Source organism: Pseudomonas sp. 18175 (genome assembly GCF_050432925.1).
GTDB lineage: Bacteria > Pseudomonadota > Gammaproteobacteria > Pseudomonadales > Pseudomonadaceae > Aquipseudomonas.
The window spans coordinates 115,343-172,839 of the sequence record NZ_JBKFTO010000002.1 but is presented as its reverse complement, the minus strand read 5'-3'; the positions used below and the strand labels follow the sequence as shown (position 1 = coordinate 172,839).

Here is a 57,497-nt window from a genome sequence, read left to right as displayed (position 1 = left end):
GCAAGCCCGCTACCACAGGGGTCATGCTGTGGCCGACTAATCGCGGTGATCATCAAAAAACGCCTTTTTGCCATCCACCCGCTCTGACGCCCTGGGCATATTCACCGCCTGGCCTTCCGGTTTCTCCACATACCAATAGCAATGGCTCACGGCCCGGGTAATGCCCACATAGGCCAGGCGCAATACCTCGTCCTTTTGCGCATTGTCATACGGCTCACTGTCACCGTCCTTGCCCAGGCCCGCCATGCGGTACACCTGGTTTTTGTAAGGCGAGCGGGTGACATGCTGGCAATCTCCCAGCAGAAACACTGCGTCCGCTTGCAGCCCTTTGGCGCTGTGATAGGTCAGCTGTTTTAATCTGCGGGACTCGGCCGGCAAGCTAGAATCCACATTAACTACAGAATGAATGTGCTCTTGAATCAGTAACTTATCGCTACTTTTTCGATAAAGCATTAACACCGTTTCGCCCTTCTGGTAATGCTCCAGCAACCGCCGCCCCAGCGCCGCATCATCGCGCTCCAGCACCTGCACTGGCACCAGCGCCTTGGGCGCACCACTGGCCTTGGCCTTCTTGCCGGGAATCGCCGGCGCAGCACGTACAATGTGTTCAGCCGCATCGATGATGTGCTGATGACTGCGGTAATTCTCGCCCAGCATGACCCGAGTGGTGGTCGGCGACGGGAATTCCTTGTTGAACTCCATGAAATATTTGGGCGAACTGCCCCGCCAGCCGTAGATTGACTGCCAGTCATCCCCCACACACAGCAAGGATGAGTGCTGCGCGCCACGGCCGACATGCATGGCCGGGCCACGGCTGCGGATCTCGCGCAGGCTGGCACGCAGCCATGAGACGATCTGCGGCGACACGTCCTGGAATTCGTCGATCATCAGGTGCGACAGCGGCCGCAATAATGGATCGCTAAGCAGCTTGAGGTTTTCCGGGGTGTTTTCGCCAAACAGCGAGAACATACGGTTGTAAGTCATGATCGGCGGCGACTGGTCCAGCAGGTGATCCTCCAGGGCCTTCCAGAAAATACTCAGCGCCTCGAAGAAGAAACGGTCGGGATCATCCTTGGCGAAGCTCATCTGCCCCACGGCGCTGGGTACGTCCAGGCCAAGGTTCTCGATAAACCCGGCAGCCATCACAAAACTGTCCAGCAACGGCGCAGAGGCCAGCTCGCCCTTGACCTTGTAATCAAAGCCAGGCCCGGCAGTCGCGTCACCCGCCAAGCTGCTTAACAGACGCTTTGATGACTCATAGCTGTCGAGCCAAATCAATGGCTTACGACAGAAAGCTTGAAACAAGGTGCGCTTAACCGCCCACTCTGCACGCACTGACAACTTGGCGTTGGGCCGGCTCACCTGGGCGTTTTCCCGTGAATCGAACCCTAGCACCACCCACGCATCCAGCTCGGCGATATAGCCATGGCAATGGAACTGCGCACCATTGATCTCCAGGGTCTGGCGATTAGGCTCAATGCCCTTGATCGGCCAGGCGCCCGCACGAAACCACAGGTCTTCGATCACATCGCACAGTTCTTCATCACGTTTGGCAGCCAGTTCGGTGACCGCCACGCGCTTCTGCACATCCGGATGATCGCGCTCCAGCTCCTTGAGCTGCAAACCGTGGCGCGCCAACGGTGCAATCAGTTCGCGAAACCGTGCATGCTGACCCTGCAGGCGGTGATAACACGCGTTCATCTGCTGGCGCTGCGCTTCATTGATACGCAGGTCGAAAGGGTTGCTGTCGGCATCCTCGAAGCCCGAGTTGAGGTTCTCGAAAGCCTGCAGGCGCTCAAACCCCGGCAAGCTGCGCACCATCGGCAGGATGCGCGAGTGAAAGGTGCGCACCAGCGCCTGGGCCTCCTTGAAGCCAAGCGGTTGACCCCACAGGCTGAGGATTTCCATGAGCTTGTTGATGAAGTCCTTACGCGACTCGCGGGTGAAGGTCACCACGGTCATTGAGCTCAATTCAAAGCCCAGGTAATGGGTGAGCAACAGAATGCGCAGTACCAATGACGTGGACTTGCCGGCGCCAGCGCCAGCGATCACCGAGGTCGACGGCGTGTCACTGAAAATCATCTTCCATTGCGCCGCGCTGGGCTGGGCATGGGCTGGCAGCAAACGCGCCACATCGGCCTTGATGCGCTTTTTCAGCTCAGGCGTCAGCGGCAGGCGCCAGTCATCGAACAGGCTGTCATCGACACCCGGTGCGCGGTGCTCCTCGGGGCGAAAGTCACGGATCAACAGGACCTGGCGCCCTTCTTCAATGCCATCGGCCTTGCCCTCGCGGTAGCCGTACTCGACACCAGCCTCGTGGCCGCTACGAAACCCGTCGGCCTGCCCATGCAGCCAGGAAAACCGGTGCTGGGCGCGCAGTCGGGTCAGGCCGTGGCCAAACAGGCGTGCGGCCAGGCGTTTAAAGAGGGGCATTTCTGCCAGGGGACGCAGCTCGGGAGGCAGATCAGGCTGTTGTTGCGGCACGCGGACTCCTGCGATGGGTTTGGCTTTGACGAGTGCGCCATGGTCGCCGGAATCGGCGCTCAGTGCCAGCCAATTGCTTTGTGGTCATACAGTTAGGCGATGAAGTGAAAGTTGAACCCGCGGAGACCAATCAATCCTATCGATAGGAATCAGGCATTTTTTACGCTTTTTATCGATCATCTGCTGCTGGATCATGGGCGCTATCAACAGGAGACGATCATGCTTGAACTTCGACCTTTCAACTCCCTGGGCGGCGCCCATCATGGCTGGCTTGACGCTCACCACCACTTTTCATTTGCCGAATACCATGACCCCAAGCGCATGCATTGGGGCAACCTGCGGGTGTGGAACGACGACATCATCGCACCGGGCACGGGTTTCCCCCAGCACCCGCATCGCGACATGGAGATCATCACCTATGTGCGTGAGGGCGCTATCAGCCATGCCGACAACTTGGGCAATAAAGGCCGCACCGAGGCCGGCGATGTCCAAGTGATGAGCGCCGGCACCGGGATCGCCCACAGCGAGTACAACCTGGAGGCCACGCCGACCAAGATCTTCCAGATATGGATCATCCCGAATGAAGGCGGCTTGCCGCCATCGTGGGGCGCCAAGCCCTTTCCGAAGGATGGCCGTGAAGGCTTTGTGACCCTGGCCAGCGGCAAGGCTGGTGACAGTGAAAGCCTGCGCATCCGCGCCGATGCACGGCTGGTGGCAGCCACGCTTAAAGCGGGGGAACGCGCGGAGTATCGACTGGACAGCGGGCGGCGGGCGTACCTCGTGCCGGCCACTGGCGTCATTGAGATCAATGGCTTACGGGCACACGCTCGGGATGGTGTGGCGGTAGAGGATGAGCAGGTATTGAGCGTGACGGCGATTGAGGATAGCGAGATCGTGCTCGTCGACCTGGCGTGATTCTCGGCCTCACTCAATAAATGTGGGAGCAAGCCCGCTCCCACATTTTGGTGTTGTGGTGCTACTGAGAGATCGCGCCGCCTACCAGCACCTGGGCCTCTTCCACCAACTGCTTGAGGTGATCCTCACCGATAAAGCTCTCGGCGTAGATCTTGTAGATGTCCTCGGTACCCGATGGCCGTGCGGCGAACCAACCGTTTTCGGTCATCACCTTCAAACCGCCAATCGCCTGGTTATTGCCCGGTGCGTGGCTGAGGATCTGCTGGATGCTTTCCCCGGCCAACTGGGTGGACGTCACCTGCTCTGGTGAGAGCTTGCCCAGCAGTGCTTTCTGCGCCGGGGTAGCCTTGGCGTCCACACGAATCGCGAACGGCTCGCCCAGAGCGTCGGTCAGGCCACGGTAGATCTGGCTGGGGTCCTGGCCTTTACGCGAGGTCATTTCTGCGGCCAACAACGCCGGGATCAGGCCGTCCTTGTCGGTACTCCACACGGTGCCGTCCTTGCGCAGGAACGAAGCACCGGCGCTTTCTTCACCACCAAAGCCCAACGAACCTTCAAACAGGCCATCGGCAAACCACTTGAAACCGACCGGCACTTCATACAGGCGACGGCCGATACGCGCAGCCACACGGTCGATCAGGCCGCTGCTGACCACAGTCTTGCCCACGGCCGCATCGCTGCGCCAATCAGGACGGTTCTGGAACAGGTAGTCGATGGACACCGCCAGGTAGTTATTCGGCGCCAGCAGGCCGCCCGATGGGGTGACGATGCCATGGCGGTCGTGGTCCGGGTCGCAAGCAAAGGCCACGTCGAAGCGTTCCTTGAGGCCGATCAAGCCTTGCATGGCATAGCTGGAGGATGGGTCCATGCGGATCTGGCCGTCCCAGTCGACGCTCATAAAGCGGAAGGTCGCGTCGACCTCGGTGTTCACCACATCCAGATTCAGGCGGTAATGCTCGGCAATCGCCGACCAGTAGCGCACCCCTGCTCCGCCCAGCGGGTCCACACCCAGGCGCAGATCCGCACTGCGGATGGCGTACATGTCGATCACATTGATCAGGTCGGCCACATAGCTGTTGAGGTAGTCATGGCGATGGGTGGTGTCGGCCTTGAGCGCCTGGGCGTGAGTGATGCGCTTCACTCCGGCCAGTTTGTTGGCTAACAGTTCATTGGCCTTGGCTTCGATCCACTTGGTGACGTGGGTGTCGGCCGGGCCACCATTGGGTGGGTTGTACTTATAGCCGCCGCTTTGTGGCGGGTTATGGGACGGCGTGATGACAATGCCGTCAGCCAAGCCGGTGGTGCGGCCACGGTTGTAGCAAATGATGGCGTGGGAAATTGCCGGGGTCGGCGTGTATTCATCACCCTCGGCGAGCATGACGTGTACGCCGTTGGCGGCGAGTACTTCCAGGGCGCTGGCGCCGGCAGGCGTCGACAGCGCATGGGTGTCCAAGCCGACAAACAGTGGGCCGTTGATGCCTTGGGCTTCGCGATACAAGCAAATGGCCTGGCTGATCGCCAATACATGCCATTCGTTGAAGCTCAGCTCGAACGAGCTGCCACGGTGCCCGGAGGTCCCAAAAGCCACGCGCTGGGTGGAGATTGCTGCATCAGGCTGGCCGGTGTAGTAGGCCGTGACCAGTCGCGGGATATCCACCAGCAACTGGGCTGGCGCCGGCTTGCCCGCAAAAGGACTGATTGTCATGCATAAACCTCGGAAAGAAGGATTTGGAAAAAAGGGGCAGTTTACTGAGAGTTCGACTACTGCGCGACGTTATAAATCCTACGATATAAACAGAAATTTCACAGGTCAGGAGATCTGTGCCTGATGCAGGGCCTCGCTCAGCGCCACCAGGGCATCGTCCAGGTTCGGTTGCCCATGAAAGGTGTGACTCACCCGCAGGTGTTGATGATGCAAGCCGCCAAGGCTGAACAGCTCTCCCGGCGCCACCACGACCTGGCGGGTCAACAGCCGCTGAAACACCTGGCGCATGTCCACGGCCTGGTTGGCGCCCAACCAGAACGTGGCCCCGGCGGCAGGCATCCGGTAGGTGACCTGGTCCGCAAGGTGCTGTTCCAGACGTTGATCCATTTGCTCCGATTGTTCGCGCAACTGTTGGCGTAGTGCGCGCAGGTGTTGGTCAATGCGCCCGCTTTGGTACAGACGTGCAATGGCGCGCTGGCGGATCGAGGACAAACGAAATGAGCGCAGCAGGAACTGGCGCTGCAACTCGCTGCTCATACACCGGGACAGCAGATAGCCATAGGGCGCCTCCGACCCGAGTATTTTCTCGAAGGAAGAAAACACCACCAGCCGCTCAGGGTTCACCCGTTCGCGCAATGTGGCTTGCCCAAGCTTGGGACCCAGCTCGCCACAGGTGTCGTTTTCCAGTAGCCAGCACCCATAGTGGTCCAACAATTTCGCCACATCCAGACAGTGTTGTGCCGTCAGGGCCACGCCAGATGGCAGACTGACCGAGGACGATAACAACACCAGTTGCACCGGCTCGGTGCGCAAAAGTTGGTCAAGGGTCGTCAAGTCAAAGCGGCCATCGGGCATCCATGGCAACTCGACAACACGCACCCCAGCGTCCTGCAACAAGCGCAAAATCAGCCAATCACAGGGTGACTCAACCACCACCGTTGCCCCCCGCAGGCCCAGCACTTCGATGAGGATGTCCAGCACGCCACGCAAGTCGGCGCCGATATACACGTCGTCGGCGTGCCAGCAGCGCGTGGGCGACGAGGTATAACGCGCCGCCAACGCCGCGCGCAGCTCCCAGACGCCACACGCCTGGGACCAGGGTTGCAGATGATGCGGGTACTGGCGCACCAGTTCCCGCTCCAGTCGCAACAGCGTGCCATCCAGCGAAGCCATCAACGCCGGCTCGTCACCGCTGAGCACGACCATGCCGGGCCGGCGGGCGGCAGCGTAGAGCCGGTCGAGCAAGTCGCCGCCGGCCCCCGTCAGCGGGTTCGTTGACAGGGGCCACGCGTAGTACCCCGACTTTGCCACCGAATAGACCCTGCCCTCCTTCTCCAGCAGCGAATAGGCGTACTGGATCGTCGAGATTGACACATTCAAGCGCCCCGCCAACTGGCGCAGAGACGGCAGCTTCACGCGGGCATCGGTGCTCACTTCGTTGATCAGGCTGATCATGTAACGGTACACCGCCTGATACGCGAAGTCGGCCTGCCGCTCGCCACGCGGCGTCATCGCCCGGACATATGTAAGGCCTGCCCGTCGCGACGTGCCCCATAACCGGCGCTGCGCGGCCGGTTGCCTCCAGGCACCAACGGCCATTTACGGTACAGATGCTGCAACAGGGGCATCGGCAAGCCGCTGGTGTCCACCACCCATTGCTGCAACATGTCGGCACAAGGGTTGCCCTGCAGTGCCTTATGCAACTCCGGCAGTGCCACCAACATGCCTGGGTGGCATTGACGCAAGTACCCTTCCAGCCTCTCGCCATGCTGGATAAACGGCGAGAACAGCATGCAGATCAGCTGCGTCTCATCCAAGCCAAAGAACTGTTGGGCGTACGCGCTCGACAGCATTCGTCCTTCGTGCGTGGCCGCCTGGGTAAGCAATTCTTCGGGCATTTGCCGTCTGCGCAGGTAATGGTCCGCTTGTTGAATGAAGCCTTCCACACCCGCTTCGTAATCCAGGTCCCGCAGGCATTCGGCCTGCAACCCACGCAGGTGCGCCATCAACAGCGGGTGGGCGTAAGCCGGCTGGCTGAACTGAAAGCCCAGCGGGTCCGGGGCATGCGCCATGAATTCCGTCAGCAAGGGTGTGGATGACAGGTCGGTATTCTCCAGCAGGTCGGCGATGCCGATGTAGGCCAGGTGGCGATAGCCAGGCTTGCTCGGTGCGACATCGGGGGCATAGTGCTCGCCGTACACATCGCGGTAGTAGTCTTCGCTCCACTCGCCCATGCGAGCGAACAAGCCGTTGAGCGAAAGCGGGCGACCTTTCGCGACAGGGAAGCTGGCGCCCTGAGCGGCGTTCTTGAGCCAGGCCAGAAGCTGGCGCTGCCTGCGCGGAGAATCGCCGCTGACCAGCGCATGCACCCCGCCGTGCCAGGAGGTTACCCGTTGATAGAAGTCGCCAAGCCCCAGGTAGGTGTCGTTACACAATGTTGCGCGGCAGTCACCGGAGGTCAGGTGGCCCACCATCAACATATTCCGTTGGCTGGCTTCGCGCCCGCCGGCAGAGGCTGGGCGTTGGTGGTTGAAGGGGTGGATTTCCTGATTCTCCACCATCAGCAATTCCACCCGAGGATCATCATGGAAAAACAACCGGCTGTAACCACGATTTAGGGTGTCCAGGGTGCCCTGGGTCATTCCCGCATGACGCAGTGTCGCGACCCGTAATTGAAAGGTCCGCGGCGCCCGACTGGCGATGGTCAATTGCGCCGCACGTAGCAGGGCCAAGGTATAACTGCTGGCTTCGCCGCCCCCATGGGCTACCAGTACCTTGTAATCCCCGACCTGCTCCATGCCGCCTGCCGACACGATGATTCGTTGAACCAGCAACTGCAGCGTCGTGCGCTCTTCGCGTGAGAGATGCCCGATCAAACGTTGCAGAACTTGCTGGTAAACATAATTCATAGCTTGTTCGTGAATTGCGCTCATAGTTCTACTACCCGAGTTGAAATATCAGTTTCAAGCAACTGCGTGACAGTATTTGCTCGACCTATTGCATGTGTAGGAGATGTGCTCGCCGTACCGTACGCCGATAACTAGACACTAGCACTTCGAAACAAAGGCATATCGATGTACGCCAAGGTTTCGCGCGACATGCAAAGCGCAAGATATCCAGCATTTTCGGGGCTTTCAGGCCGTCCGAGAAAGCCTTAGGACCCTTCCGACAATCTCCTACACATCCTTAACCAACCAATTAAAGAAGCGTCCCACGCAATGAATCCAACCAACTTTCCCACTTATTGGATTGAGACTTTCCACGGGGCCTTCCATTTCCTTTTGAGGGCGCGAGTGCCGTGGCGTTAGTTGTTTTAACTGCCGGTTCGGGCATCAGGGGTTCATTCATTGCTCAGTCCTTGAGATGAAAGTGACTGCACAATTATCGGGGCTGGAATATTGATTAACAGATACAGAACTGAGCCGAAAACCAGTCCAGATCAGCCGCGTGGAGCAGGAGAATGGCGCGCACACAACGACGCCGCGCTGGAATTCAGGGCGGCGTCAGGGGAAAAGCTTGAAATCAGGGGCTAGAGCGCCGAATCAGCGCAGCGGAGGTCGGGCGGGATGTGCCCTGTCAAATGGCGCATTTGCCCCATGCGCCAGTATCGTTTGCGAAACTTCCTACGAACTAAACAGCTTCGACCTGCAACGCTACGCGCTCGCGGCACGGACATTCGTCCATGTAACGGTGCGCTTCCACAAACTGATTGAATGGAAACACCGTGGTTTTCAGCGGGACCAGCACGCGGTCGGCGGTCAGTTGGTTGATGTCTCGCAAGGCCCGCTGCAAGGCGACCTGGTCCTGGACAATCCCCAACTCCGGTTTACCCGTGAAGTTGCCGATGCAATGCACAAAGAACTGGATGTTCTTCTGGAACGCGGCGCACGCCGGGAACGGCGTCTGGTTGCCACCCTGCAGCCCGTACAGCACCAGGCTGCCACGAGGCGCCAACACATCACCCAGCAACGACATCTGCGGGCCACCCAGGCCGTCGAACACCACGTCGACACCCCGGTTGTCCGTGAACTTGTTGATTTGCATCAGCAGGTCCTGCTCTTCGGTGACAATCACCTTTTCCGCCCCCAGGGACAGCAGGTACTCACGCTCGTCGCTGTCTTTGGTCGCAGCAATCACTCGCACACCCAACGCCTTGCCCAATTGCACAAAGGAGGGGCCTGCACAGTGGCTGGCGTCAGTCACCAACGCAAATTGCCCGGGTTTGACCCGTGCCAAGTCCACGTACGCGAAGTAGGCGATCAACAGCGGCGTGTAGTGCACGCTGGCTTCAATCGGGCTTAGCACGTCTGGGTAGCGGGTAAGGGCTGAACGAGGCAGCACAATCTGCTCGCCATACACCGGGTAATCATTGGGGCTCTCGGCCGGAAAGCTGGCCACTTTATCGCCCACCGCCAAATCATCCACGCCATCGCCAACGGCGACTACAACCCCGGCCATCTCATGGCCAAGGCCTGAGGGCAAACGGGCGTGGGAGGACGCCAGGTTCTGGCGCCACAAAATGTCATACCAACTGATGCCAATCGCTTCGACACGCACCTGCACTTCGCCCGGTGCGGGCAACGCGGCTGCATGCTCTTCGCACTTGAGCACCTCGGCCGGACCAAACTTGTGAAAACGAATCGTGCGGGACATCGCAAACCTCGTCAAAGTAACCTCTAATGCCATGAACTCTATCTGGGCTTTGCGGGTAAGGCCACCGGTCGCCGTTAATAGTCAACATGCCTACCATTGATTCCGCATCTGAGGAATAGACCTCAAGTATTGTAGGAAAACTCAATTTTCCTGTGCAGAGTAACAGCCTTTCCCCGTAAGATTCATGCCGGTCATTGTTCTTATGTGACTGCTCTCGTCAAGTTTGCTGACTCTTCCAGGACACAAGATGAACCGTAACGACCTGCGTCGTGTCGACCTTAACCTCTTGATCGTATTCGAAACCTTGATGCACGAGCGCAGCGTGACCCGCGCCGCCGAGAAGCTGTTCCTCGGCCAACCGGCCATCAGCGCTGCACTGTCGCGTCTGCGTGGCCTGTTTGACGACCCACTGTTTGTACGCACCGGGCGCAGCATGGAACCCTCGGCCCGCGCCGTGGAAATTTTCGCCCTGCTCTCCCCGGCCCTGGACTCGATTTCCACTGCCGTCAGCCGCGCCGCCGAGTTCGACCCTGCCACCAGCACTGCGGTGTTTCGCATAGGTTTGTCCGACGACGTTGAGTTCGCCCTTTTACCCCAACTGCTCAAACGCCTGCGCGCCGAAGCCCCCGGTATCGTGCTGGTTGTGCGTCGTGTCAATTACATCCTGATGCCCGGCCTGCTCGCCTCCGGTGAAATTTCGATTGGCGTCAGCTACACCGCCGACCTACCGGCCAACGCCAAGCGCAAGGTATTGCGCCGCAGCCTGCCAAAACTACTGCGTGCCGACAGCGTCCCAGGCTCCCTGAGCCTGGACGACTTCTGCGCCCGCCCTCATGCACTGGTGTCGTTTGCCGGTGACTTGAGTGGGTTTATCGATGAAGAACTGGAAAAGCTCGACCGTAAGCGCCATGTGGTGCTGGCGGTGCCACAGTTCAACGGGTTGGGCACCTTGTTGGCGGGCACAGACATCCTGGCCACCGTGCCAGACTATGCCGCCGAAGCACTGACCTCGGCGGGGGGATTGCGGGCAGAGGACCCACCGTTGCCGGTGCGCTCGTTTGAACTGCATATGGCATGGCGTGGGTCCCAGGACAATGATCCTGGGGAGCGGTGGTTGCGGTCGCGGATTCAGATGTTTTTTGGGGACCCCGAGAGTTTGTAACAAGGCTCCACCAAGCTCCATAAAGGCTTTAATAACATGGACTTAGTTAACTATTCGGTCCACTGCCGTTTATCGAAATCCACTTGATTCCAGAGCTCGTGGGGGCAAATTTTGGGAAATCCTCGGTTCCTTAAAAAGGATACCCACAGCGATGTCCTCAGATGATGCGGTTGTTTTCAAACGAAAACTCAGCGATGCCTTCATCCGTACGCTGACCGAGCCCGGCAAACACACCGACGGCGAAGTACCGGGTCTCTACTTGCAGGTGAGGCCTTCGTGCAAGGCCGGAAAAGCGCCTTCTAAGCACTGGCGTTTGAAGTATCGGCTGCACGGCAAGGAAAATTGTTACTCGATCGGGGCTTACCCGCAGATAGGACTGAAAGAGGCGCGCGACATTGCCCGCAATGCACGCCGAGACGCGGCCCACCACATCTCCCCGCTCAAGGCCAAGTCCGCCAAGATCGAGGCACAGTTGCTCAACGAACAGCGCACCTTTGCGTACGTAGCCGAACAATGGTTGGCCTTCAAGTCCCCCGAATTGGTGGCCAAATCCGTCGCTGGGTTTCGCGGGGCACTGAAAAATCACATATTGCCGGTCATCGGCAAGCACCCGGTCAGCCAGATCAAGCTGGAGCACGTCACCACGGTCATCACCGAACTGCGCCGCCAGCGCATTATGGCCATGGCCCGGCGCGTACGCACCATCATCCGTGCCGTCCGGGCGGGGTTGGGTCGAGCGCAACCCAACCCCTCCCCCCCAAAAAAATTAAATTTATCAGCTACTTAAACTTAATAACCAGCACAAGATTTGACGTAAAACCGTCAAAAGTTTTAATAGCGTGGTCATTTGTCGCACCCTAAACTCGTCACCTGAAACATTCTGAATCACTTCGCTCGTCAATACTTGAAGACCGGCAGCAACCACGTGGCCGTGGCATCCGGACCGATGGCCGAAGCGGTCACCAACTCGACCCAGCACCTGCGCGACGAAGACCTGTACGCCATCGCGGCCTACCTCAAAACCCTCCCCGGTTCGGACACCCGCAGCCCGCGCGCACTCAAGGCCAGTGACAAGGTCATGCAACAAGGCGCCAATGTGTATTCGGCGAACTGCTCGGCGTGCCACAACAGCGACGGAAGATGCATCAACCAATTGGCGTCGAGCCTGGCCGGCAACCCCGGCATCCAGGCGCAGAATGCGTAAAGCCTGATCACCACCGTGCTCGAAGGCGGACGTGGTGCCGTCACCGTCGACAACCCTACCAGCGGCGCCATGCCCAGCTTTGCATGGAAACTGTCCGACCAACAGATCGCCGCAACCCTCAGCTATATCCGCAACAGCTGGGATAACGCTGCGCCCGAGGTGACTGCCAAACAGGTCGCCGAGGTCCGTAAGGAGCGCAAACTGCCGGCTCAGTCGAGCGCGGACGGGACCTCTCGATGACGTGAAAGACGAGACGCCTACACGAGTGATCGCGTAGGCTTTCCCCCTCTCTCCCCCCCCTGAGCAACCTCTCCTGACATGGGCAACACCCTAAAGCGTCATGGCCTGTTGAAGGGCGCAGAATTGGCCAGCGTAAGCATGAGCACCGTAGACCGTGTGCTCAATGCGCGCGGTGGCGTGTCCGACCTCAAACGCCGCAAGGTGCTGGCGGTGGCACGCGCCCTGGGAATCCGCCCAGGCCTGCCCGAGACTTTCAGCGGGCCGATGATTGTGGATGTGCTGCTGGCCGATAGCGCCACCGACCACTTCAAGCGTCTTGACACGGCCTTCGAACGCCAGGCACAACGCCTGAGTGCCCACGTCATCCTGCGTCGCCAGCGTTGGCCGGAGAGCGCGCCTCAACAACTACTCGATGCCCTGCGCAAGCCCCGCTCGCGCCGTCACGGCATGATCGTGATCGCCCCCGACAATCCCTGCGTGCACCAGGCGCTGAACGCCATCGTGCAGCGCGGCACGCCTACCGTGCTGCTGACCAGCAACCTCACCAATGTACAAGGCGCCGTGTATGTGGGGATCGATAACCACACCGCCGGGCGCAGCGCCGGACGCCTGATGAGCCAATGGGTCGGCCAGCGGCCGGGCGCAGTGTTGCTGGTGGTCAATTCCCTGGGCTATTTCGCCCACCAGGAACGGGCCAAAGGATTTATCGACGTGATGGCGCAACACGCCCCGGCCACCCCCATCCTCGGCCCCGTGGAATGCTTTGACAACAATGAGCTGACCCAGGCCGCCGTCACCCGCGCCCTGGCCGGCCAGCCTTTGGCTGGCGTGTACGACACCGGCAGCGGCTCACCGGGCATTCACGCGGCGCTTGCACAGGCTCAGGCCACGCCCCTGTGGATCGGTCACGAAGCCAGCGCGCTGCATGCCAATTTGCTACGGGCGGGGGTAATGTCGCTGGTGCTGGACCAGGATCCAGAGGGCCAAGTGCAGGCCGCCATCGATTACCTGCTGCACCAGCAAGGGGTTATCGATGCACCGCCGATGTTGCCGCTGGCCATGAAGATTGTGATCGATGAGAACTTGCCTAAGCAGGCATGAGACTGGCACGCAGAGCCCGCGCCATTGCGTCATACAGGCATTCAACCGCCGCCACTCCACTGGCACGCAGACTCGCGTGGACCAAACCTTCACCCACGTGTAGCTGGGCGGGAACGGCGGACTGTTGCAACAACTGCACGTACGCTCGGCCCTGGTCGAACAGCGGGTCCCACTCGGCCACGGCGACAAAAGCCGGCGCCAGCCCGGTAGCCGTGTGCTGCTCCAGCGGCAAGGCTCGTGGGTCGAATCGGTGGGCGTTATCCGGCACGTAACCCGCCAACGATGCCAACAGGCCCGATGTCGTGAGCATCGGCGCCTCGGCATGTGCGTCCATCGAAGCAAAATCCGCGCGAGCGCTGAGCACCGGGTAGACCAACACTTGCAGCAACGGCTGAAGCAGGCCCTGTTCGCGCAAGGCGACACACAGTCCCGCCGCCAACGTGCCGCCCGCACTGTCACCGGCCACGGCCAGCCGCGTGTGACTGAGGCCCGGCCAACGGCCGTCGCGCAATGCCAGCCATACACTCAATGCATCGTTCAGCGGCGCGGGAAACGGATGCTCCGGGGCCAGTCGATAATCCATCGACACCAGCGCAACGGGCAGCCGTTTCGCCACAGCGTGGGCGAACCAGTCATGGGTGTCGTGGGCGCCCATGTTCCAGCCCCCGCCGTGCAGGTAGAGCACGGTGGGCCAGCCGTTATCGGGTGGCTCTCCAGCAGGTCTGTAGGAGCGGACCCTTATCCCATCCAGTTCATCATCGTCGACCAACAGATGCCGCGGCTTTGGCGGTGTGAAGTATTCGCACGCCTCTGTGAACGCCGCGCGGCGGGCAGCTAACGAGTCGTCACGGGGCGCAAAACGGGCGCTGGCATCCACATAGGCTTGCAGCGCGGGTTCCAGCAAATAGGCAGGCATGGGGTCAGTCCCTGGCAGAAAACCTCCGCAGATTACCGAGCGAAACATCCGGGTAAACGCTGGCAGGCAGGGTCACAGAACACGCAGTCCCGCGATGTGAGACAGCGACCACGTCCAGCCAGGCGCGACGTTTTGCCATACCCTCGGTTGGGCCTAGCATCCGCTCCATCGCTCGCCTTGCCCGAGCAGAACTTACCCCGTTCCACGGGATGCCAGGAGAACACAATGGCTATTCACCAATACGCTGAAGCAAACGACAACACGGCCAGCCGTAACGTCACCGTCAGCGATCAAACCCTGGAAAAGCTAGCGCGTTGCTCCAGCGGCTCACTGACCACCCAACTGTTCAAGCGCGGCTACCGCCAACCGGCATTTGTTGGCCTCAAGGCAATGAGCCGAACGGCCAAACCGTTTGCCGGCCGAGCGTTCACCATGCGCTTTATTCCAGCGCGTGAGGATATCGACACCTACGGCACCATGACCACCAAGCCCAACGGCGACAACCTGCAATGGCAGGGTGTGGAGCAAATCCAACCGGGGGACGTGTTGGTCATCGACAGCCGTAACGACGCTGCTGCCGCATCCGCTGGCAACATCCTGGTCACCCGCCTGCTGGCACGCGGCGCTCGTGGCATCGTGACCGACGGCGCACTGCGCGACGGCAGCGAGATCGCCGAATTGCCGCTGCCCGCCTACGCCCGTGAGATCGTGGCGACAACGCGGATTTCCTACCACCATGTGGCCGACCTGCAAGTGCCGATTGGCTGCGCCGGTATTGCCGTGTATCCCGGCGACGTGATTGTCGGCGATGCCGATGGCCTGACCCTGGTGCCGGCGCACCTGGCCGAAGAACTGGCAGACGTGTGCCTGGAGCAAGACGATATCGAACACTACCTGGCCATGCGTATCGCCGCCGGCGAGCCGCTGTGGGGCGTATACCCACCCAGCCCAGACGCGGTTGCGGCCTATCAGGATTGGGTCGCCTCGGGTCGCCCGACTATCCCGTCGATCATTGGCAAAGGAGTTTGAGCATGGCCGAGCACAAGCACGCACACACCATCCGTCGCTACTTCGCAGCGTGCAACGCGGCGGACTATGACGCGCTGGTCAGTTGCTTCACTCCGGACGCCGTGCACTACTTCCCCGACGGCCTGCCGGAAATCCCGTGGCGCACCGCCGACACCATTGCCCGCAAGTGGCAGTGGTGTGTGGAAAACCTGGGTTCGCAGTGGACCATCGAAAAAATCCTGGTGAGCCACGACAGCGACGAAGCCGTGATCGAATGGACCCACTGGAAAGGCAAGCTGGGCACCGCTCTGCGCGGTGACGAGTGGTACATCTTCGACAAGGACACCGGCCTGATCAGCGAGATTCGCGCCTATTACGCCTCACCGGCCAAACAGGACGTGACCATTAATGAACTGGTGGCCTTCGACTATGAAGGTCGCGGCTACCACCTCGAACCACGGGAGGCTTGAGATGAGCGAACACAACCTGGTCGACACCGCCGTCGCCCAAGCCCGTGCTGCTGCCTCGTTCTGGGCTGAAACCAGCGCCCAGGTGCGTGCCACCCTGCTGCGCGGCCTGGCCGATGCACTTGAAGCGCATAAAGAACCCCTGATTGCGCTGGCCGACGAAGAAACCCATTTGGGTACCAGCCGCCTGACAGGGGAAATCGCCCGTACCGCGTTCCAACTGCGCGGCTTCGCCGAGGGCCTGGCAAGCGGCCCCGCCTATGCGCGCATTGTCGACGCTGCCGTGGCAGGCGCGCCGCCTGTTGGTCGCCCGCAGCTGACCCGCGTAGCACGACCGTTGGGGCCGGTGGCGATGTTCTCTGCGAGCAACTTCCCCTTTGCGTTTTCCGTACTCGGTGGTGACACCGCCTCGGCCCTGGCCGCCGGTTGCCCGGTGGTGGTCAAGGCCCACTCTGGCCACCCGCGCCTGTCCCAAGCGGTGTTTGACCTGGCTCGTGAGGTCGTACGTTCCCAAGGGCTGCCCGACGGCTTGCTGACCCTGGTGGATAACGCCAGCCGTGGCGCCGGAGGCTATTTGGTGCAACATCCAGATATTACTGCCGTCGCCTTTACCGGATCGTTCCAAGGCGGCACCGCGTTGTGGAAACTGGCCAACGAACGTTCGCGCCCGGTGCCATTCTTTGGTGAGTTGGGTTCGATCAATCCTCTGGTAGCGCTGCCGGCTGCCCTGGAAGATAACAGCGCCGAACTGGCCAAGACCCTGGCAGCTTCGATCACGATGGGCTGCGGCCAGTTCTGCACCAGCCCTGGCGTGATCGTGCTGCTCGACCAACCGGCCAGTGAACGTTTTATCGGCCAATTGTGCGAAGCTTTGGCACCGATCCAGACCCATGCCATGCTCACCCCTGGCATGCGCCAGGGGTTTGAACAGGCGAGCGGCCATGTCGCCGCCCACGCCACCACCCTGCTCGCCCCGGCTGAAGGCGCCGAGGGCCCGGCTCCACGCTTGTACATCACCGAGGCGGCCACGTTCATCCAGGACCCGGCCCTGCGTGAGGAGATGTTCGGCCCTGGTGCCCTGGTGGTCAAAGCCCGCGACCTGGAGCAGGTCAATCAAGTGCTGAATGCCATCGGCGGCACCCTTACCACCACCCTCTGGGGGGCAGACCAAGACACCGAGGCCAACCGTGCTCTGGTACGCGCTGCCGAAGCCGTCTCCGGACGTGTGCTGTTCAGCGGCGTACCGACCGGCGTGGCGGTGTGCGCCGCACAACAGCACGGCGGTCCATGGCCGAGTTCCACCGCGCCACAGACCACGTCGGTAGGCTATGCCGCCATCGAACGCTTCCTGCGTCCGGTAGCCCTACAGGACGCACCGGCCTGGAGGGTTTGAGCATGATGCGACACCTTGTAATGTTCCGCCGCCTGCCCGCCGTGGAGGCCAACCCGGAACTGGAGCAGCAGTTGGTGGAGCGTATGCACCGCCTGCCAGAACACATTGACTTCATCCGCGACTGGACCGTCGCGGCCAATGAGCTGGATCGTCCGATTTGCTGGGACTACCTGCTTGATTCAAGCTTCGACGATGCCGACGCGGTGGCGCGCTACTTGCCCCACCCTGCCCACCAGGCACTCGTCACGGACCTGAAGCAGTATTTCGAATGGGTGGCAGTGGATTACACCTGCTGATACCGGTTCGACCACAATAAGAGGCGCGCCCCAACGAGGGCGCGCGGAGACAGCAATGCATAACAATAAACCCTATCGTTGGACGATCCTGACGATGCTGTTCCTGGCGATGGTCATCAACTACGTTGACCGCGCTGCCCTGTCCATTGCCATGCCGTTTATCACCCAGGATTACCACCTGACCCCGTCGGAGAAGGGCCTGATTTTCTCCAGCTTCTTCTTTGGGTATGCACTGTTCTGTTTCGTCGGCGGCTACCTGGCCGACCGTTTCGGGCCCAAGCGCGTACTCACCTGGTCGATGGGGTTCTGGTCGGTGCTGTGCGGCTGCACAGCCCTGGCCTTCAACTTCTGGTCGTTGCTGATCGTGCGCGCCCTGTTTGGCGTGGGCGAAGGCCCGGTCAGCACCACGGCCAACAAAGCTATCAACAGTTGGTTCCCCATCAAAGAACGCGCCCGTGCCATTGGTTTTGCCCAAGCGGGCGGCCCGCTGGGTGGCGCGTTGGCGGGTCCGATCGTGGGGTTCCTGGCCCTGTGGCTGGGCTGGCGGGCGGCCTTCGTGGTGATCGCCAGTATCGGCATCTTGTGGGCCATCGCCTGGTTTCGCGTAGCGGCTTCGACGCCCAAGGAACACCCCAAGGTCGGCCCGCAGGAACTGGCGCTGATCAATGCCGACCGTGACGTGCCCGTGCAAGCAACAGCAGATGCACCGCGCACCCCGGTGATGCAGATCATCATGCAACGAGCAGTGTTGGTCACCGGTGTCTCGCTGTTTTGCTACAACTACATCCTGTACTTCTTCATGACCTGGTTCCCCAGTTACCTGATCGACGCCAAGGGTATCGACCTCAAATCCATGAGCATTGTCACGGCCCTGCCCTGGTTTGTCGGCACCCTGGGGTTCATCGCCGGCGGCGTATTGATTGACTGGGTGTTCAAGCGCACCGGGCGTCGCTTGTTTTCGCGCAAGGTGGTGCTGGTGACGTGTCTGCTGATCGCGTCATGTTGCATCGGCATTACCGGGCAGCTGGAAAGTGTGACGTCGACCGTGGTGGTCATGACCGCGGCGATTGGTTTCCTGATGCTTTCGGCACCCGCCTACTGGTCACTGATCCAGGACGCCGTGCCGGATCACCAAGTCGGTACCGCTGGTGGTTTCATGCACGGGCTGGCGAACCTGTCTGGCATCGTCGCGCCGACGCTGACCGGGATTATCATCCAGAGCACTGGCACCTTTTCCAGCGGCTTTGGCCTGGCGGGTATCCTTGGGGTATTCGGCGCATTGGTCGTGGCATTTTTCGTCAGTGCACCCAAGGCGCCACAGGCTGTCGCAGCCGCCGCCTGATTTTGATCGCCGCCCGCGGGCGGCACTTCACGTATTCGAGTATTGGCTATGCAAACACTTCTGATCACGGGTGCCGCAGGCATCGTCGGCACGGCCCTGCGTCCTTACTTGCGCCAGACATACCAGTTGCGCTTGCTGGACCGTCAACCGATCCACGACCTTGAGCAAGGCGAAACCGCCTGGGTCGGCGACCTGACCGATCCGGCCTTTGTCGATCAGGCCGTCGCCGGCAGCCATGCGGTACTGCACCTGGCCTGTGCCCACGGTACCGAAATTGCCTTTGGCAGCACCGTGGAGCCGAACTACCACGCCACGCTGTACCTACTGGAAGCCGCCCAACGTCATGGCGTGCAGCGTTTCATCTTTACCAGCAGCCACCACGTTGTCGGTCAATACCGCACCGATGCGGCCAAGACCTTTGACGATATGCCCCCCGCCCCCGACAGTTACTACGCCTTGAGCAAAGTGTTCGGTGAAGCCGCCTGTGCTGCCTGGACCCTGCGCTATGACTTACCCACCTTTGTGATCCGCATCGGCAATGCCGATGCCAAGGTCAGCGATGCCCGTCGCCAGCGCCTGTGGACCAGTGCCCGTGACTTGGCGCAACTGGTGCGTATCGGCCTGGAACACCCCGATGTGCGTCACGAGATTGTCTACGGCGTATCCGAATGCCCGAACGCGCTGTTCAGCAATGATCGTGCTCGTGCGCTGGGCTACCGGCCGCAGGACAACGCCGCCGACCACCTGGCCGAAGATTTCCTGCCCTACGCGGCGATGGACCCGCTCCATTCCGGACGTGATCACGTAGGCGGCAGCTACGCCGGCGCCACCCTCGCCCCACTGCTGGAGGCGCAAGCATGAAAATCACCCGACTGGACACCTACATTGTCGAGATCCCGTTCACCGACGGCGGTAAGGGCCACGATGTCACGCCCACCACCTGGAACACCCTGGAAAACGTGCTGGTACGGGTCGAGGACGAGCGCGGCAACGTGGGCTGGGGCGAGGCGTTCGGCTACTTCGTCGCCGATGCCACTCGCGCGCTGATCCAACGCCTGTTCACACCCCTGCTGGTGGGCCGCGAGGTACAGGACATTGCCCAATGGAACCTGGACACGCAGCTGGCGCTGCATTTGTTTGGTCGCTACGGCGTGACCACCTTTGCGCTTTCCGGCGTAGACATGGCGCTTTGGGACTTGAAGGCGCGCCGTGAAAATGTACCGCTGCACCGCCTGCTGGGCGAAGCGAGTCGTGAATCGATCCCCGCCTACGCCAGCCTGGTGCGCTACGGCGAAAACAGCGTGGCGCCACAGGTCTGCCAACAGGCGCTGGATCAGGGCTTCAAGACGATCAAGCTGCACGAAGTGAGCCTTGCCGAAATTACCCGTTGCCGCGATGCGGTGGGCAACGAAACGGCGCTGGCCACTGACGTGAACTGCGCGTGGAAAGTCGACGATGTGCGCGCCTGGCTGCCGCGCCTGGCCGAGTTGAAGCTGGCGTGGCTGGAGGAGCCGATCTTTCCGCCGGAAGATTTCGCCACCCTGGCCAGCCTGCGCGGCGCCGGTGTGCCGATCTCGGCGGGCGAGAACTGGTGCACGGCCCATCAGTTTGAACAGGCCTTGAAGCAGGGTGCGGTCGATTCGATTCAGCCCAGCGTGACCAAAGTCGGCGGCATCTCTGAATGCCTGCGCATTGCCAACCTCGCCAGCCAGCATGGCACAGTAGTGCTGCCTCACACGCCCTACTTCGGGCCGGGGCTGATCGCCACCCTGCATCTGGCCGCCGTGCAACCGGCTGTGCCGCTGGTGGAATATTTGTATGTGCAACCGCAAGGCTGGTTGTACGACGTGCCCGCCTTGTTGCACGAGGGTGCGCTGGCCGTCCCCCAGGGCCCGGGACTGGGCCTTGACCTGGACATGACGGTGTTCGAGCGCTACCAGCGCACCTGACGCCCCCCTTTTTTTGCAGTTGCCCTTTCCGGCGCCTCACGGCCAGCCGGCGGGGCTTCTGCGTGCCCGAGAAATACGGAGCGAACATGCAAACCCTGGTATTGCACAACCCAATCTGGTCCCTGGTTCTGCTGCCGCAATGGGGTGGGCGCAGCGCGAGCCTCACAGTCGGCACGCTGGACGTGCTTACGCCGATCCAGGCGAACCGTTTCGACCCGCTGCATTGGCCGCGCGGCGGTGCCTATCCGCTGCTGCCCTACTCCAACCGCCTGCGCGACGCACGCCTCACCCATGGGGGCGTCACCCACACGCTGCCGGCCCACCCGGCTGCGCATCCGCACACGCTACATGGCGTCAGCCACACCCTGGCGTGGGACGTGATTGACCACAGCCCCACCCACGCCCTGTTATCCGTGGACTACAACGGCGAGCACTGGCCATGGCCGGTGCGTTTTCAACAGCGTTTCGACCTGGAGGGCAATTGCATCCGACTGCAGCTCTCGGTCACCAACCTTGGCGACAGTTCAATGCCTGCGGGCCTTGGCCTGCATCCTTATTTCCAACGCCACCCCGGTATGACCGTGCAGTGCGCGCCAAAGCTTGCCTGGGAACTGGACGCGGATTACCTGCCCATCGGCAGCGCGCTTGCACTGCACGAACCGCTACGCCTGCCCGCCGACGTCGCCCACGAGGTGGCGATCTATGCCTCGCGCTGGGACGGTCGCGCGCAACTCGACTACCCCCAGGGCCAACTGTTGATGCAGGCCGATCACACCCTTGGCCACTTGGTGATATTCGCCCCGCCTGGTGCGCCTTATCTGTGCCTGGAGCCCGTATCCCACCTGGCCAACGCGTTCAACCAGTGGCCGGAGCAAGGCACCCAGGTGCTGGAAGCCGGGCATACCTTGAGCGCCACGTTCTCACTGACCTGGACCCCCGTCTAACACGTTTTCACCCACCCCCGAAGGACAACAATAACAATGAAAGTCTATTGCTCCCTGCCCCTGCTCAGCCTGGGACTGACCCCTGTTTTCGCCCACGCCGACTTTGTCGACGACAGCAAAGCTACGCTGACGCTGCGAAACTTTTACTACAACCATGACCTGCGCGACGTCAAAGCACCGGCCCAGTCGAAGATCGAGGAATGGGCCCAGGGTTTTATCTTCAAGGCTCAATCGGGGTACACCGACACGCCGATTGGCGTGGGTGTGGATGTATACGCCGGGCTCGGGCTCAAGCTCGACTCATCACCAGGCCGCAGTGGCAGTGAGTTGTTGCCAGGTTTTACCAAGCGCCTGGGCAGCGGACGCGACAGTGACCCCAGCTCGGTCGATCAGTACTCCGAAGGCACAGCGGCACTGAAGTTTAAGTACTCAAAAACGGAACTGAAGGTGGGCGGGCTTTTCCCCAAGATACCGCTGGTGTACGCCGGCGACTCGCGCCTACTGCCGCAATTCTTTGAAGGGGCGATGCTCGACAGTCAGGAGATCGATCACTTCACCTTCAGCCTCGGGCAGATGCGCCAGACCAACTATCGTGGCTTTTCCCATTCCGGCGACATGCAGACCGGCAACTACCTGAGCGTCAGCAGCGACCGCTTCAACTATCTGGGCACCACCTGGAATCCGGTGCAGTCCTTCACCCTGGGGGTGTGGGCGGGTGAATTGGAAGACGTCTATCGGCAAAAGCTCATCACTGCGACCCAATTCGTGGACGTGGGCGCCTGGCGCCTGAGCGGCACGCTTAACTACACCGACACCGGTGAGCAAGGCTCAGCGCTGGCGGGCCCTCTAGACAGTCGCCTGACCTCAGCCCTGACCAGTGCGGCCTATGGAATGCACAAAGTCACCCTGGGTTACCAGTACAACGCCGGCAACAACGCCCTGCCGTTTTTGCAGGAAACCGACTTGCCTGGGGTGGGCAACGCGATCCAGGTGATGCGCTTCGACCGCGCCCAGGAACGTTCCTGGCAAGGCCGCTACGACATCAACTTTGCCGGCTGGGGTGTGCCCGGGCTGACTGCATTCGCGCGCTATGTGCACGGTGACAACTTCGAGATTAACGGCCAACCAGGCAAGGAGTGGGAACGCAATATCGACCTGAGCTACGTGATCCAGTCCGGCACTTTCAAGGACGTGGCACTGCGCTGGCGCAACGTCGAGATTCAAGGCGACGCCACCGGGCGCCGCGACGAAAACCGTGTGATCCTCTCCTACACCATCGCCTTGAAATAAGCGCCTAGGCTGGGCCACGGGTCAACGGCGCCGGGGAACCGTGGCTGCCGGCGGGCGTACTCATTACGGTGCCGGACCACGGCGCGTTCTTCAGCGCCACGCGGCTGACCGCCTGGCGCGATGAGGTGACAAACAAGGTGCCCCCATCTGCCGCGCCAAAACACAGATCGGTAGGCGACGCTACGGGCACGCCGAGCATGCGTTCAAGGTTGCCCTCCTGGTCGAACTTGACGATGCTCCAGCCACCGGACAAGGCCGTCCACACGCTACCGTCCGCATCCACGGCCAAGCCACTGAGCTGGCCGGAACCTTTAGGCATGCTGGTGAAGCGGCGCACCTCGGCGCCGGCACGCAGCCGGTACAAACTGCCAGACTCCGGCGCTAGCGCGAACAACTGTTGGCGTGGCGAATCCCAGCACAAGGCACTGATCGCCTCGCTGATTTGCCAGTGACTGATCAAAGTGCCCTCGCGAGAAACTTCGCCGATTTTCCACTGACCACTGCCCATGCGGATCGCCGCCCACACCCGGCCCTCAGGGTCGCAGCACAGGCAGGTTGGCGTACCAAAGCCCCAGGGTGTGCGATGGCGCACTTCGCCCTTGTCAAAGAGAAAATATTCGTCATCCTGCGCCACAAACAACCCGCTCGGCGTTAACTCTAGGCCGATGATCGGTTTCTCGGTGCGCAGAATCCGCGTGGTGCCCTGAGGGCCATGACGGTAGACCGCAGGGCCGAGTTTGTCGGCCCAGTACAAGCACTGCTCACTCGCGCTCCAGCGTGGATGGCCGCCCAGAAACGCCCACTGGCTGCTGACCGGCTGCAACTCATCCGGCCGCGCCTCGGCCTGCTTGACCGCCAACTGACTGCCGACACGCTGTGCCGAGGCCGCGACCTCCGGACCTAGCAGGGTCAATCGCTCCAGCGTCAGGCGGTAGGCCGGCCCCGCGATACTCAAGGCGCCGCGTACCTGCCCGCTGCTGTCAACAATGGGCGCTGCGACGCAACGCACGCCCATGACAATTTCCTCGTCATCGATGGCGTAACCGCGTACCCGCGTCACGTCCAACTCAGCTTGCAGGCGGTTGCGGTCGGTGATGGTCAACGGAGTCAGGGCGGTCAGCGTCATGTGCCGTATCAACTCACGCCGATCTTCGTCAGCCAGTGCGCTGAGGATCGCCTTTCCCTGGCCGGTGCAGTGCATGGCCTTGCGCTGGCCCATGGACGCAGCAGAGCGGCGACTGTGGGCGCCATCGCAGCGCTCCAGCGACAGCACTTGGTCGCCATCGCGAATCGCCAGGTACGTGGTTTCGCCCGTGAGGTCACGCAAGGCACGCAGCTCGAAACTTGCAGCAGCGATCAAGTCCGGCTCCATCCACGCGCCGCGCACCAGCTCCAGGTAACGAAAGCCCAAGCGATAGCACTTGTTGTTAGCGTCGCGGCGCACCATGCCTCGCTCCACCAGCAACGCGAGCAGTCGATAGAGCGTGGCGCGCGGCAGGTTCAACTGCGCCGCCAGTTGCTGGTTGTCCAGCCCCTCGGTGGACAAGCCGATGGCCTCAAGGATGTCGAAGGTTTTGTCGAGTACTGCGGTGCCTTTTGCCCGATCCATCAGTGACCTCTGCCGCGTATTTTCCTTTAGATGTATCACGACTTGAGAAATAGTCGATGCACCGCAGTGTTTTGATCGCGCTTGATTCTCACAACGTGAGACCTGCGAAAGACGCAACAACTCCCCCCCCGAACCTCCAACACGCCGCTGCCGTGCGCCGTCCTCATGAGCTATTCCCACCATATGGAACATTGGCGCGTTCGAATCACGAGAGCGGTGTTGTGCTCGTCAGCATTTCTCTAGGATCGAGGCAGCTTCAGTGGCAACCCGATGCAACTAAAGGCATTGGCAGCTCATGCCCGCCAATGCCTCAGCACTCAACAAAAATAATTAAACGAGGCACCCATGAACAACAACGAGCGCTATGCGCTGGAAGGCTCCGTGCCTATCCAAACGCCCCCGTCGGCGCCTTCGGTCAAGCTTGAGGCCGCCGCGGTGTCCACAAAAAGAACCCGCTATCGCTTTCTCATCCTGGCGATGATCACCATCGTGTTGGCCCTGAGCAGCGGCGACCGCGCGGCGATTTCGGTGGCCGGTTCCGACATGAGCAAGGAGCTGGGCATCAGCTCGGTGGAAATGGGTTATCTGTTCTCGGCCTTTAGTTGGGCCTATGTGATCTTTCTGATTCCGTCCGGCTGGCTCACCGACCGGCTCGGTTCGAAAAAGACCCTCGCGGCGGCCATCGCCATTTGGTCGGTGTTCACCATCGCCATGGGCCTGGTGCACTTTATCGGCATGGTGGTGCCGCTGCTGCTGGCGCTGCGTTTTTTACTCGGCATTGCCGAGTCTCCTGTCGGCCCTGGCTGTACACGGGTCATCGCCTCCTGGTTTCCCTCCTCTGAACGGGGCATGGCCGGCGCGATTTTCAACAGCGCGCAGTACATTTCGCTGGCGTTCTTTACCCCCTTGATGGGCTGGTTGTGCTACCGCTTCGGCTGGGAATACGTGTTCATTGTGATGGGCGCCGTAGGCCTGGGGATCGCGGTGGTGTGGTGGAAGGTTTACTACCTGCCGGTCAAGCATCCAAAGATGAACGCCGCCGAACTTGAATACATCCGCGCTGGCGAAGGGCTGGTAGACCTGGAGGGCCGCAAGACCGACCCGGCAGCGGCCAAGACTGGGCTGTCGACCTTGGCGGAAGTGGGCTTGCTGTTCAAGAGTCGAATGCTGGCGGGCATGTTTCTCAGCCAATACTGCGTCAGCGCCATCACCTGGTTCTACGTGACCTGGTTCCCGATCTACCTGGTCAAGGAGCGCGGCTTCGACATTCTACAAGCCGGCCTGGTGGCCTCTATTCCTGCCCTGTGCGGTCTTATCGGTGCCATTTCGTCCGGGTTCTTCTCGGACTACCTGGTGCGTCGCACGAACTCCCTGAGCATTGCCCGCAAGACCCCGATCATCACCGGCGTGCTGCTCAGCTCGACGATGATTCTGTGCAACTACGTCGACTCTCAGGTGCTGGTGATCGCGGTCATGAGCCTGGCGTTCTTTGGCAAGGGCTTTGGCAACCTGGGGTTCAGCGTCGTGGCCGATACCGCCCCCAGGGAAATGGTCGGCATGACCGGCGGCGTGTTCAACGCCATGGGCAACACGGCCGGGATCATCACGCCAGTGGTGATCGGCTACCTCTTGCATTCAAGCGGCTCATTCAACAGCGCACTGATCTATGTCGGCGCCCACGGCCTGATTGCGGCGTTCTCGTACCTCTTCATCGTTGGAAAGATCCAGCGCCTGCATCTTTCCGACCTGATCAAACCTGCCACTGCCCATTAAGCTGGAGACCACGATGATTGAAAGTAACGTTTACATCGACCCTAAAATCGCCTCGATGCAAGCCGGCGAAGCCACCACGGACGCCATTGAATGGGTCAAGGTGTCGCTGACAATCCTGCCGCTGGCCGCGCCGATCAGCGATGCAAAAGTACTCACCGGTCGGCAAAAACCGTTGACCGAAATCGCGTTCATTTTCGCCGAAATCCGCACCCGTGAAGGTCACGAAGGCATCGGGTTCGGCTACTCGAAACGCGCCGGTGGGCCGGGTATGTATGCCCATGCCAAGGAAATCGCCCCGGTGCTGCTGGGCGAAGACCCCAACGACATCGCCAAGATCTTCAACAAACTGCTCTGGGCCGGCGCTTCAATGGGACGCAGTGGCCTGACCACCCAAGCCATCGCGCCATTCGACATTGCCCTATGGGACCTCAAGGCCAAACGCGCCAAGTTGCCGCTGGCCAAGCTGTTGGGCGCCCACCGCGACTCGGTGCAGTGCTACAACACCTCCGGCGGCTACCTGTCGACGCCGCTGGAACAGGTGCTGGAGAACGTCGACATGTCGCGTGAAAACGGCATTGGCGGAATCAAGATCAAGGTCGGACAGCCGGACACCAGCATCGACTTCAAACGCGTCAAGGCCGTGCGCGAGCGCCTGGGCGAAGGTTTCCCTCTGATGGTGGACGCCAACCAACAATGGGACCGCATCACCGCACAGCGTTTCGGACGCACGCTTGAACAATTCGACCTGACCTGGATCGAAGAGCCGCTGGACGCCTACGACGTCGAAGGCCACGCCGCCCTCGCCGCCTCACTGGACACCGCCATCGCCACTGGCGAGATGCTGACCAGCTTTGGTGAGCACGCCCAGTTGCTCAACAACAAGTCCTGCGACTTCATCCAACCGGATGCGCCCCGCGTGGGCGGTATCACGCCGTTCCTGCAAATCATGCAGCAGGCCAGCGTCCAGGGCGTGAACCTGGCACCGCATTTCGCCATGGAGATTCACCTGCACCTGGCGGCCGCCTTCCCGCAGGAGCCTTGGCTGGAGCACTTCGAGTGGCTGGAGCCGATGTTCAACGAGCGCCTGGTGCTCAAGAACGGGCGTATGCAAGTGCCCAATCGTCCAGGCCTGGGCTTTAGCCTGAGCGATCAGGCCTTGGCCTGGACTGTCGCCACCCAAGAGTTCGGTAAACGCCCGTAAGCGATCTGAAGGATGCCGGGCCGGGCCCGGCACCCTGCGCCCATAACAACAGTCAGTCACTGACAAGGTCACACCATGCAAAACCGTGAAATCAGCCCCGTCATCCGCCTCGATTCTGCCGACAATGTGGTCGTGGCACGTGTGAAAATCAGCGCAGGCACCCACGTTGCCAGCGAACAATTGACCACCCTGCAAGACGTGCCATTGGGGCACAAGATAGCCGCGCGTCTGATCGAGAAAGGTCAGCCGGTGCTCAAGTACAACACGGTGATCGGCTACGCCAGCGAAGAGTTGCCGGCCGGCACCTGGATGCACAGTCACAACATCGAATTCGGTGATACCGCCCGCGACTACCGCTACGGCCTGGACTACGTGCCCACCGACGTGTTGCCGCAGGAGCGGCGTGCGACCTTTCAAGGCATCGTCCGCGCCGACGGCCGCGTAGCTACGCGCAACTACCTGGGGGTATTTGTCGTCGGTAACTGTGGCGCCACGGTCGCCCGCAAAATTGCCAACCACTTTGACGCCGAGCGTCTTGCCGCGTACCCGAACATCGACGGCGTAGTGCCGTTCGTGCATGAAATCGGTTGCGGCATGGAAATGACCGGTGAACCCATGAACCTGCTGCGCCGCACTATCGGCGGCCACGTCAAACATGCCAACACCGCGGGCGGCCTGCTGATCGCGCTGGGCTGCGAACGCAACAACATCTATGGGTTCATCGAGCAGGAAAACCTGGCGTTGGGCGACATGCTCAAGTCCCTGGTGATTCAGGATGTTGGTGGGGTAAAAACGGCTGTCGAGCAAGGCATCAAGATGATTGAGGGCATGTTGCCTCAGGCCAATGCGGTCAAACGCGAGCCGGTCAGTGCAGAACATTTGATCATCGGCATGCAGTGCGGCGGCTCGGACGGGTTCTCGGGTTTGTCGGCCAACCCGGCGCTGGGCGCGGCAGTGGATATCCTGGTACGTCACGGCGGCACCGCGATTCTCTCCGAAACCTCGGAAATCTTCGGCGTCGAACACACCTTGACTGCACGTGCCGCTACGGCGGAGGTGGGCCGCAAGCTGATCGAGCGCATCGACTGGTGGCTCGAATACAACCGCGGCCGCGATACACAGATCAATGGGCGCGTCAGCCCTGGCAACAACGCCGGAGGCTTGGCCAACGTATTGGAAAAATCCCTGGGCGGCGCAAAAAAAGGCGGCAATGCGCCGTTGATGGACGTGTATGAATATGCCTATCCCGTGACCACTCACGGCCTGGTATTCATGGACACCCCCGGTTATGACCCGGTGTCTGCTACCGGCCAGATCGCCGGCGGCGCCAACATGATCGCCTTTACCACCGGACGCGGCTCCTGCTTTGGTTCTCTGCCCGCGCCGACGTTCAAGCTGGCAAGCAACACCCCCATGTTTAATCGCATGAGTGATGACATGGACATCAATTGCGGGCAGATCATTGATGGCGACAAGACCATCCAGCAAATGGGCCAGGAAATTTTCGAACGCCTGCTGGCACACGCCTCCGGCGAGCAGACCAAAAGCGAGCTGAACGGCCTGGGCGAAGATGAGTTCTGCCCCTGGCAGATCGGCGTACTGGCTTGAGTTCGCGCTGACTTACCCATCCCCCTTCCCTGCCTCATCCCCCTGAGGCAGGCATTGGCACACCACAACAATAATGACGCCAACCAGGCGCAGCGGCGAAGCCATGGCCGCACATCAGGAGCACACATGCCGAACAACAAGCGCGTATTGATCTGCACCACCCTGTTGCCAATGGGGCTGCTCAGCCCTACCACCCACGCGCAGGGGTTCATAGACGACAGCCATGCGACCCTGCAGACCAGCAACTTCTATTTAAACCGCGACTTTCGCGAAGGCACTGGCATCTCGAAACGGGAAGAATGGGCCCAGGGTTTCGTGCTGGATTTTCGCTCCGGGTACACCGCCGGCACCGTGGGTTTCGGGCTTGACGCCATCGGCATGCTCGGGCTCAAGCTCGACTCCGGCCCGGACCGCAGTGGCACTGGCTTGCTGCCTGTCGGCCACGATGGGCGCGCGCCGGATCAATACAGCAAGTTTGGCGTCGCGGTGAAGGCCAAGGTCTCGAAGACCGAGGTCAAGATAGGTGAGATGCTGCTCAAGTACCCGACCATCGCATCCAGCATCGGGCGCATTCTGCCGCAGACCTTTCAGGGCGGCATTGTCACCTCCAAAGAGCTCGACGGGCTGATGCTCACCTTTGGCGACATCAACCGCACCACCCTGCGCGACTACTCCCATAACCAGTCCCTGACCCTGGTGAACAAAAATCGACGTTTCAGCGGTGCGCCCGAAGCGGACGATTTCAAACTGGCCGGGCTCGACTACACAATGAATAAGAACCTGGTACTGAGCTATCAGCGCGGCGAGTTGGATGATCTCTACACCCAGCACTACCTTGGGCTGGTGCACACCTTGCCACTGGCCGTGGGCTCGATCAAAAGTGACGTCCGCTACTACATCAGCGATGACAGCGGCGCCGCCCGTGCGGGGAAGATCGACAACCGCACCCTCAACGCACTGTTGAGCTACAACCTCGGCGGGCACATGGCCGGGTTGGCCTATCAAGGCCTTAGCGGCAGTACAGCGATGCCCTACGTGGTCGGCACCGATGCGTTTCTGACCAACTACATGATGGCCAACGACTTCATGGAGAAAGACGAACGCTCCTGGCAAGCGCGTTATTCCTATGATTTTGCCGCGCTGGGGGTGCCAGGGCTGACGTTTTCGACGCGCTACACCAAAGCCGATCACGCGCACCCTGCAACTGTCGCCGGTGAAGGCCGAGAATGGGAGCGCGACACCGATATCGGTTATGTCATTCAGCAAGGCACGTTCAAAAACGTGGGCGTGTTGTGGCGCAATGCTGCGCTGCGCTCGAACTACCTGCGCGACATTGACGAGAATCGGATGATCATTAGCTACACGCTGCCGCTGTTCTGAGGCACATGAAAACAATGGGGAGGACCCGTGTCCTCCTCATTCCTCGCCATACAACGCCAACAGCACCTCAATGGGGTGACGCAACTGGGTGTGTGCCAACCGCTTGACCTGGCTACGGCACGAATACCCGGTAGCCAGCGGCTCCCCACCCGTTTGTCGCGCTACCTGCTGCTGCCAGGACTGGCCATAAATCGTCCGCGACGTCTGCTGGTTACGCGCCTCATGCCCGTAGGTGCCCGACATGCCGCAGCAGCCCGTCGCCTCCACCACCAGCTCAAGATTCGCGCGGCGAAACACCTCGACCCATTGCTGGCTGCTGGCCGGCACGTTGGTTTTTTCCGTGCAATGGGCCAGCAGCCGGAAGGTTGTCGGGCCCGGGCCCGCGGGGATTTCGTCCAGGCAATCAAGCAGCCATTCCTGGGGCAGTTCAACCGTGGGGCTCACCTCCAGGCCGGGGACTTTCTGGTATTCCTGGCGATAGACCAGGGTCATCGCCGGGTCCAATCCCACCAGCCGCACGCCGCAATCGGTCAGGGCTTGGAGCTGCCGGGCGTTACGGATCGCGGCTTTGTTGAAGGCGCCGAGAAACCCCTGTACCTGCAACGGTTTGCCGTTGGGGCTGAATGGCGCGATGTACACCTGGTAGCCCATGCGTGCGGCCAGTTCGATACAGGCGGCCAACAATGGCGTTTCGAAATAGCGGGTGAAGGCATCCTGCACCAGCACCACGCTGCGGCTGATTTGCGCGGGGCTCAGTTGCTGTAAACGGGCAACGGTTGCCGGTTCAACCTGCCAGCGGGCGAGCACGGCCTGGAAATCAAACCGACTGATGGAGGGGCTGTCGACCATGCCCACCTGGTCCGCCAGCCAGCGTTTGACCGGTGCGGCGTTCATCACCGCGTTGTAGAGGCCAGGCACCCTGGCGAAGTACGGGATGCTGAATTCCAGCGAGCCAATCAGGTAGTCACGCAACGGTCGCCAATACCGGGTGTGGTACAACGCCAGGAATTGCGCGCGGAACTCCGGCACATTGACTTTGATCGGACACTGCCCCGCACAGGATTTGCACGCCAGGCAACCGGCCATGGCGTCGTAGACCTCATGGGAAAAGTCGTCAGCCTTGCGCCGTTGGCGCCAGCCACGCTGGGTCGCGGACAACACATCCACCCCCGCATTGCCCTGCAAGCGCAGCCACTCGCGGATCAACGAGGCGCGACCCTTGGGTGAATGTTGTCGCTGGCGCGTAGCTTTCCATGACGGGCACATAGCGTCGTCCGGGTCGTAGTTGTAGCAGGCGCCGTTGCCGTTGCAGTGCACCGCCGAGGCGTACTGGGTCCACACGCGCTCGTCGATCTGGCGGTCCAGCTCACCGCGCAGCGGCGCCTCGTCGACCTTGATCAGCGCCTCGCTGCTGCCCAGTGGCGTGGCGATTTTGCCGGGGTTGAATTGGTTATGGGGGTCGAACGCAGATTTGATCGCCTGCAAGGACGGGTACAACTCGCCGAAGAACGCCGGGGCGTATTCAGAGCGCAGGCCTTTGCCGTGTTCACCCCACAGCAGGCCGCCGTAGCGTTGGGTCAGGGCGGCCACGGCGTCGGAGATCGGGCGCACCAGCGCGGCCTGGCGCGAGTCTTTCATGTCCAGAGCCGGGCGCACGTGCAGCACGCCGGCATCGACGTGGCCGAACATGCCGTATTGCAACCCATGGCTGTCGAGCAACGCGCGAAATTCGGCAATGTAGTCAGCCAGGTGTTCGGGCGGTACGGCGGTGTCTTCGACAAACGGCTGCGGCCGAATTTCGCCCTGCACGTTGCCCAGCAAGCCCACCGAGCGCTTGCGCATGACGTAGACCTGTTTCACCGCCGCCTCACCTTCGGCCAGCGTATGGCCCAGGCGTTCGACGGTGAGGTCGCTGCGCAGGTGTTCGATAAAGGCTCGTACGCGCCCTTCTACCTCACTGACCTCATCACCACTGAACTCCACCAGGTTGATGCCCAGGGTCGGGCGCTGCGGGTCTTCGGGAAAATACGGCGCGACGCTGTGCCAGACGATGTCCTTCATCGCCAGCAGCAGCACCTTGGAGTCCACGGTCTCGATGGACAGCGGCTTGAGTGCGATCAGTGCACGGGCATCACGCAGCGCGTCCATGAAACTGGCGTAGCGCACATTCACCAGCACCGCATACTTCGGGATGGGCAGCACGTTCAGCAACGCTTCCACCACAACCCCCAACGAGCCCTCGGCGCCACACATCACGCTGTTGAGGTTCAAGCGCCCCTGCTCGTCGCGGATATGCGACAGGTCATAGCCGGTGAGGCAGCGGTTGAGCTTGGGGAATTTGGCGTCGATCAGGTCGGCCTTTTGCGCATGAACATCGCGCACCACGCGATGCACTTCGCCCACCCGGTCCTCGCGGGCGCATTCACGGGCCAGCTCAGCCTCGCTCAACGGCCGCGAATGCAAGCACTCGCCGCCCAGCAGCACGCTGTGCAGCTCCAGCACATGGTCGCGGGTCTTGCCGTAGGTGCAGCTGCCCTGGCCGCTGGCATCGGTGTTGATCATGCCCCCGACGGTGGCGCGGTTGGAGGTAGAAAGCTCCGGGGCGAAAAACAGGCCGTGGGGCTTGAGTGCCGCATTGAGCTGGTCCTTGACCACCCCCGCCTGCACCCGTACCTGGCGCCGCTGTGGGTCGATATGCAGGATCTTGTTCATGTGCCGCGACAGGTCGACCACGATGCCATCGGTGAGCGACTGGCCGTTGGTGCCGGTGCCGCCACCGCGCGCCGTGAGCTTCAACGCGCGATACCTGGGTGCCGCCAACAACTGCGCGACACAGGCCACATCGTCCTGATCAAACGGAAATACCACGGCCTGGGGCAGCTGTTGGTAGATCGAGTTGTCAGTCGCCAAGACAGTGCGGGTCGCATAATCGGCACTGATTTCGCCGCGAAAGCCCCCGGCCTTCAAGGCCGCTAAAAAATCACTGTAGCCTGCGGCCGTGGCGCTCGGTGTGAGTTGGGCGATCATGGCTCATTCGCCCAGGTAGGCTTTTTGCACCTGCTCGTTGTGCAGCAGCTCATCGGCCTGGCCTTCGAGGGCGATGCGGCCACCATCAATCACATAGGCACGCTGGCAGGTTTGCAATGCCAGCTTGGCGTTCTGCTCCACCAGCAATAGGGTGACGCCACCTTTGACCACCTCGCGGATGGTCTCGAAGATTTTCTGCACGATGATCGGCGCCAAGCCCATGGACGGCTCGTCCAGCAACAGCAGTTTGGGTTTGCCCATCAGCGCCCGGGAGATCGCCAGCATCTGCTGCTCGCCACCGGACATGGTGCCCGCTAGCTGGAACGCGCGCTCCTTGAGGCGCGGGAAGATACCGAACATGCGCTCGATATCGGCTTCGATGGCAGTCTTGCCGTCATTGCGCGAGAACGCGCCCATTTCGAGGTTTTCATACACGGTCAGCTTGGGAAAAATCCCACGGCCTTCCGGCACCAGTGCCAGGCCTTCGCGGATCAGGTTGAAGCTCTTGATGCCCGAGTGCACCTTGCCGTCGAAGGTGATCTTGCCAGCCGTGGGTGTCAGCAGCCCGGCCAGGGTCTTGAGGGTGGTGGTCTTGCCGGCACCATTGGCGCCGATCAGGGCGACCATCTCGCCTTCGTCCACGTGGAAGTCCAGCCCCTTGATGGCCTGGATCGCACCGTAGGAGACCTTGAGGTCGTTGACCTGGAGGATATTTTTCATGCTCACGCCTCAGTTTCCGTACCCAAATAAGCCTCGATCACCCGAGGGTCTTTCTGCACCTGCGCCGGCAGGCCGTCGGCGATTTTCTTACCAAACTCCAACACCGTGACGTGATCGCACAGCCCCATCACCAGCTTTACGTCGTGTTCGATCAGCAGCACGGTCTTGCCGTCGCCTTTCATCTTGCACATCAGTTGGCGCAAGCCTTCGGTCTCGGAGGCGTTCATGCCGGCGGCAGGTTCATCCAAGGCCACCAGCAACGGCTCGGTGGCCAGGGCACGGGCGATTTCCAGGCGGCGTTGGTCGCCATAGGAGAGGTTTTTCGCCAACTCCCCGGCAAAGCGGCCGATGCCGACGTAGTCCAGCCAATAGCGGGCGGCCTCGTGGATCTCGCGTTCTTCACGCACACAGGCCGGGGTGCGCAGGATCGCGCCGAACACACCACTCTTAGTGCGCACATGGCGGCCGATCATCACGTTTTCCAGGGCGGTCATGTTGTGGAACAGGCGAATGTTCTGGAAGGTGCGCGAGATGCCCGCCTCCACCACCTTGTGCGGTTTGCGGATCAGCAGCGGCTTACCATTGAAATTGACCTTGCCCTCCTCGGCGCGATACAGGCCGGTCAGCACGTTGAACAAGGTGGTCTTGCCTGCGCCGTTAGGGCCCAGCAGGCCACGGATTTCGCCGCGCTTGATCGACAGGTCGATGCCGTGCAGCGCTTGCAGCCCGCCGAAGAATTTACTGACTTTATGCAGTTCCAGCAGTACGTCGCTCATACCTTGTTGACCTCTTGCAGACGAAACTCAGCCGGCTTGGTTTCCAGCACGGGCAGCGGGTCCAACGGTTCGCTTTCATCTTCATGCAGCTCGGCACGGCGGCGGCTCGACGGCCACAGCCCTTCGGGACGGAAACGCATCACCAAAATCAACGCCAGGCCGAACACCAGCATGCGCAGGGTCGAGGCATCCAGCACGTTGCGCAGCACGTCGCGGCTGATAAAGGTCACGTTGTCCAGCACGAACGGTTGTACCCAGTTGACCAGGTCGCGGAACACCTCGGGCATGATCGACAGGATCAACGCTCCCAGCACCACGCCGCGAATCGAACCCATGCCACCCAGCACCACCATGGCCAGCACCATGATCGACTCCATCAGCGTGAAGGACTCGGGGCTCACAAAGCCCTGGTACGCCGAGAACATCGCCCCCGACACCCCGCCAAACGTCGCGCCCATGGCAAAGGCCAGCAGCTTGAGGTTGCGTTTGTTCAGGCCCATGGCCTCGGCGGCCACTTCGTCCTCGCGCAACGCCATCCAGGCGCGGCCAATGCGTGACACTTCCAGGCGTTTGGACATGATGATCGCCAGGATCACCACGACCAAAAAGAACAGGTAATAGCTGATCACCGGTGAGACTTGCAGGCCGAACAGGCTCCATTTGCTTTGCAGCGACACAATCGCCTCGGGGCCTTGGCCTGCGGCGTAGCTCCAGGCGCCACCGTCGATATGCAGCGGCGCGATACCGGAAATGCCTTGGGGGCCGTTGGTGATGTTCACCGGCTGGTCGAGGTTGTTCATGAAGATGCGGATGATCTCACCGAACCCCAGGGTCACGATGGCCAGGTAATCACCGCGCAACTTGAGCACCGGCGCGCCGATCAGCACCCCGCAGATCGCCGCGACGATGGCGGCCAATGGAATGATGACCCACAGTGGCCAGTTCATCACCCCTTCGGCCAGCCCGGCCATGTTCAGGTGCGGTGATGAGAGCAAGGCGTACAAATAGGCGCCGATGGCATAGAAGCCGATATAGCCCATATCCAGCAAACCGGCGTAGCCGATCACGATATTCAGGCCCAGGGCCAGCAGCACATAGAGCATGGCAAAGCCGAGAATGCGCACCCAGGTCGGCCCCAGGAACGGTACGGCTTCGACTACAAAGGGCAGCGCGATGAACGCCAGGATCAGCAGCGCGTATTGAGCGTATTGATTTTTCATCGGGAGCCTCCTAGGCGCGGTCAGCCTGACGCTCGCCCATCAGCCCGTTGGGCCGTACGAGCAACACCAGGATAAGCACCATGAACGCAAAGATGTCCTGGTAGTTGGCACCCAGGAACCCGCCGGTAATCTGCCCCGTATACCCTGCCGCCAGCGACTCGATCAGGCCCAGCAGAATGCCACCGGCCATGGCGCCGAACAGGTTGCCGATGCCGCCGAGCACAGCGGCCGAGAAGGCTTTGAGCCCAAGCAGCAAGCCCATGTAGGCATCCGCCTGGCCGTAGTTGACCGCGCGCATCACGCCGGCGATTGCGCCGAGAGATGCACCAATCAAAAAGGTGGCAGAGATCACGCGGTTGATATTGATACCCATCAGCCCCGCCACTTCCTGGTTCTGGGCGGTGGCGCGCATCGCCTTGCCCAGCTTGGTCTTGTCCACCAGCAGCCACAGCGCCAGCATGATCACCACCGAGATGATCATGATGCTCATCTGGATATTGGTGATGGTTGCACCGAACACTTCGATCGGGCGCGTTTCCACCACTTCAGGGAAGGTCTTGTAGCCACGCCCCCAAATCATCATTGCCAGGTTTTGGAGGAAAATCGAAATGCCGATCGCCAGGATCAACGGGGTCAGGCGCGGCGCCTTGCGCAATGGCCGATAGGCGAATTTCTCCATGCCCTGGGCCATCAACATGCAAATGACTGCCGCGATCATGATCGCCAGCAACAGGGTCAGTACACCCGGTGCAAAACCGAAACCGGCGAGCATGGTCAGTACCGAAATGGTGACCATTGCACCCACCATGACAATCTCGCCGTGGGCAAAGTTGATCAGGCCAATGATGCCGTAGACCATGGTGTAGCCCAGTGCGACCAGGGCGTAGATGCTGCCCAGCACCAGACCGTTAAGGATCTGCTGCAACAAAATATCAAAATTGGCTTCCACGTGATGAATCCTCAAAGCTGCGTCGACACCACCAGCACGGCCGGTGACAGCAACGCGGTGACATTCAGGGCAGATCAGAAAAAGGTCTTTTTGTTGTGGTCGCGGGCCGTGGCGGCCCGCTTATAGTTTTAGGTGCCGCAAGGGTGTCAGTCGCGCTCGACCGACAGGGTGTTCCATTTGCCGCCTTCGAATTGAAAGATGGTGGCCGCTGCGTTTTTCAGGTTGCCGAACTCATCGAAGGCGATGGTGCCGGTCACGCCGTCATAGCTGTTGCTCTTGAGCACCGGCAGGTACACCGCCGGGTCTGCCGATTGCGCCTTGACCATGGCGGAGATGGCCGCCCAGGTAGCGTCGTACGCCGCCGGAGACGACTGCACCACGCCAACGCCGTATTTGCTCTTGAGCTTTTGCTCGAACGCGGCGCCCTTGGGCATGTCTTGCAGCGGCGTGCCGTAGTTCCAGGCGTAGGTGCCTTCGGCGGCGCTGCCGGCCATTTTCTTGAACTCATCGTTGGGCAGGTTGCCGATGTTCATGAACTTGGCTTTCAGGCCCAGGTTTTTCATCTGCTTGGCCATCGGTGCCGCCTGATAGTCCAGGGCGGCGAAGAACACGGCGTCGGCTTGCTGGGCCTTGGCGGTGGTGAGGATGGCGTTGAAGTCGGTGGCCTTGTCGTTGGTGTATTCACGCACCACCACGTTACCGCCAGCGGCCTTGACCGCTTTGTTCACTTCATCGGCCAAGCCTTGGCCATAGGCGGTGCGGTCGTCGAAGATCGCAATGCGCTTGGCTTCCAGTTTTTTGACCAGGTAATTGCCAGCGTAGCGGCCCAGGGTGGCGTCGTCGTTGACCACGCGGAACACCGACTTGATGCCCTGGCGGGTCAAGGCCGGGTTGGTGGCCGAGGGCGAGATTTGCGGGATACCGGCGTCGCTGTAGATTTTCGAGGCCGGGATACTGGTGCCCGAGTTGTAGTGGCCGATGACCACGGCGACCTTGGCATCCACCAGGCGCTGGGCAACGGCAGTGCCGGTACGGGGGTCGGCCACGTCGTCTTCCGAGACCAGCTTGAACTGCACTTCTTTGTCGCCGAACTTCAGGTGTTGCTGGTTGGCTTCTTCGATGGCAATGGCCACGCCATGTTCAACATCCAGGCCCTGGTGGCCGGACGGGCCGGTCAAGGGGCCGGCAAAGCCGATACGCACTTGCTCGGTCTCGGCCGCCGTGGCGACGCCGGCACTGAGTGCCGTGGCCAAGGCTGCAGCGAGCGCGGTGAAGATCAGGTTGTGTTTGTACATGTACCCCTCCCAGAAATCATCGGACAAAACGAATTGAGCACGTTGGCGTGCAAGTCTTCTTTTCCACGCCTGGGGCCCTGTCACGGCATCCAGACCTTTTTCGGGACTGCTTTTCTTACCCTTCACTGCATCGCTAAACGGTCAACGCCGTCGCACTTGTAAGATAACAGTCAGCAGGCAACTGTCAATGGGTGTATGCTTGGCCTGAATGAAAATGCCGGTGACAATTTTGTAACCGCCAGAAAGTGCACTGACAGGTGGCATTTCCGACGAGACAAACGGCGCTGTGCACCCTAAGGGGTCAGTTGTTTGATAACCTATGGGCCGCGCCGAAATACCCGTATCATCGGCTTAATGGCGAAATAATCAGAGACTTTGCGATCATTCGACGACGTCCACTTTTTCCAACTTTTCATCTTCCGTGATGAGCAATCAGGTTCAGGAGCGACATAAATGGATGCGACAACGGGTGCACGCCGGGGCAACCTGGCTGAGACGGTAATTCGTGAACTGTCCAATCGAATCGACGTGGGCACCTACCGTCCGGGCGACAAGCTGCCGTCCGAGCAAGAGCTGTGCAAAGAGTTCGGCGTTAGCCGCCCGGTGATCCGCGAAGCCGTCGCCTCGTTGCGCCTGGGTGGACGCCTGATCGCACGCCAGGGTGTCGGTGTATTTGTGGTCGAGCAGGATGTGAAACGCATCGGCTACGCCCTGAGCACCGCGATTGACGACGTACGCGCCGCCGCACAGGTACTGGAGCTGCGCCTGGGGATCGAAACCGAATCCGTCGCCCGCGCCGCCGAGCGCCGCAGCCCCACCAGCATGGCCGATATCACCCAGGCCTTCGACCGCTTCAACGCCCTGGACGGCAGCGACCTGGAAGAAGAAGCCAAGGCCGACTTCGAGTTCCACCTGGCCATTGCCCGCGCTACCAACAACCCGCATTTCACCCAATTGCTCGAAGCCCTGGGCCCGGACATCATCTTCGACCTGCACCTCAAGCACGGCCAGTCCACTGGCAAGAGCCGCCAGGCGCACATCAAGAAAATCGGCCGCGAACACGGCGCGATCCTTTCGGCGATCACCATGGGCGATATCAACGGCGCCCGCAACGCCTTGCGCAAACACCTGGAAGAAAGCCTGTCGCGCTACCAGCGTCTGGTACAGAGCGGGGAGTAATCCCCGCCCTGCTGCGTTACCGGTCAACCGATACCCAGGCACACGTACTTGATTTCCACATAGTCCTCGATGCCGTAGCGTGAGCCTTCACGCCCCAGGCCCGACGCCTTGACCCCGCCAAACGGCGCGACTTCGGTGGCCAGCACGCCGACGTTGACCCCAACCATGCCGTACTCCAGCGCTTCCGACACGCGCCACACACGCCCCAGGTCGCGGGCGTACACGTAGCAGGCCAGCCCGAACTCCGTGGCATTGGCCTGGGCGATCACCTCCTGCTCGGTCTTGAAGCGGAACAGCGGCGCCACCGGGCCGAAGATTTCTTCCTGGGCCACGCGCATGCTCTCGGTCACATCCGCGAGCAAGGTCGGCTCATAGAACGCCCCGCCCCGCGCATGCCGTTGGCCTCCAGTGATCACGCGGGCGCCCGCCTCACGCGCCTGCGTCACCAAAGCGTCCACCCCCGCCACGGCCTTGGCATCGATCATCGGCCCGACTTCGGTGCCTGCCTGGTCGCCATCACCTACCTTCAAACCCCGGATGCGCGCGGAAAATTTCTCCACAAAGCGCTCGTAGATACCGTCCTGGATAAAGAAGCGATTGGCACACACGCAGGTCTGCCCGGCATTACGGAATTTGGCGATCAGCGCGCCCTCGACGGCCGCGTCCAGGTCTGCATCGTCAAACACAATGAACGGCGCGTTGCCGCCCAGTTCCATGGTGACCTTCTTCACCGTGGCCGCGCACTGCTCCAACAACTTGATGCCGATGGGCGTGGAGCCGGTGAATGACAGCTTGCGCACAATCGGGCTGGCGGTCAGCTCACCGCCAATCGCGCCTGAATCCCCAGTCACCACACTCAACACGCCACGGGGAATGCCCGCACGCTCAGCCAGCACACACAACGCCAAGGCGCTCAAGGGCGTTTGCGACGCAGGCTTGAGCACCAGCGTGCAGCCCGCCGCCAATGCAGGCGCAGCCTTGCGCGTGATCATCGCCGCCGGGAAGTTCCACGGCGTGATCGCCGCGCATACACCAATCGGTTCCTTGGTCACGATCAAGCGGCGATCCGCGCTGGGCGACGGGATCACATCGCCATAGATGCGCTTGCCCTCCTCCGCGTACCACTCCACATAGGCTGCCGCGAAGGCGATTTCACCTCGCGCCTCGGCCAGGGGTTTGCCTTGCTCGGCGGTCATGATCTGCGCCAGGTCTTCCTGATGCTGCAGGATCAGGCGGAACCAGGTTTGCAAGCGTGCGGCACGCTCCTTGGCAGTCAGTGCACGCCAGGCAGGCAATGCAGCCTCAGCGGCGGCGATGGCACGACGGGTTTCATCGGCGCCCATGCGCGGCACGCGGGCAATGATCTCGCCGCTGGCGGGGTTGGTCACATCAATGGTCTGGCCCTGGTCCGCAGCCAGCCACTGGCCGTCGATGTAGCAAAGTTCACGCAGCAGTTCAGGATCGGCAAGTCTCATGGTGAGGTGCTCGTAAAAATGGAGGGCAAAAAAAGGCGGGACGAGCAAGCCGTCCCGCCCGAGGGCAATCAACGCGAGGCGAGTGCCTTTTCGCGGATCTGGCTCAGGGTCATGCGTGGCGTCAGGGCTTCGGGGTCGACCTGGATCTCGATCAACGCCGGCTTCTGCGAGGCCACGCAGCGCTCGAAGGCCTCGGCGAATTGCTCGGTAGCCATCACGGTTTCGCCATGGAACCCATAGGAACGCGCCAGCATGGCGAAATCCGGGTTATGCAGCTCAGTGCCCGACACGCGCCCCGGATAGCTGCGCTCCTGGTGCATGCGGATGGTGCCGTACATGCCGTTATTGACCACGATCACCACCAGCCGCGCATCGTAGTTGGCCGCCGTGGCCAGCTCCTGGCCGTTCATCAGGAAGCAACCGTCACCGGCAAAAGCCACCACCATGCGCTCGGGCGCGGTGATCTTGGCTGCCACCGCTGCCGGTACGCCGTAACCCATCGAACCATTGGTAGGCCCAAGCAAGGTGCGGAAGGTGCGGTGCTGATAACCGCGATGCACCCAGCCGGTGTAGTTGCCCGCACCGCAGGTGATCACACTGTCGTGGGGCAAGCGCGTGTTGAGCCAGGCGATCACCTCGCTCATCTGCACCGGGCCCGGCGACGGTGGGCATTCGAAGTTGGCGCGGTAGCCACGGTTGAGCTGCGCCACCCAATCCTGGAAGCCTTGCGGGTTGACCACCGGCAGTGTCGCCACTTGAGCGGCGAACGTGGCCATGCCAGCGTTGATGCCCAGGGTTGGTTGGTAGACGCGCCCCAGTTCTTCAATTCCCGGATGCACATGCACCAGCTTTTGCTTGGGCACCGGGATATCCACCAAGGCATAGCCGCCGGTGGTCATCTCACCCAGACGTGCACCGATAACGAGCAGCAGGTCGGCATTTTTGACGGCCTCGACCAACTCCGGTCCCGCTGCCAGCCCCAGGTCTCCGGCGTAGTTGGGCAAGGTGTTGTCGAACAGGTCCTGACAGCGGAATGACGCGGCCACCGGCAGGTTCTGGCTTTCGATAAAGCGGCGGATATCGCTGACCGCCGTTTGCGTCCAACCACCGCCCCCGAGCACCACCAGCGGGCGCTGTGCGGCAGCGATCAAGCCTTGCAGCTTGGACAATGCAGCCGGCGACGCAGCCGGTTCGATGGACTGCGCCGGCCCGGCATCCGCCACCTTCACCACATCGGTGAGCATGTCTTCGGGCAATGCCACCACCACCGGGCCGGGGCGGCCGTTGGTAGCGCGGTGGAACGCCTGGCTGAGCAGCTCCGGCAGGCGCGCGGCGTCGTCCACCTCCACTACCCACTTGGCCATCTGACCGAACATGCGGCGGTAGTCGATTTCCTGGAATGCCTCGCGCTCCACTTGATCGCGGGCCACCTGGCCGATAAACAGGATCATCGGCGTGGAGTCCTGGAAGGCGGTATGCACGCCCACCGAGGCGTTGGTCGCCCCCGGCCCACGGGTCACAAAGCAGATGCCCGGCTTGCCGGTGAGCTTGCCGTAGGCCTCGGCCATGTAGGCCGCGCCGCCTTCCTGGCGGCACACGATCAGCTCGATGTCATCCTTGGCATCGTGCAGCGCGTCCAATACCGCCAGGTAGCTTTCGCCCGGCACGCAAAAGGCCCGCTCAACGCCGTTGATGCGCAGGGCATCGACCAGCACCTGGCCCCCGGTACGGGTGGCTGTGGAATTGTTGTCAGTCATTGTGTGCTCCATCAGGCCGTGCGGTCAGATGACCGAGTCTTCCAAAAAGGGACGGTTTTCCACCACGCGCTCGTACGACAGCGCGCTCAGGTCGAGGCTGCGGTATTCACCGTAGGTGATCAGTTCGGCCAGGCCCCGGCCTATCGCCGGGGCTTGTTGCAGGCCGTGGCCGCTGAAGCCGTTGCAGAACAGGAAATTGCGCACTTCGTTATGCGGGCCGACGATGGCGTTATGGTCGAGCACGCAGAAGTCGTAGTGACCGGCCCAGGAATTGACCACCTTGATCGCTTCGAACGCCGGCACGCGCTCGGCGAGGATCGGCCACACCTCTTCTTCGAATTCGTCGTGCAGTACGTCGAAGTCGGCGTAATCCACTTCGGGGTCGACCTTGGGGTAGGTACCGCCCAAATACAGATGGCCTTCGGGACGGAAGAACACGCCGGTCGGGTCGATGGTCAACGGCACCACGCCTTCCAGCGGGGTGTGGCAGTCAAACACGAACAGCGACCGGCGACGCGGCTCCACCGGGATCTGCAAACCGGCCATGCGCGCCACCTTGGGCCCACGGGTGCCGGCGGTGTTGATCAGGTAATCGCAACCAATGCGCTCGCCGCTGGCCAGGGTCACGCCGGTGACCACATCACCGGTACGCAGCACCTCGACCACTTCGTTCTCGATGTATTCCACGCCCATGGAGCGTGCCTTCTTGCGAAAGCCGTTCATGATCCCGTAGTTGTCGAACCAGCCTTCATCCTTCTCGCCGTAAGTGCCGCCCGCCAGGCTGTCGGGGTTGACCCACGGGAAGCGCTTGATCAGCGCCTCGGTCTCCATCAGCGTCACATCGGCGCCGTTGTCCAGCTGGGTCTGGTGCAGGCGCTTGAGCACCTCAAAGCCCTTTTGGTCGGCAAGGAACAGGTAGCCGTTTTCCTTGAAGGCCAGGTCGGGTTTGTCGCCATTGACCTCCATCAACTGCGGGAAGTCGCGGATAAACTGCGCGCCGTAGCGGGAAATCTGGATATTGATCGGGTTGGAAAACTGCACCCGGATTGAGCTGCTGGACAGCGCGGTGGCGGACTGGGCATAGGTCCAGTCGCGCTCGATCACCAGCACCGAGCCGGTGAAATCCGGGTTATTGGCCAGGAAATAAGCCGTGGCGCTGCCGTTTACCGCACCGCCCACAATGACCACATCGTAATGTTGCTGGGTTGCTGTCGAAGCCATGGCTCGGACCTCTTCAAATTCTGTGGGAGACGTTATTTCGGGTCTTCGAAATGCCCGGCACCGGCGAAGTTGCCGCCGTGGTAACGCGCCGCCGGCTCGTTGGCGTCCAGGGGCGGGAATTTACTTTCGACTTTTTCTCGGTAGTCGTCGGCGCTGTCCTGGGGCACGTAGCCGATGGACGAGGCGGCGCGGTTGTCCCACAGCGCCTCGCGATTGGCCGACATGCCGTAGACGATCATGTGCGCCACACGCGGCGCCAGCAGCGAGCGCTGGACCATCTGCGCAAAGTCACCAAACGACAGCCAGGTGGCGAGCATGCGTCGGTCCAGCGGTTCTTCGAACGAGGAGCCGATGCGCAGGTTGACCGACTCGATACCGAACTTGTCCCAGTACAGGCGGCCCAGGTCTTCGGCAAAGCACTTGCTCAGGCCATACAGCGAATCCGGGCGGTGGGGTACGAACGCGTCGATGGTTTCGGTGCGGTCGTAGAAGCCGATGGCGTGGTTGGAACTGGTGTAGATCACGCGCTTCACACCGTGCTGGCGCGCCGCTTCATAGATGTTGTAGGTGCCGATGATGTTGCCGTTGAGGATCAGCTCAAAGGTGTTTTCCAGCGGCACGCCGCCAGCGTGGATGATCGCGTCGACGCCTTCGGCCAACGGCAATACATCGGCGATATTGGCCAGGTCGCAGCGCACCAGTTCTTCGTGGGGCGCGGCCTCGCCCATGTCGGCGATGTCAGTGAGGCGCAGCACATCGGCGTAGGCGCTCAGTTCGGCGCGCAGTACGCGGCCCAGGCGGCCGGCAGCGCCGGTGATCAACAGTCGTTTGAAGGGCTTGCTCATCAGGTCACTCTCTAATTGGGTCAGGCTTAAGCCAACAGCGCCAGCGCATCGCGTAGTTGCACGATGGCCTGCTCAAGCTGTTGGCGCGAGGTTGCGAATGACAGGCGGATGTAGGGTTCCAGGCCAAATGCCGAACCCGGCACGGTGGCGACCTTGCCCACCCGCAACAGGTAGTTGGCCAGGTCGGTGTCGGTTTCGATGACCTCCCCGTCCGGCGTGCGCTTGCCGATAAAGGCCGCGCATTTGGGGAAGGCGTAGAACGCGCCTTCGGGCATCTGCAATTCCAGGCCGTCGATAGCCGCCAGGCCCTCGACCACCATGGCACCGCGTGCCTGGTACTCGCGATTGGCGTCACGCACGAAGTCCTGCGGGCCGCTCAAGGCCGCCGCCGCTGCCAGCTGGGAAATTGCCGAGGGACAGGTGGTGGTCTGGGACTGGGTTTTGTTCATCGCCACGACCAAGCCCTTGGGCCCGGCCGCATAGCCCAGGCGGTAGCCAGTCATGGCGTAGGCCTTGGACACACCGTTGATCAGCAAGGTGCGCTCGCGCAGCGCCGGGCAGGCGATCACGAACGGCACAAAAGCTTTGTCGCCCAAGATGATGTGCTCGTAGATCTCGTCGGAGATCACCAGGATGCGCGGGTACTTTTTCAGCACTTCACCCAGGGCGGCAAACTCTTCGCGGGTGTAGATCGCGCCGCACGGGTTGTTCGGCGAGTTAAGCATCAGCCAGCGGGTCTTGGGCGTGATCGCCGCTTCCAGGCGCGCCGCGTCCAGCTTGAAGCCGTACTCGGAGCCGCAGGGAATCACCTTGGGCACGCCACCGTTGAGCAGCACCATGTCGGTGTACGACACCCAGTACGGCGCCGGAGTGATGACTTCATCGCCCGGCTCCAGGGTGGCCAGGAACGCATTGAACAGCAGTTGCTTGGCACCGTTGGCCACGCAGATTTCGTCCAGGCCGTAGTGCAGGCCGTTTTCCCGTGCGAACTTGTCGACAATGGCCTGGCGCAGCGACTCGTAGCCATTGGGCGCGGTGTAGTGGTTGTTGCCGTCGAGCATGGCCTGGTGCGCCGCTTCGATCACGTGGGCCGGGGTGTTGAAGTCCGGCTCCCCCAGGCTCAGGTTGATCACCGGCTCACCCTTGGCGAGCATGGTCTTGGCCAGCACCGACACGGCCATGCTCGGCGAGCTTTTGACCGTGCGAACCCGCGAACTCTGAAATTCCATTATTTGCTCCCCTGCCCGGCTTCATAGCCGTAATCGTCACGCGCCTGCTCGGCACTGATGTAGCCGAAGCGCAGGTCACGTTCCACCTCTTCCCGAGGCCGTTGACGCGGGTCGCCGTAGCCGCCGCCACCGGGCAGGCTCAGCACCAGGCGCCGCTCGGCCGGTACGAATTGCTGGCCCTTGCCGCGCAGCACAGTGCCGTCGTCCAGGCCGACATAGCCGTGGGCGCCTTCCTTGCCGCCTTCAAGGCCACGGGCCGGATACAGGATGCGGTCGAACATTGCGCTGAAGCGGAACGAATAACCCTCGGACGCGGACACTTCGATCTCCTGCCCCAAGCCGCCGCGCAGTTGACCGGCACCGCCGGAACCGTTGCGCAGCTCCTTGCGCCACACGATCACCGGGCCAGCCTGTTCGGTGGCCTCCACCGGCATGGTGTGCACGCCGCTTGGGAACGCGGTGGCGCTCAGGCCATCCTTGGCCGCGCGGGCGCCCATGCCGCCGCTGTTGAACATCAGCATTTCGGCGTTGCGCCCCTGGGGGTTGGTTTCCAGCGGACGCACGCTCAGGTGCAGGTTCCACAAGGCGCTGGCGCCTTCGGCCGGGACCTGGCCGTGCAGGCACTTGTGCAGCGCGCCGAGCACCAGGTCGGGCACAAAGTGGCCGAGCACGTGACGCACCGAGACCGGCGCCGGGTGCTTGGCATTGAGGATGCAGCCCTCTGGAGCCACCACTTCGAACGGCGCCAGGGACGCCGAGTTATTCGGAATTTCCGGCGCGATGATGCATTTGAGCCCGTAGCAGGCGTAGGCCTTGGCGTAGCCCAGCGGCACGTTAATGCCGAACTGGCTCATGCCGGAGGTGCCGGTAAAATCGGTGAGAATGCCGTCCGGGCCGACCGTCAGCTTAACCGCCAAAGTCACTGGCACATCGTAGCCGTCCAACGTCATGCTGTTTTCGTAGGTACCGTGGGGCAGCGACTTGAAACTGTCCAGGGTGGCCTGGCGGCTGTGCTCCAAGATGAAGCCGCCGATGTGCTCCAGATCGTCCAGGCGGAACTCGTCGAGCATGCTCAGCAGGCGCTTGTGCCCGGTTTCGTTGCAGGCCGACAGCGCGTAGAAGTCGCCAACCACACGGTCGTTCTCCCGCACGTTGTTGCGCAGGATATTGATCAGGTCGCGGTTGACCTTGCCACGCTCGAACAGCTTCATGATCGGGATGAACAGGCCTTCTTCGTAGACTTCACGGGCATCCGGGCCAAAGCCGCGACCACCGATATCCACCACGTGGGCGGTGCTGGCGAAGTAGCCGATCAGCTTGCCCTTGTAGAACGAGGGCGAAACGATGGTGATGTCGTGCAGGTGACCGGTGCCCTTCCAGGGGTCGTTGGTCACGTACACGTCACCCTCGAAAATATTCTCCGGGCCGATGTCGTTGATAAAGTGCACCACGGCTTCAGCCATGGTGTTGACGTGGCCGGGGGTGCCGGTGACCGCCTGGGCGAGCATGTTGCCGGCACGGTCGAATACGCCGGCCGACAGGTCGCCGGCCTCGCGCACACTGGTGGAGAATGCGGTGCGGATCAGGGTTAGGGCCTGTTCTTCGACCACCGAAACCAGGCGGTTCCACATCACCTGCATTTGAATGTCGATCAAGGTATCGCTCATGGGAAATTCGCCTTCTTGTGCAAGGGGCGCTTAGCGCCGGACAACCAGCAGGCAGCCATCTGGCTGGACGGTGGCGGTGAAGGAGGACGACACGAAGGTCGAGGTTTCGCGCTCGGCGATGATGGCCGGGCCATCCACCCGTGCGCCGGCTTGCAGTGCCTCGCGCTGGTAGATACCGGCGTCGACAAAGCCGCCGCTGACCACGTCGAACACTTCACGGCGCGACACTTCTTCGGCACGGTGCGAAGCCTTGACCTGCTCCACTTGCTCAACCGGCAGCAAGGGCGAACTGGCCTTGACCGACCAGCTGACGATCTCCACATCCGGCCCTTCAATCGGGCGCCCGAAGAACATCGTGTAGGCGGCTTCGAACAGCGCCTTGAACTGGGTGGTGTCGTCCTTGCTGAACGCCTTGAACGGCAGCGCCACGGGAATTTCCCAGCCCTGGCCGACGTAGCGCATGAACGCGGTGCACTCCAGCTCCGGCTCACCCACCGGCATACCTTGACGCAGGAAGCTGATGGACTCGGCTTGCATGTCTTCGATCAACGCGTTGACCTGGGGCGCATCGAACTCCGACAGGCGCACAAAGGCACTGCGCACCGCCTCGTAGCCAAACGGGGCGCGCAGGAAGCCGATGGCTGAACCCACGCCGGCACCGGCCGGCACCAGGAAACGCGACACGCCCATTTTTTCGCACAAGCGCGCCGCGTGCAGCGGGCCGCCGCCGCCAAAAGTAATCATGGTGTATTCGGCGATGTCCTTGCCGCTTTCTACTGCGTGCACACGGCCGGCGTTGGCCATGTTTTCATCGACTACTTCGCAAATGCCGTAGGCCGCGGTAACCGCATCCATGTTCAGCGGCGCGCCGATGGCGCGCACGGTGGCCGAGGCGGCATTGTCGGTAGAGAGTTGCATGGCGCCACCGGCGAAGTTGTCCGGGTCGAGGCGCCTCAGCAGCAGGTTGGCGTCGGTGATAGTCGGTTCCAGCCCGCCACGGCCGTAGCATGCAGGACCGGGCTCGGAGCCTGCGCTGTGGGGACCGACACGGATCTGACGCATGCTGTCGATGCTGGCGATGGAGCCGCCGCCAGCGCCGATTTCGACCATTTCCACCACCGGGATGGAAATGGGCATGCCGCTGCCCTTCTTGAAGCGGTAGGTGCGCGCCACTTCGAAGGTCTTGGCGGTTTTCGGCACCTGGTTTTCGATCAGGCAGATTTTCGCCGTGGTGCCGCCCATGTCGAACGACACCACCGAGTCCAACGCATATTTACGTGCGATATCGGCGGCAAAAATCGCCCCGCCCGCTGGCCCGGATTCCACCAGGCGTACCGGAAACTCGGCGGCGCTTTGCACAGAGATAATCCCGCCGCCGGAGTGAATCATAAACACCGGACAATCGGCGCCCTGGGCCTTAAGCGTCACCACCAGGCGGTCCAGGTAGGACTTGATCAGTGGCTTGACGTAGGCGTTGGCACACACGGTATTAAAGCGCTCGAACTCGCGCATCTGCGGCGAGACTTCGCTGGAGATCGACACCGACACATTCGGCAGGCGGCGTTGCAGGGCATCGCGTACCAGGCGTTCGTGGGCACCGTTGACGTAACTGTGGATGAAGCCGACGGCGATACTGTCGTAGTTGCCTTCGGCGACCTGCTCCACCAATGCATCAATGTCGGCCGCTTGCGGTGCGATCAGTACATCACCGCGTACATCCAGGCGTTCGCGCAGGGTGTAGCGATGCTCGCGCTCGATCAGCGGCGGCGGCAGGGTGATATTGATGTCGTATTGTTCGAAGCGGTTTTCGGTACGCATTTCCAGCGTGTCGCGAAAACCCTCGGTGGTGATGAACGCAGTCTTGGCCCCACGGCGCTCGATCAGCGCGTTGGTGGCCAGGGTGGTGCCGTGGATCAGTTGGTCGATATCGGAAAGCTTCAGGCCGGCGGCGTCGATCACGGTTTTCACACCGGTGAGAATGGCCCGTTCCGGCAGCTCATAGTCGGTCAGAATCTTGGTTGAATGCAGCACCCCGCCTACGTCGAGCGCGATATCGGTAAAGGTCCCACCTATGTCCACGCCGACTCGGCATGAAGTAGCAGTCATCGTCGTATCCCCTGAAATTCATGATTTCATCTGTAGAAGCAATCAAGCCGCCCGTAATGTAAGTTATATGTTGTCTTACAGGCGGTCAAGCACTGTTACACGGTGTTTTGCGGGTTTTACCCCAAGGTTTTGACCATCCTGCCGCCACCCACTGCCTGCGAGGTGGGGAACACTTCGAGGCGCGACACATCCACTTGCTGCGGCAAGCTCAAGGCCGCCAGCAACAGGGTGGCAATGTCTTCAGGCATGATCGATTCATAGCCGTCGTACAGCTCGGCGCCGGCAGCCTGCATACCCATTGCGGTCTTGTAGAGCTGGGTCTGCACGCGGCCCGGAGCGATTTCGGTGACCCGCACCCCACTGCCGAGCAAGTCGCAGCGCAACGCATCACAGAACAGGCTGATACCGGCCTTGGACGCGCCATACACCGCCGCGCCCGGATGGGGTGCACGACCGGCGCTGGAGCCAATAAAGAAAAGATGCCCGTGGCCGCGCTCAATCATGCCCGGCACCACCTTGCGCGTCAGGTGCAACGGCGCCTTGAGGTTGATATCGAACATATTGTCGATTTCGGCCGGGTCCATCTCCTGGAACGCCGCACGGGTGGACAGCACACCGGCATTGTTGACCAGCACATCCACCGGGTACTGCGCGAGCACCTCATTGAACGCGTCGGCCTGGCGCACATCCGCCTCCACCACGACCACGCCCGGCTCGGCACGCAGCTCGGCCAACGCCTCGGGGCTGCGCCCCACCGCGATTACCTGCAAGCCGGCATCGCGCAGCGCCAGCACAACGGCCTTGCCAATGCCACTGGTGGCACCGGTTACCAGGGCACAACGATAGAGCGCCGAATCAGGCATAGATGTAGCCCCCGCTGACAATCACGTTTTCACCGGTGGCGTAGCTATTGCGACTGCTGCCCATCATCACGATCCATTCGGCAATTTCTGCAGGCTCCGCGGCGCGACCCAGCGGGTTGGCAGCAGCCAGCTCGCCGAGGAAGCCCAGTTGCTTGGCGCGCTCGGTGGCAAAACCGGCCGGAGCTACCGAGTTGACCAGGATCTGGTCCTTGGCGCAGGCCTGGGCGAAGGATTTGGTCAGGCTGACCACGGCGGCCTTGGTTGCCGCGTAGTGGGCGTTCTGTGGGTGGGCCTTGAACGCATCCACGGACGTGACGTTGACGATACGCCCGGTCACCGCTGGCGCAGCCACATAACCCTGCATGTGTTTCACCGCCGCCACCATCATGTGATAGGTGCCCTTGATGTTGATGGCGTTTTCCAGGTCCCACTCATCGTCGGAGATTTCGAAAATATCCTGGCGCGGATAAATCGCTGCGCTGTTCACCAGGCAATGCACGCGGCCCAACTGATCAACGATTTGCTGGAACGCGCCGTGGGCGGATTCCTTGCGGGAGATGTCACCGGCAGCCGTCGCCACCTCACAACCCGCTGCACGCAGCACCTCGGCAGCAGCGGCCATCAATTGTTCATTTCTGTCGATAATGCCGATTTTCGTCGCGCCGCGCTTATGCATCAACTTGGCAGTCTCCAACCCCAAACCCGAGGCGCCACCGACGATTACGACCGTTTGCCCTTCCATAAAACACCTCCGCGATTAGTCTTTACGTAAGATGCCTGTTGTCTTACATTTGGTCAAACGCAAATTGGCCCTCATGCCTTGCTTGACCACACGGGACTCCACCATGCCTGCGGCCACCACCCACTCCAAATCACGTTCCAACAGCGCCCGCGACCGCCTGCTTGATGTGGCGCTGGAGCTGTTTGCGACACGCGGCTACCAGGCCATCGGCCTGCGGGACCTGACCCGCCAGCTTGGGCTGCACGCGGGTTCCCTGTACGCGCATTTCGAGAGCAAGCAGAGCCTGTTGTATGAACTGATCGAAGGCGCCCTCTCCGACCTGCTGGCCGATACCCGCCTGCGCCTGCGCGGCGCGCGCAACCCTCGCGAACGCTTGCAGCGTTTTGTGCACGCCTTTGTGGCATTCAACCTGGCAGAGAAACATCGCTTGCAATTGGTGACGCGGGAGTTCGTCAACCTGACCCAAGAACAGCAGCAAGAAATCGGCCAACTGAAACTCAGCCATGCCGCCCTGCTCAACACCATCATCGCCACCGAGAGCGGCGAACAGGGTCATATCAGCCCGCGCACCGCACTGATGACCGAGGCGGTGATTGGCATGCTCTACGGCCAGTGCCAATGGGCCCAGGTGGACGAAAACGAACAGCGCTTGACCGATACCCTGACTCGTTTCGTGATCGGTATCGTGGCCTGCGACAGACCCGGTTAAAGCTCACCCTTGAAGCCCAGGTTCCACGAGGCGCGCAACGCGGCCTTTTTCAAGGCGCGCACTTGCTCCAAGTTTGTTTCGCGGGAAATATTCTGCAGAGTGGCCACCAACGCCACGGTGCCGATGAACTCCGCATTGATGCCCAGTATCGGTGCAGCGATTGCAGAAATGCCCAAGGTTTCTTCCTCGATCGCCGCCGCCCACCCCTGGGCACGCGCCTCACTGACTTGGCGTGCCAACTGCGCGTGGTCGACCACGGTGTAGGGCGTGATGGCCGGCAGGTCGGCGGGCAACTGATCCACCCCCAACTGCTTGGCGAAGGCCAGCGCCACCTTGCCCTGGGCATTGCAATGCAGCTGCAGTTCGGTGCCGGTGCGCACGCCGATTTCCAGGGTGGATTTGCCCAACTGTGTCTCGACCACCATCAGACGGCGCCCTTGCAACACTGACAGCACCACCGACAACCCCAACTCATCTCGCAGGTCGCGGATAGCGTCCGCCGAGGCACTGAGCAGGTCGATGCCACCGGCGGCGATCTGCCCCAGCACATACGCCTGAATGCCCAGCCGATACTTGGAGGTCTGTGGGTTCTGGCTCAGGTAGCCGCGCTCCACCAGGGTTTTAAGGTGGCGGAATACCGAGCCCTTGGTGGTGCCCAATTGCGTCGCCAGCTCGCTGACGCCCACCTCTTCGCTGGCCCCGGCCACGCGCTCCAACACATCAAACGCCAGTTGAACGGACCTGACCCCGCCCTTGCCTGCTTCATCGCTCATCATCGGTCCTTTTTTTGCAGCCATTAGTCCGCCACCGGGTGGGACTGGCAAGCTTTATGCTGTAACCAGTGCAACACGCCGTTCGCACAGGCGAAACGATACCGCTTAACCCCAGACAATCACAAGGTCCCGCTCAAGCATACCCCTCATCTCGATGCACCCGCATGTAACACCCGCTCAATATCGGCATAAGTCCATGATTTAGCTATAAGTATCTTATCGAGCTTCGTACCGATGGAATATCCTGTCCTCTGATAGAAACACTGTTGCACTCAGCGAAACACAAAATATTTGACGAGCACACTTATTCATCGTAAAAATGAAACCACGTACCGCATACGCATACGATATATTAAAGAGGATGACGTCATGACCGCTCGTGATTCGGCACTGGCCAAGCGAGATATCGCCCACCATCTCCATCCGCAGACCAACCTGCGCCTGCATGAACAGGTGGGGCCGCTGCTGATCGAACGCGGGGACGGCATCTACGTTTTTGATGACCAGGGCCAACGCTACATCGAAGGCATGTCGGGACTCTGGTGCGCCACCCTTGGTTTTAGCCAACCGCGCCTGGCAGAAGCCGCCTATGCACAGATGCTCAAGCTGCCTTACCAGCAAACCTTCGCCCACCGCAGCCACGGCCCGGCGGCAGACCTGGCCGCCGAGCTGATCGCCCACGCCCCGGCGGGGTTGGACAAGGTGGTGTTCCAGAGCTCTGGCTCCGAGGCCATCGACACCGCAATCAAGCTAGTGCGCTACTACCACACCGCTATTGGCAAGCCCGGCAAGCACCGCCTGATCGCACGCCAGCGCAGCTACCACGGCACCACGCTGGCCGCCGCCAGCCTGACCGGCCTGCCCAACATGCACAAAGGTTGGGGCGAAACCCTGGCCGACGTCATCCACGTACGTTGCCCGCACCTGTATCGCCAGGGCCTGCCGGGCGAAACCGAAGAACAGTTCTCGACACGCCTGGCCCACGAGCTGGAACAGACCATCCTCGACGCCGGGCCCGAGACCATCGGCGCCTTCTTCGCCGAGCCGGTGATGGGCACCGGCGGCGTGATCCTGCCGCCTGCCGGCTACTTCGCCAAGGTGCAGGCGGTGCTGCGCAAGTACGACATCCTGATGGTGGCCGATGAGGTGATTTGCGGTTTCGGGCGCACCGGCTTTTACTGGGGTTGCCAAGCCGTAGGCATCCAGCCAGACATGCTGACCTGCGCCAAAGGCCTGTCGGCAGCATTCCAACCGATCTCGGCGCTGCTGCTCAGCGACCGCATCTACCAAGTCATCGCTGACCAGAGCAATGCACTCGGCGGCCTCGGCCACGGCTATACCTACGGCGGCCATCCGGTGGCGGCGGCGGTAGCGCTGGAAACCCTGCGCATGTACGACGAACTGAATATCGTCGAGCACGTGGTCGAAGTGTCCAAGGCCTTCCAGGAAGGCGTACAAGCCTTCGCCGACCACCCACTGGTGGGCGAAGCACGCGGCATCGGCCTGATGGCTGCCCTGGAATTCGTCGCCGACAAACAAACCCGCGCGCCCTTCCCCGCCGAACTGAAAGTCGCAACCCTGGTGAGCAACGCCCTGCAACGCCGCTCGATCCTGCTGCGCGCCCTGGGCGATACCCTGGTCATGGCGCCGCCACTGATTGTCGATGCTGATCAGATCCAGACTATTCTCAAGGCCGTGGCCGAGGCGCTGGATGAAGTCCTCGCGAGTATCCGGCCATGACCGCACAGTCCATCCGCACAGCGGCCAGGGGGCCCATGCCATTACCTGACACACCCGCGACCGCTCCTGAACGCCCGGTGCTGGTTCGCTTTGAAGGGGTACACAAGACCTATGACGAGCGCAGTTGGGTGGTCGACAATCTCGACCTGAACATCCGCCAGGGCGAGTTCCTGTCCCTGCTCGGCCCCAGCGGTTCGGGCAAGACCACCACCTTGATGATGCTGGCCGGTTTCGACGCGCCGGACCGTGGGCGCATCCTCATGGACGGCACCGACATCAGCAAGCTGCCAGCCTATAAGCGCGACATGGGCGTGGTGTTCCAAAGCTACGCGCTGTTCCCGCACATGAGCGTGGCGCAGAACGTCGCCTTCCCGCTCAACTTACGCAAGGTTCCCGCCGCCGAGTCGCGCCAGCGGGTCAAGGAAGCCCTGGACCTGGCGCGCCTGGAGGGTTTCGAAGACCGTAACCCGGCGCAACTGTCCGGCGGCCAGCAACAACGTGTGGCCCTGGCCCGTGCGCTGGTGTATCGCCCGCGCATGCTGTTGATGGATGAGCCCCTGGGCGCCCTCGACAAGGCGCTGCGCGAACACATGCAACTGGAATTGAAGGCCATCCATAAACAACTGGGCATCACTTTTGTCTACGTCACCCATGACCAGGACGAAGCCATGACCATGTCCGACCGGGTCGCGGTGTTCAACGAGGGCAAGATCGCGCAGATCGACTCACCCCACACCATTTACAACCGACCGGCCACGCGCTTTGTCGCCAATTTTCTGGGTGAAACCAACGTGCTCGAAGGCGTGGTGATCTCGGCAACCGCAGGCCAGGCGCAGATCCGCCTCAGCGAGGACGGCTCGATCCACCAGGCCTGCTGCGCCGACCCGGAACTCAGTGCCGGCAGCCACGCCGCCCTGGCGATCCGCCCGGAAAACCTGCGCCTGGCCACGCCCGGCGAAGCAGCGGTGCAGGCCACGGTGGTCGATAGCATCTTCCACGGCGCCCACTGCAAATTGCGCCTGCGCATGGCCAAAGGCAGCGAACTGTCGATGACCTACAACCCAGGCAACCTCGGGCGCCTGCCACCCACACCGGGCGAGCAGCTGGCGCTGGCCTTGCCCGGCACGCAGGCCATGATCCTGCGTTGATCCACCCAAAAGAATAATGACCGTACCGATCTGTTGCCGTACTGCTGCCGACAATAACCACATTAAATGGCTGGGAGTCACATCATGTTCAATCCATGCTCCATTCGCGGTTTTACCTTTGCATTGTGCGGGTTCGCCCTGCTCCACGGCACCGCCCAGGCCCGAGACCTGACGGTGGCGTCTTGGGGCGGCGCCTACCAGGATGTGCAGCGCAAGATCTTCTTCACCCCCTACAGCCAGGCCAGCGGCAACAAGGTGATCGACGACAGCTGGGACGGCGGCATCGGCTTGCTGCGCACCCACGCAGAAGGCGCCGATAGCGGTTGGGACGTGGTGCAAGTGGAAGCCGAGGATTTGCAGTTGGGCTGCGGCGAAGGCCTGTTCGTGTCGATGGACTTCAAGCGCATCGGTGGCAAGGACAACTACATTCCCAGTGCTGTCAGCGAATGCGGGGTCGGCAGCGCGGTGTACAACTTCGTGCTTGGCTACGACACCAGCAAAGTCAGTCGCGCGCCCAAGGACTGGGCCGACTTCTTCGACACCAAGACCTTCCCCGGCAAGCGCGCCCTGCGCCAGGGCCCCAAGGGCAACCTGGAAATCGCCCTGATGGCCGACGGCGTCGCGCCCGCCGATGTCTACAAGACCCTCAACACCCCAGGCGGCGTGGAGCGCGCCTTCAAGAAACTCGACAGCCTCAAGGGCCAATTGCTGTTCTGGAAGGCCGGCGGCCAACCGATGCAATTGCTCGCCTCAGGCGAAGTCAGCATGACCACCTCTTATAACGGCCGGGTAACCAACGCCATCCACCAGGACCACAAACCCTTCGGGCTGGTATGGAACCAGTCGCTGCAAACCATGGACAGCTGGGTGATCCTGGCCAACTCGCCCAACGTGGACAAGGCCTACGGCCTGCTGGACGTGATGGGCAAGGCCGAAAACCAGAAGCAATGGCCAAGCCTGCAACCCACCGGCATCACCTCGGTCCAGGGCATCGCCCAGACCGACCCGGCGGCGTTGGCCGACTCCCCCAGCGCACCGCAGAACAGTGCCAATGTGCTGGTGCTCAATGACAAGTTCTGGGTCGACCGTATCGACGAGTTGAACGCCAAATGGACCGCCTGGTCGGCCCAGTGACGCAACCCGAGTAAACGACATGAGCACACTTGTTCTGAATGCCCCGGTGCCCGTGGTCGCCCGCAAGGACCGAGGCGCGCTATGGCGCGCCTACGGCCTGCTGCTGCCGCTGGTGGTGTTTTTGCTGCTGACCTTCGTGGGGCCGATCGGCACCTTGCTATGGCGTGCAGTGGCCGACACCGAACTGTCCCAGGCCTTGCCTGCCACCGCCGAGGCCGTCGCCCAATGGGACGGCACTTCGGCGCCTGATGAGCGGCTGTTCAAGCCACTGATCGAAGACCT

Annotated in this window: 47 protein-coding genes and 1 pseudogene (1 of these 48 cut by a window edge); 25 read left to right on the top strand and 23 right to left on the bottom strand. The window is 61.5% G+C overall.

Annotation, left to right across the window (positions count from 1 at the left end):
* Positions 1-36: 36 nt before the first annotated feature.
* Positions 37-2,484: a UvrD-helicase domain-containing protein gene (locus tag ACLD1Y_RS03805; RefSeq protein WP_429475602.1), complete on the bottom strand. Its 2,448-nt coding sequence runs from the start codon at positions 2,482-2,484 to the stop codon at positions 37-39.
* Positions 2,485-2,703: 219 nt separating this feature from the next.
* Here ACLD1Y_RS03805 and ACLD1Y_RS03800 point away from each other — a divergent pair, with 219 nt between their 5' ends.
* Positions 2,704-3,399, top strand: a complete 696-nt coding sequence (locus ACLD1Y_RS03800) for a pirin family protein (RefSeq protein WP_429475600.1) — start codon at positions 2,704-2,706, stop codon at positions 3,397-3,399.
* A gap of 61 nt (positions 3,400-3,460) precedes the next feature.
* Here ACLD1Y_RS03800 and pgm read toward each other — a convergent pair whose 3' ends face one another.
* From pgm to ACLD1Y_RS03780, 4 genes are all read right to left on the bottom strand, one after another.
* Positions 3,461-5,104 carry a phosphoglucomutase (alpha-D-glucose-1,6-bisphosphate-dependent) gene (gene pgm / locus ACLD1Y_RS03795; protein WP_429475599.1) on the bottom strand — a complete coding sequence of 548 codons (1,644 nt, stop codon included), beginning with the start codon at positions 5,102-5,104 and terminating at the stop codon, positions 3,461-3,463.
* 105 nt (positions 5,105-5,209) lie between these two features.
* Complete coding sequence (locus tag ACLD1Y_RS03790; protein ID WP_429475598.1) at positions 5,210-6,616, bottom strand: PLP-dependent aminotransferase family protein; 1,407 nt, start codon at positions 6,614-6,616, stop codon at positions 5,210-5,212.
* Positions 6,613-8,037: a hypothetical protein gene (locus tag ACLD1Y_RS03785; RefSeq protein WP_429475596.1), complete on the bottom strand. Its 1,425-nt coding sequence runs from the start codon at positions 8,035-8,037 to the stop codon at positions 6,613-6,615. The genes ACLD1Y_RS03790 and ACLD1Y_RS03785 overlap by 4 nt, the downstream gene beginning before the upstream one ends.
* Positions 8,038-8,734: 697 nt before the next feature.
* The gene (locus ACLD1Y_RS03780; protein WP_429475594.1) at positions 8,735-9,757 is read right to left on the bottom strand and encodes a zinc-dependent alcohol dehydrogenase family protein; all 1,023 of its coding nucleotides are present in this window, start codon (positions 9,755-9,757) and stop codon (positions 8,735-8,737) included.
* Between the two features lie 247 nt (positions 9,758-10,004).
* On the opposite strand from ACLD1Y_RS03780, the gene ACLD1Y_RS03775 reads away from it, so the two are divergent.
* The 5 genes and pseudogenes from ACLD1Y_RS03775 (at position 10,005) to ACLD1Y_RS03755 (ending at position 13,464) form a co-directional block, all read left to right on the top strand.
* The gene (locus ACLD1Y_RS03775; protein ID WP_010210548.1) at positions 10,005-10,919 is read left to right on the top strand and encodes a LysR substrate-binding domain-containing protein; all 915 of its coding nucleotides are present in this window, start codon (positions 10,005-10,007) and stop codon (positions 10,917-10,919) included.
* Positions 10,920-11,070: 151 nt separating this feature from the next.
* A pseudogene (locus tag ACLD1Y_RS03770) lies at positions 11,071-11,662 on the top strand (tyrosine-type recombinase/integrase); the annotation flags it as partial.
* Positions 11,663-11,844: 182 nt separating this feature from the next.
* On the top strand, positions 11,845-12,123 hold the full coding sequence (locus ACLD1Y_RS03765) for a c-type cytochrome (RefSeq protein WP_429475591.1): 279 nt from the start codon (positions 11,845-11,847) through the stop codon (positions 12,121-12,123).
* Positions 12,124-12,138: 15 nt separating this feature from the next.
* Positions 12,139-12,363 (top strand): c-type cytochrome, encoded by a 225-nt coding sequence (locus tag ACLD1Y_RS03760; protein WP_429475589.1) that lies wholly within the window; start codon positions 12,139-12,141, stop codon positions 12,361-12,363.
* A 78-nt stretch (positions 12,364-12,441) separates the two neighbouring features.
* A complete protein-coding gene (locus ACLD1Y_RS03755) occupies positions 12,442-13,464 on the top strand; it encodes a LacI family DNA-binding transcriptional regulator (RefSeq protein WP_429475587.1) in 1,023 nt (340 codons plus the stop codon).
* On the opposite strand, the gene ACLD1Y_RS03750 is transcribed toward ACLD1Y_RS03755, so the two are convergent.
* Entirely contained in the window at positions 13,451-14,380 is a 930-nt protein-coding gene (locus ACLD1Y_RS03750) for an alpha/beta hydrolase (RefSeq protein WP_429475585.1), read from the bottom strand. The genes ACLD1Y_RS03755 and ACLD1Y_RS03750 overlap by 14 nt on opposite strands.
* A gap of 225 nt (positions 14,381-14,605) precedes the next feature.
* Between ACLD1Y_RS03750 and ACLD1Y_RS03745 the strand changes: the two genes are divergently transcribed.
* The 9 genes from ACLD1Y_RS03745 (at position 14,606) to ACLD1Y_RS03705 (ending at position 23,069) form a co-directional block, all read left to right on the top strand.
* Entirely contained in the window at positions 14,606-15,409 is an 804-nt protein-coding gene (locus ACLD1Y_RS03745; protein ID WP_429475583.1) for a ribonuclease activity regulator RraA, read from the top strand.
* Between the two features lie 2 nt (positions 15,410-15,411).
* On the top strand, positions 15,412-15,858 hold the full coding sequence (locus ACLD1Y_RS03740) for a nuclear transport factor 2 family protein (RefSeq protein ID WP_429475582.1): 447 nt from the start codon (positions 15,412-15,414) through the stop codon (positions 15,856-15,858).
* Position 15,859: 1 nt separating this feature from the next.
* Entirely contained in the window at positions 15,860-17,248 is a 1,389-nt protein-coding gene (locus tag ACLD1Y_RS03735) for an aldehyde dehydrogenase (NADP(+)) (protein WP_429475580.1), read from the top strand.
* Positions 17,249-17,250: 2 nt separating this feature from the next.
* On the top strand, positions 17,251-17,544 hold the full coding sequence (locus ACLD1Y_RS03730; RefSeq protein ID WP_429475579.1) for a Dabb family protein: 294 nt from the start codon (positions 17,251-17,253) through the stop codon (positions 17,542-17,544).
* Positions 17,545-17,599: 55 nt separating this feature from the next.
* On the top strand, positions 17,600-18,886 hold the full coding sequence (locus ACLD1Y_RS03725; RefSeq protein ID WP_429475577.1) for an MFS transporter: 1,287 nt from the start codon (positions 17,600-17,602) through the stop codon (positions 18,884-18,886).
* A gap of 48 nt (positions 18,887-18,934) precedes the next feature.
* Positions 18,935-19,747, top strand: coding sequence for an NAD-dependent epimerase/dehydratase family protein (locus ACLD1Y_RS03720; RefSeq protein WP_429475575.1), 813 nt, complete (start codon positions 18,935-18,937; stop codon positions 19,745-19,747).
* A complete protein-coding gene (locus tag ACLD1Y_RS03715; protein ID WP_429475573.1) occupies positions 19,744-20,835 on the top strand; it encodes a mandelate racemase/muconate lactonizing enzyme family protein in 1,092 nt (363 codons plus the stop codon). Before ACLD1Y_RS03720 ends, ACLD1Y_RS03715 begins: the two co-directional genes overlap by 4 nt.
* An 86-nt stretch (positions 20,836-20,921) precedes the next feature.
* Complete coding sequence (locus ACLD1Y_RS03710; RefSeq protein WP_429475571.1) at positions 20,922-21,779, top strand: aldose 1-epimerase; 858 nt, start codon at positions 20,922-20,924, stop codon at positions 21,777-21,779.
* A gap of 36 nt (positions 21,780-21,815) precedes the next feature.
* The gene (locus ACLD1Y_RS03705) at positions 21,816-23,069 is read left to right on the top strand and encodes an OprD family porin (RefSeq protein ID WP_429475569.1); all 1,254 of its coding nucleotides are present in this window, start codon (positions 21,816-21,818) and stop codon (positions 23,067-23,069) included.
* A 4-nt stretch (positions 23,070-23,073) separates the two neighbouring features.
* On the opposite strand, the gene ACLD1Y_RS03700 is transcribed toward ACLD1Y_RS03705, so the two are convergent.
* Positions 23,074-24,678 carry an IclR family transcriptional regulator domain-containing protein gene (locus ACLD1Y_RS03700; RefSeq protein ID WP_429475567.1) on the bottom strand — a complete coding sequence of 535 codons (1,605 nt, stop codon included), beginning with the start codon at positions 24,676-24,678 and terminating at the stop codon, positions 23,074-23,076.
* 345 nt (positions 24,679-25,023) lie between these two features.
* Between ACLD1Y_RS03700 and ACLD1Y_RS03695 the strand changes: the two genes are divergently transcribed.
* The 4 genes from ACLD1Y_RS03695 (at position 25,024) to ACLD1Y_RS03680 (ending at position 30,640) form a co-directional block, all read left to right on the top strand.
* The gene (locus ACLD1Y_RS03695; RefSeq protein ID WP_429475566.1) at positions 25,024-26,451 is read left to right on the top strand and encodes an MFS transporter; all 1,428 of its coding nucleotides are present in this window, start codon (positions 25,024-25,026) and stop codon (positions 26,449-26,451) included.
* Positions 26,452-26,464: 13 nt separating this feature from the next.
* Positions 26,465-27,652 (top strand): L-talarate/galactarate dehydratase, encoded by a 1,188-nt coding sequence (locus ACLD1Y_RS03690; protein WP_429475565.1) that lies wholly within the window; start codon positions 26,465-26,467, stop codon positions 27,650-27,652.
* Positions 27,653-27,727: 75 nt separating this feature from the next.
* Entirely contained in the window at positions 27,728-29,260 is a 1,533-nt protein-coding gene (locus tag ACLD1Y_RS03685) for a UxaA family hydrolase (RefSeq protein WP_429475563.1), read from the top strand.
* Between the two features lie 126 nt (positions 29,261-29,386).
* Positions 29,387-30,640 (top strand): OprD family porin, encoded by a 1,254-nt coding sequence (locus ACLD1Y_RS03680; protein ID WP_429475561.1) that lies wholly within the window; start codon positions 29,387-29,389, stop codon positions 30,638-30,640.
* A 36-nt stretch (positions 30,641-30,676) separates the two neighbouring features.
* On the opposite strand, the gene ydiJ is transcribed toward ACLD1Y_RS03680, so the two are convergent.
* The 6 genes from ydiJ to ACLD1Y_RS03650 form a co-directional block, all read right to left on the bottom strand.
* On the bottom strand, positions 30,677-33,667 hold the full coding sequence (gene ydiJ / locus ACLD1Y_RS03675; protein WP_429475559.1) for a D-2-hydroxyglutarate dehydrogenase YdiJ: 2,991 nt from the start codon (positions 33,665-33,667) through the stop codon (positions 30,677-30,679).
* 3 nt (positions 33,668-33,670) lie between these two features.
* Positions 33,671-34,387 (bottom strand): ABC transporter ATP-binding protein, encoded by a 717-nt coding sequence (locus ACLD1Y_RS03670; protein ID WP_429475557.1) that lies wholly within the window; start codon positions 34,385-34,387, stop codon positions 33,671-33,673.
* Positions 34,388-34,389: 2 nt separating this feature from the next.
* Positions 34,390-35,163 carry an ABC transporter ATP-binding protein gene (locus ACLD1Y_RS03665; RefSeq protein WP_429475556.1) on the bottom strand — a complete coding sequence of 258 codons (774 nt, stop codon included), beginning with the start codon at positions 35,161-35,163 and terminating at the stop codon, positions 34,390-34,392.
* Positions 35,160-36,383 (bottom strand): ABC transporter permease subunit, encoded by a 1,224-nt coding sequence (locus ACLD1Y_RS03660; protein WP_429475554.1) that lies wholly within the window; start codon positions 36,381-36,383, stop codon positions 35,160-35,162. Before ACLD1Y_RS03660 ends, ACLD1Y_RS03665 begins: the two co-directional genes overlap by 4 nt.
* 10 nt (positions 36,384-36,393) lie before the next feature.
* Positions 36,394-37,332: a branched-chain amino acid ABC transporter permease gene (locus tag ACLD1Y_RS03655; RefSeq protein WP_429475552.1), complete on the bottom strand. Its 939-nt coding sequence runs from the start codon at positions 37,330-37,332 to the stop codon at positions 36,394-36,396.
* Positions 37,333-37,478: 146 nt separating this feature from the next.
* On the bottom strand, positions 37,479-38,627 hold the full coding sequence (locus tag ACLD1Y_RS03650; protein ID WP_429475550.1) for a branched-chain amino acid ABC transporter substrate-binding protein: 1,149 nt from the start codon (positions 38,625-38,627) through the stop codon (positions 37,479-37,481).
* 453 nt (positions 38,628-39,080) lie between these two features.
* Between ACLD1Y_RS03650 and ACLD1Y_RS03645 the strand changes: the two genes are divergently transcribed.
* On the top strand, positions 39,081-39,806 hold the full coding sequence (locus tag ACLD1Y_RS03645; protein ID WP_429475548.1) for a FadR/GntR family transcriptional regulator: 726 nt from the start codon (positions 39,081-39,083) through the stop codon (positions 39,804-39,806).
* A gap of 23 nt (positions 39,807-39,829) precedes the next feature.
* On the opposite strand, the gene ACLD1Y_RS03640 is transcribed toward ACLD1Y_RS03645, so the two are convergent.
* The 9 genes from ACLD1Y_RS03640 to ACLD1Y_RS03600 form a co-directional block, all read right to left on the bottom strand.
* Entirely contained in the window at positions 39,830-41,281 is a 1,452-nt protein-coding gene (locus ACLD1Y_RS03640) for an NAD-dependent succinate-semialdehyde dehydrogenase (RefSeq protein WP_429475547.1), read from the bottom strand.
* A 68-nt stretch (positions 41,282-41,349) separates the two neighbouring features.
* Positions 41,350-43,038: a thiamine pyrophosphate-binding protein gene (locus ACLD1Y_RS03635; protein WP_429475545.1), complete on the bottom strand. Its 1,689-nt coding sequence runs from the start codon at positions 43,036-43,038 to the stop codon at positions 41,350-41,352.
* Between the two features lie 24 nt (positions 43,039-43,062).
* On the bottom strand, positions 43,063-44,259 hold the full coding sequence (locus ACLD1Y_RS03630; protein ID WP_429475543.1) for an NAD(P)/FAD-dependent oxidoreductase: 1,197 nt from the start codon (positions 44,257-44,259) through the stop codon (positions 43,063-43,065).
* 32 nt (positions 44,260-44,291) lie between these two features.
* Positions 44,292-45,104, bottom strand: a complete 813-nt coding sequence (locus ACLD1Y_RS03625) for an NAD-dependent epimerase/dehydratase family protein (protein ID WP_429475541.1) — start codon at positions 45,102-45,104, stop codon at positions 44,292-44,294.
* A 26-nt stretch (positions 45,105-45,130) separates the two neighbouring features.
* Complete coding sequence (locus tag ACLD1Y_RS03620) at positions 45,131-46,333, bottom strand: aminotransferase class I/II-fold pyridoxal phosphate-dependent enzyme (protein ID WP_429475539.1); 1,203 nt, start codon at positions 46,331-46,333, stop codon at positions 45,131-45,133.
* A complete protein-coding gene (locus tag ACLD1Y_RS03615; protein WP_429475538.1) occupies positions 46,333-48,000 on the bottom strand; it encodes a hydantoinase B/oxoprolinase family protein in 1,668 nt (555 codons plus the stop codon). The genes ACLD1Y_RS03620 and ACLD1Y_RS03615 overlap by 1 nt, the downstream gene beginning before the upstream one ends.
* Before the next feature lie 30 nt (positions 48,001-48,030).
* Positions 48,031-50,106 carry a hydantoinase/oxoprolinase family protein gene (locus ACLD1Y_RS03610; protein ID WP_429475536.1) on the bottom strand — a complete coding sequence of 692 codons (2,076 nt, stop codon included), beginning with the start codon at positions 50,104-50,106 and terminating at the stop codon, positions 48,031-48,033.
* A gap of 116 nt (positions 50,107-50,222) precedes the next feature.
* Entirely contained in the window at positions 50,223-50,969 is a 747-nt protein-coding gene (locus tag ACLD1Y_RS03605; RefSeq protein ID WP_429475534.1) for an SDR family oxidoreductase, read from the bottom strand.
* The gene (locus ACLD1Y_RS03600; protein WP_429475532.1) at positions 50,962-51,711 is read right to left on the bottom strand and encodes an SDR family NAD(P)-dependent oxidoreductase; all 750 of its coding nucleotides are present in this window, start codon (positions 51,709-51,711) and stop codon (positions 50,962-50,964) included. Before ACLD1Y_RS03600 ends, ACLD1Y_RS03605 begins: the two co-directional genes overlap by 8 nt.
* Positions 51,712-51,814: 103 nt before the next feature.
* On the opposite strand from ACLD1Y_RS03600, the gene ACLD1Y_RS03595 reads away from it, so the two are divergent.
* Entirely contained in the window at positions 51,815-52,420 is a 606-nt protein-coding gene (locus ACLD1Y_RS03595) for a TetR/AcrR family transcriptional regulator (protein WP_429475530.1), read from the top strand.
* Here the strand turns inward: ACLD1Y_RS03595 and ACLD1Y_RS03590 are convergent.
* Complete coding sequence (locus ACLD1Y_RS03590) at positions 52,417-53,193, bottom strand: IclR family transcriptional regulator (protein ID WP_429475528.1); 777 nt, start codon at positions 53,191-53,193, stop codon at positions 52,417-52,419. The two genes, ACLD1Y_RS03595 and ACLD1Y_RS03590, sit on opposite strands and share 4 nt — an antisense overlap.
* 369 nt (positions 53,194-53,562) lie before the next feature.
* On the opposite strand from ACLD1Y_RS03590, the gene ACLD1Y_RS03585 reads away from it, so the two are divergent.
* The 4 genes from ACLD1Y_RS03585 to ACLD1Y_RS03570 all read left to right on the top strand — a co-directional run.
* Positions 53,563-54,933 carry an aminotransferase gene (locus tag ACLD1Y_RS03585; RefSeq protein WP_429475526.1) on the top strand — a complete coding sequence of 457 codons (1,371 nt, stop codon included), beginning with the start codon at positions 53,563-53,565 and terminating at the stop codon, positions 54,931-54,933.
* Positions 54,934-54,968: 35 nt separating this feature from the next.
* Entirely contained in the window at positions 54,969-56,081 is a 1,113-nt protein-coding gene (locus ACLD1Y_RS03580; protein ID WP_429475524.1) for an ABC transporter ATP-binding protein, read from the top strand.
* Between the two features lie 84 nt (positions 56,082-56,165).
* Entirely contained in the window at positions 56,166-57,215 is a 1,050-nt protein-coding gene (locus ACLD1Y_RS03575; RefSeq protein ID WP_429475522.1) for an ABC transporter substrate-binding protein, read from the top strand.
* 19 nt (positions 57,216-57,234) lie between these two features.
* Positions 57,235-57,497 carry the 5' end (the start) of an ABC transporter permease gene (locus ACLD1Y_RS03570; RefSeq protein ID WP_429475521.1) on the top strand. 949 nt of this gene lie beyond the right edge of the window, so the window shows 263 of its 1,212 coding nt (coding positions 1-263); its start codon is at positions 57,235-57,237; its stop codon lies beyond the right edge, outside the window.

What these genes read in the sequence shown, in the direction of transcription:
- ACLD1Y_RS03640 (WP_429475547.1), bottom strand. Translation starts at nt 41,281, where the DNA reads ATGAGACTTGCCGATCCTGAACTGCTGCGTGAACTTTGCTACATCGAC.
- ACLD1Y_RS03660 (WP_429475554.1), bottom strand. Translation starts at nt 36,383, where the DNA reads ATGAAAAATCAATACGCTCAATACGCGCTGCTGATCCTGGCGTTCATC.
- ACLD1Y_RS03800 (WP_429475600.1), top strand. Translation starts at nt 2,704, where the DNA reads ATGCTTGAACTTCGACCTTTCAACTCCCTGGGCGGCGCCCATCATGGC.
- ACLD1Y_RS03785 (WP_429475596.1), bottom strand. Translation starts at nt 8,037, where the DNA reads ATGAGCGCAATTCACGAACAAGCTATGAATTATGTTTACCAGCAAGTT.
- ACLD1Y_RS03625 (WP_429475541.1), bottom strand. Translation starts at nt 45,104, where the DNA reads ATGAGCAAGCCCTTCAAACGACTGTTGATCACCGGCGCTGCCGGCCGC.
- ACLD1Y_RS03745 (WP_429475583.1), top strand. Translation starts at nt 14,606, where the DNA reads ATGGCTATTCACCAATACGCTGAAGCAAACGACAACACGGCCAGCCGT.
- ydiJ (WP_429475559.1), bottom strand. Translation starts at nt 33,667, where the DNA reads ATGATCGCCCAACTCACACCGAGCGCCACGGCCGCAGGCTACAGTGAT.
- ACLD1Y_RS03605 (WP_429475534.1), bottom strand. Translation starts at nt 50,969, where the DNA reads ATGCCTGATTCGGCGCTCTATCGTTGTGCCCTGGTAACCGGTGCCACC.
- ACLD1Y_RS03705 (WP_429475569.1), top strand. Translation starts at nt 21,816, where the DNA reads ATGAAAGTCTATTGCTCCCTGCCCCTGCTCAGCCTGGGACTGACCCCT.
- ACLD1Y_RS03715 (WP_429475573.1), top strand. Translation starts at nt 19,744, where the DNA reads ATGAAAATCACCCGACTGGACACCTACATTGTCGAGATCCCGTTCACC.
- ACLD1Y_RS03595 (WP_429475530.1), top strand. Translation starts at nt 51,815, where the DNA reads ATGCCTGCGGCCACCACCCACTCCAAATCACGTTCCAACAGCGCCCGC.
- ACLD1Y_RS03735 (WP_429475580.1), top strand. Translation starts at nt 15,860, where the DNA reads ATGAGCGAACACAACCTGGTCGACACCGCCGTCGCCCAAGCCCGTGCT.
- ACLD1Y_RS03790 (WP_429475598.1), bottom strand. Translation starts at nt 6,616, where the DNA reads ATGACGCCGCGTGGCGAGCGGCAGGCCGACTTCGCGTATCAGGCGGTG.
- ACLD1Y_RS03650 (WP_429475550.1), bottom strand. Translation starts at nt 38,627, where the DNA reads ATGTACAAACACAACCTGATCTTCACCGCGCTCGCTGCAGCCTTGGCC.
- ACLD1Y_RS03620 (WP_429475539.1), bottom strand. Translation starts at nt 46,333, where the DNA reads ATGGAATTTCAGAGTTCGCGGGTTCGCACGGTCAAAAGCTCGCCGAGC.
- ACLD1Y_RS03610 (WP_429475536.1), bottom strand. Translation starts at nt 50,106, where the DNA reads ATGACTGCTACTTCATGCCGAGTCGGCGTGGACATAGGTGGGACCTTT.
- ACLD1Y_RS03645 (WP_429475548.1), top strand. Translation starts at nt 39,081, where the DNA reads ATGGATGCGACAACGGGTGCACGCCGGGGCAACCTGGCTGAGACGGTA.
- ACLD1Y_RS03600 (WP_429475532.1), bottom strand. Translation starts at nt 51,711, where the DNA reads ATGGAAGGGCAAACGGTCGTAATCGTCGGTGGCGCCTCGGGTTTGGGG.
- ACLD1Y_RS03750 (WP_429475585.1), bottom strand. Translation starts at nt 14,380, where the DNA reads ATGCCTGCCTATTTGCTGGAACCCGCGCTGCAAGCCTATGTGGATGCC.
- ACLD1Y_RS03690 (WP_429475565.1), top strand. Translation starts at nt 26,465, where the DNA reads ATGATTGAAAGTAACGTTTACATCGACCCTAAAATCGCCTCGATGCAA.
- ACLD1Y_RS03730 (WP_429475579.1), top strand. Translation starts at nt 17,251, where the DNA reads ATGATGCGACACCTTGTAATGTTCCGCCGCCTGCCCGCCGTGGAGGCC.
- ACLD1Y_RS03780 (WP_429475594.1), bottom strand. Translation starts at nt 9,757, where the DNA reads ATGTCCCGCACGATTCGTTTTCACAAGTTTGGTCCGGCCGAGGTGCTC.
- ACLD1Y_RS03685 (WP_429475563.1), top strand. Translation starts at nt 27,728, where the DNA reads ATGCAAAACCGTGAAATCAGCCCCGTCATCCGCCTCGATTCTGCCGAC.
- ACLD1Y_RS03725 (WP_429475577.1), top strand. Translation starts at nt 17,600, where the DNA reads ATGCATAACAATAAACCCTATCGTTGGACGATCCTGACGATGCTGTTC.
- ACLD1Y_RS03580 (WP_429475524.1), top strand. Translation starts at nt 54,969, where the DNA reads ATGCCATTACCTGACACACCCGCGACCGCTCCTGAACGCCCGGTGCTG.
- ACLD1Y_RS03630 (WP_429475543.1), bottom strand. Translation starts at nt 44,259, where the DNA reads ATGGCTTCGACAGCAACCCAGCAACATTACGATGTGGTCATTGTGGGC.
- ACLD1Y_RS03670 (WP_429475557.1), bottom strand. Translation starts at nt 34,387, where the DNA reads ATGAAAAATATCCTCCAGGTCAACGACCTCAAGGTCTCCTACGGTGCG.
- ACLD1Y_RS03615 (WP_429475538.1), bottom strand. Translation starts at nt 48,000, where the DNA reads ATGAGCGATACCTTGATCGACATTCAAATGCAGGTGATGTGGAACCGC.
- ACLD1Y_RS03585 (WP_429475526.1), top strand. Translation starts at nt 53,563, where the DNA reads ATGACCGCTCGTGATTCGGCACTGGCCAAGCGAGATATCGCCCACCAT.
- pgm (WP_429475599.1), bottom strand. Translation starts at nt 5,104, where the DNA reads ATGACAATCAGTCCTTTTGCGGGCAAGCCGGCGCCAGCCCAGTTGCTG.
- ACLD1Y_RS03635 (WP_429475545.1), bottom strand. Translation starts at nt 43,038, where the DNA reads ATGACTGACAACAATTCCACAGCCACCCGTACCGGGGGCCAGGTGCTG.
- ACLD1Y_RS03720 (WP_429475575.1), top strand. Translation starts at nt 18,935, where the DNA reads ATGCAAACACTTCTGATCACGGGTGCCGCAGGCATCGTCGGCACGGCC.
- ACLD1Y_RS03700 (WP_429475567.1), bottom strand. Translation starts at nt 24,678, where the DNA reads ATGGATCGGGCAAAAGGCACCGCAGTACTCGACAAAACCTTCGACATC.
- ACLD1Y_RS03775 (WP_010210548.1), top strand. Translation starts at nt 10,005, where the DNA reads ATGAACCGTAACGACCTGCGTCGTGTCGACCTTAACCTCTTGATCGTA.
- ACLD1Y_RS03590 (WP_429475528.1), bottom strand. Translation starts at nt 53,193, where the DNA reads ATGAGCGATGAAGCAGGCAAGGGCGGGGTCAGGTCCGTTCAACTGGCG.
- ACLD1Y_RS03710 (WP_429475571.1), top strand. Translation starts at nt 20,922, where the DNA reads ATGCAAACCCTGGTATTGCACAACCCAATCTGGTCCCTGGTTCTGCTG.
- ACLD1Y_RS03740 (WP_429475582.1), top strand. Translation starts at nt 15,412, where the DNA reads ATGGCCGAGCACAAGCACGCACACACCATCCGTCGCTACTTCGCAGCG.
- ACLD1Y_RS03680 (WP_429475561.1), top strand. Translation starts at nt 29,387, where the DNA reads ATGCCGAACAACAAGCGCGTATTGATCTGCACCACCCTGTTGCCAATG.
- ACLD1Y_RS03695 (WP_429475566.1), top strand. Translation starts at nt 25,024, where the DNA reads ATGAACAACAACGAGCGCTATGCGCTGGAAGGCTCCGTGCCTATCCAA.
- ACLD1Y_RS03575 (WP_429475522.1), top strand. Translation starts at nt 56,166, where the DNA reads ATGTTCAATCCATGCTCCATTCGCGGTTTTACCTTTGCATTGTGCGGG.
- ACLD1Y_RS03665 (WP_429475556.1), bottom strand. Translation starts at nt 35,163, where the DNA reads ATGAGCGACGTACTGCTGGAACTGCATAAAGTCAGTAAATTCTTCGGC.
- ACLD1Y_RS03755 (WP_429475587.1), top strand. Translation starts at nt 12,442, where the DNA reads ATGGGCAACACCCTAAAGCGTCATGGCCTGTTGAAGGGCGCAGAATTG.